We start from the raw sequence: 55,990 nt of genomic DNA, 5'->3' as shown, positions 1-55,990 counted from the left end.
GACGACACCGCCCGGTCGCGCGGGGTCATCCGCGCGCTGGGCGCGCGGGAATGCGGCCACGGCGCGGCGCTGTTGGGTGGCCCCGAGAAGCTGGTATGGACCCGGGTGGCCGGCGACGTCCTGGATGTGGCGTTGTTGGTGGCCGGGGTGGCCGCCCGCGGCCCCGGGCGGCGACGGCGGGGCGCGATCTCGACCGCCCTGCTCGCGGGGATCGGGGGGCTCGACCTCTACACGGCCCTGCGCACGACCAACGGCGGCGGCCGGCACCTCAATGGCGCCCGGCATCGCACCCTGCGCGCCGCCGTCACCGTGCGGCGCCCGCCCGAGGAGGTGTACCGGTTCTGGCGCGACCTGGAAAACCTGCCGAGCTTCATGCACCACCTCGAGTCGGTCACCTCCGGCGCCGACGGACAGTCGCGGTGGGTCGCCAACGCCCCGGCCGGACAGTCGGTGCAGTGGGACGCGCAGATCACCGAGGACGACCCCGACAAGCGGATCGCCTGGCAGTCGCTGCCCGGCTCGGCGATCGAAAACGGCGGCAGCGTCGAATTCACGCCCACCGCCACCGGCGACGGCACCGAGGTCCGGGTCAGCATCGGCTACCACATCCCGGGTGGCCTGTTCGGCAAGGCGGCGGCGAGCTTGTTCGGGGAGTCCCCGGAGCAACAGGTCAACGACGACCTCCGGCGTTTCAAACAGATCCTCGAAACCGGGCAGGTGCTGCGTTCGGACGGGTCCCCCGAGGGGACGGCGGCGGTCCGGCAGATGCATCAGCAGCCCGCTCAACCGAATGAAGGAGCCAGCGTATGAGGGCCACCGTGTGGGCGGGCCGCAACAGCGTCCAAGTCGAATCGGTTCCGGACCCCAAGATCCTCAACGATCGTGATGCCATCGTGCGCATCACCTCGACCGCGATCTGCGGTTCGGACCTTCACCTGTACGACGGTTACATCCCCACGGTGAAGCACGGCGACGTGCTGGGCCACGAATTCATGGGCGAGGTGGTCGAAGTCGGCAAGGCCGTCAACAACCTCGCCGTCGGCGATCGGGTGGTGGTTCCGTTCCCGATCGCGTGCGGGGCGTGTTCCGCCTGCCAGCGTGACCTGTACTCGCTGTGCGAGAACTCCAACCCCAACGCCGGCATCGCCGAAAAGTTCATGGGCCACTCACCGGCCGGGCTGTTCGGCTATTCGCACATGCTGGGTGGATTCGCCGGCGGCCAAGCCGAATACGCGCGGGTGCCGTTCGCCGACGTGGGACCGTTGAAGATCGAAGACGACCTCACCGACGAGCAGGTGCTGTTCCTGTCCGACATCCTGCCGACCGGCTACATGGGCGCGGAGATGTGCGGCATCACCCCCGGCGACGTCGTCGCCGTGTGGGGGGCCGGCCCGGTCGGGCTGTTCGCGATCATGAGCGCCTATCTGCTCGGAGCGGCGAAAGTCATTGCCATCGACCGCGTTCCGTATCGTCTCGAGCTGGCCCAACAGATCGGCGCCACCGCGGTCAACTTCGCCGAGACGTCGGTCCTCGAGGAACTGCGGGACATCACCGCCGGGCGGGGTCCCGACCATTGCATCGACGCCGCCGGCATGGAAGCGCGCAGCGGCTCCGCCCCGGTGGACGCCTACGACCGCGTCAAGCAGGCCGCGCGCCTGGAAACCGAACGCCCACACGCCATTCGGGAGGCGGCGATGAGTTGCCGCAACGGCGGCACCCTGTCGATCGTCGGGGTGTACGGCGGCATGATGGACAAGTTCCCGATCGGCGCGGTCATGAACCGGTCGCTGACCATCAAGACCGGTCAGTGTCACGTGCACCGCTACATGCGCCCGCTGCTGGACCGGATTCGCAAGGGCGAGATCGACCCGACCATCATCGTCAGCCACCACCTGAGCCTCGACCAGGCGCCCCACGGCTACGAGATCTTCAAGAACAAAGAGGATCGATGCACCAAAGTCATCCTCAATCCCACGTGATAAAAGGGGAATAGTCATGGCAAATGAATTGCAGGGCAAGAAAGTCGCCATTCTCGCGGCCGACGGCGTGGAGAAGGTGGAACTCGAACAACCCCGCGCGGCGCTGCAAGAGGCCGGCGCGCAAGTCGAGCTGCTTTCGCTGAAGACCGGAGAAATACAGGCCCGCAACCACGATCTCGAACCTGCCGGAACTTTCCCGGTCGACCGTGCGGTGAAAGATTCTTCGGCAGCCGAATTCGACGGCCTGGTGCTTCCCGGCGGCACGGTGAATCCGGACAAGTTGCGGATGGATGGCGACGCGGTCGACTTCGTGCGGGAGTTCGTCGGCTCCGGCAAGCCGGTTGCCGCGATCTGTCACGGCCCGTGGACGCTGGTGGAAGCCGGTGTGGCAGAGGGCCGCACGCTCACGTCGTACCCCTCGATCCGCACCGACCTTCGCAACGCCGGCGCCAACGTGGTGGATCAGGAGGTCGTCGTGGACGGCAACCTGATCACCAGCCGTTCACCGAAGGACCTGCCGGCATTCTGCGCTGCCATTGTCAAGCAATTCGCCCATGCGGCCGCGAGTTAACGAAGGAATGGCGATTGCCCCGCCGTTTGAACCCATCGGTTTGCGGGCATTACACAGGCCAAGCAGTGATCGCCCCGGCGATCCGTCGAAAGGCCAAAGTTGACCACAACATATCCAGGACCCGCCGTCTCGGCTGTTGCCAACGTTTATCAGCCGCAGGAGGATTCCCGATTGCTGGTGGAGGTAATGTGGGAAAGCGGGCTCATTTCAGGACGGCGTGTCCTCGATCTGTGTACGGGTAGTGGATTCGTCGCGATTGCCGCCGCCGAGATGGGCGGCGAGGACGTGACGGCTTTCGACATCTGCCCGAACGCGGTGGGTTGTTCGCGCGGCAACGCGGCCGCCGCCGGCGTGAATGTCGATGTCCGCAAGGGGACATGGAGCGACGCCCTGGACTGCGCGCCGTTCGACGTGGTCGTGTCTAATCCGCCGTATGTGCCGACACCGCCCGGCGGCGACACCGAGCACATCAGTCCGAGCGCGGGCCCGTCGTGGGCCTGGAACGCCGGCGTCGACGGACGGACGGTGCTGGACCCGCTGTGCGAAGCGGCGCCAAAGTTGCTGTGCGACGGGGGTTCCCTGCTCCTCGTGCACTCGGCGCTCGCCGGTGTCCAGCAATCTCTGGATTCGCTGAAGTGGGCCGGCATGGACGCGGAAGTGGTTGCGTCCAAATGGATACCGTTCGGCCCCGTGATGACGGCGCGCGCGAACTGGTTGGAGAGCGTCGGGCTGATACCGCCCGGCCGCCGCGAAGAAGAGCTGATCGTGATCAGGGCGGACAAGCGGTGAGCGCCACGCGGGTACAGGTGGTGGCGGGCGGGCCGGTGCTGGTATCCGGCCCGGTGCGCATCGAGATGCCCAATGGTGAGGTCGTCGAGTCCGACCGGTTCATGGTGGCGATCTGCACATGCCGGCGCAGTGAACAGTATCCCTTGTGCGACACCAGTCATCGGCGATGCCGGAACCTGGAACGCCGGACGCCTAGTCCAGCGCCCGCCGCAACGACGTCCGATCCTGCTGCCACGACGCCATAACCGCGTCTGCCAACCGGTTTTCGACCGCGGCGTGCGCGCGGATACCGAACACGATGTCATGGTCGAGTTGCGGTTCCCGGGCGACCAAGTCGCCGACCACATCGATGCGCACGACGTGCTCGTGCACGGCGTCGGCCTCGACATGCTCGGCGTAGAACTCGACGCAGGCCGACGGTGCCCCCATTCGCTGCAGGGCCTGCACCATCCGGCGGGATCCGGGTGGCGACGTGATCTCGGTTGACGCGAAGTGTCCGATCGCGGCGCCGCGCAGCTCGCGGTGCAGGCCGAACAGTGACATCAGGTTCACCGCGGCCAGAGCCTCGGAGCGGACGGCATCCGCGTAAGCCAGGTACGTCGGGTCCAGATCCGCGGCCGCCATCAGATCGGCGAAGAGCTGCTGATGGAGCCGGGGACCCCGCCCGGCGCCGTACTCGTCGAATTCGATTGCCACGAAAGCCGCTTTCGCGACGCCCGTCAGCCGCGGGATCGCCCACGCGTGCGGGTCGCCCTCTTTAAGGTGATAAACCGACCGGTGCACGAAGTATTCGCGCATCTGCTGCCAGGTTCCGGTGTCGCGCAAGTAATACGACGGCCCGGTGCCGTCGACCGGTTCGACCGAAATCGCGTCCATTTCGGCGGCCGCCGTCTGGTCCGGCGGGATGGGGCCGACGTCGCGGCGCACGCCGGCCAGGAACACGCGTTCCAGTTCGCCGCGCAGCGTCAGCAGCGCCGGGTTCCATTCCCACCCGGGGTCCACGCCCGCGAAGCCCCGGTAGTGCAGCTCGTAGCACATGCACAGCGCCAGCTGTAGATCCAGGCCGTAGGGGTCCGAATCGCGGACGGACGCGCCGATTCGGGTCAGGTGGTCGTGTGACGGCGGCCCGGTCAGGGCGCGACGAACGGCGGTCGACAGCGGCCCGTGTGCCGCCGGCAGGGCGGGTTCGGTGGTGATCGATGCGCGGGTCACGCCCACGACTACCCGGTATCCGGGGGGCACAAACGGTGCCAGGCCCCTAGTCGGCCTCGGCCGGTAGCCGAAACGTCAGGTCGGCGGTGGTGCCGGTGGGGGTGCACGTCATTTCCATCGTGCTGCTCAGCGCCTGCATCAGCAGCAAGCCCCGCCCGCCGTTGCGCGGGTTTTCGTCGGGTGTCTTCCACGAGCCGTGGTCGGTGATCCGGGCGCGGACCTCGCCTTCTGCGAGTTCGGTCTCCAGCAGCATCGTGCCCGCCGGGCGTCCGGCGTATGCGTGTTCGACGCAGTTCGTGCACGCCTCGTTGACGACCAACACGATGTCGGCGGCCGAATCCTCGGGCAAACCGGCGGTGTCCAGCCAGTCGGCCAGCCGATGCCGGATGCTGAGCAATCGCTCTGCGCTGGCCTCGCTTTCAATCCGAAGCGGGGACTGCTGATGTCGGTAGATCACCATCGCCACGTCGTCGTCATACCCCGCGGCGGGGGCCAGCTCACGCAGTACGGCATCCGCGACGGAATCCAGCGGCAAGGTCGTCGTCTTCACCAGTACGGCCGCGGCACGGGCGATCCCGTCGTCGATGGACTCGTGCTTGCGTTCGACCAGTCCATCGGTGAACAGCATCAGGGTGGAGCCGGACGGCAACACGCGGCTGGTCTGCGGCCGGGGCTCCGATCGGCGGACCGCGAGCGGGACCGACGCGGCGTCGGTCAAAAATGTCGTCGTGCCCGGCTCGGACCCGACCAGCACGGCGGGCATGTGACCGGCGTTGCTGTACTGCAGAACCCCGGACTCGGTGTCGAGGATTGCCAGGAAAACGGTGGTGCAGTACGCATTCGGGATGAGTGAGGCCGCCGAGTCGAGTTGCTCGAGCAACAGCGCGGGCTCGGCCCCGTTGATCAGCAGGGCGCGCGCCGAGCTGCGCAACTGGCCCATGACCGCGGCCGCCGGCAGGCCACGGCCCACGCAGTCGCCGACGACGATCCCGATGCGATGGTCGCCGATTGGCAGCACGTCATACCAGTCGCCGCCGATCTCCAATGGCGGCACCGCCGGCTCGTAGCGCACGGCGAAGCCCGGCGGCGGCTCCAGAGTCGGCAGCAGCGCGCGCTGCAACGTCAGCGATGTCTCACGGGCACTCTCGAATTGGCGGACGTGCTGCATGGCCAGGCTGAGGTGGCCGATCAACACCGTGACCAGCAGCCGGTCTTCCGCGCTGACCCAGCGCGGCGAGCGCAGCTCCAACCACAACGCGAGGTCGCCCGCCCCGGAGAGCACCGCGACCAATCCCTGTGCCTTGCCGGGATTGTCGGGCCGCTCGACCGTCTTGGCCGTCAGCGGCAGCTGATGGCGTGCCTCCTCGAAGGTCTGGCGTAACCAGGGATCCAGCCTGCGCCAAGGCGTTTCGGACTTCTCGCCCGCCACCTGGACGGTGGGTTCGCCCTCGCCGGTCGGCCAAGAGATCGCCACCACCCGTTGCACATCGATGGCGGTGCTGCATTCGTCGAGGGTGATCGACAGTAGCTCGTCCACACTCTTGGCAACCGCCACCGCCGTCGCCAGCCGCAGGACCGCGCTTTCCCTTGCGGCGAAGGCACGTTCGGCGGTGATGTCACGGATCGTGCCCACGAAGACGTCCTGGTCGCTGCCGCTGCCCTGGACCGCGTTGATGCTCACCGTCACCCACACCAGGTGCCCGTCGCGGTGCCGGATCGGTGTCTCGTAGGCGGTGGTGCCGATGCTTTGGACCAGCGCCTGCTGTTGGCGGGCGCCCTTCTGGTCGACCAGCCACGGGTGCGGCCACCGGTAGGGCAGACCCTCAGCGGGGTAGCCGAGAATCTCGATCAGGGCGTTGTTCATCTCGATCACCGAACCCTCGTGGTCGCTGACGAAGAACCCCTCCTGCAACGAATTGACCAGTGCCGTACGGAATTTGTCGCGATCAGCCAACCCCTCGGCGCGGGCGCGCTCGCGCGCGAAGCGCCTGGTGCCGTCGAGGAAGCCGCGGGTGGCGATGTCCAGTGGGACCAGCATCTGCAGCAGGAACTCCAGCGCGACCGGCGCGTCGATCCGCACGTCCTGCGATGTCGCGAGGATCAGCTCGACGTGACGCTCGATGATCGCCAACAGGCTGACTTCCTCCTGCAGGGCCCGGCGCCCGAGCTCGTAGGCGACCGCCAAACTGTCCTCGTCACGCGCCTTCAGGTAGGTGCGCAACGCGGCCGCGTACTTGGCGTGGAAGTCGTCGTCGGTCATGCAATGGCTCCCCGATGACGGGCGGTCAGCACCATGGCATCGTCGGTTTCCTTGGCGTCTTTGCCGAGGAGCTCTTCGGCAATGACGACGGCCGGGGCCGAGAAGTCGATGTGGTCGAGGTAATCCTCGGTGATTCCGTCGGTGCTTATCACCAGCAGGTCACCCGTTCGGATCGAAACAACTTGGGCCGGCCGGATTTCCGGTATGCGGTAGCCGACGATGCCCGCGGTGAGCCGCGCACTGGATCGGATCTGGACGCCGGTTGGGGACTTGGCCACCAGGTGAGCGGTCACGTTGCCGACGCCCGTCCAAGTCAGCGTGTTGGCCGCAAAGTCCACCCGCGCCAGGGTCATTGCGACTCCCCTGGTGCCCTCGAGCACGCGGTGGCACAGCTGGATCAACACCTCGAGCCGCTCGGAGCTGGAGCGTTTCACCGCTTCGATGGCGTTCAGCGCGGCGGTTGCGGCCTCCGGGCCGTGGCCGAGGCCGTCCACGACGCCGAACAGCGCGGCCGCACCGTCGATGTCGACGGCGAGACCCCGGTCGCCGGAGACGTACTCGCTCGGCAGGGGCCGGCCCGCCCTTGCCCATTCGATGGGACCGAACCGGCCGTTGTCACGCACGGGGCGGCACCCATTTCCACATCTCGACGACCGTTCCCCGGCCGAGCGTGGACTCCACGTGCAACCTGTCCATCAGCCGGCGCGAGCCGGGCAGGCCCATCCCCAACCCGCGGCCTGTCGAGTAGCCGTCCTCCATGGCCCGCTCGATGTCGGCGATGCCCGGCCCCTCATCCTCGGCGCGCACCACCAGGGCCTTGCGGCCCTCCCGGTCGGCGACGAAGACGCGCACGGCGCCGCGGCCGGCGTAACTGGTGATGTTGCGGGCGATCTCGGAGATCGCCGTGGCGATCATCGTGACGTCGGTGAGCGAGAACCCGAGATCGAGTGCGAGGTGGTGTCCGGCTTTGCGTGCTTCGACGATGTCGTCGGGAGTGTGGATGTCGACGACGATCTCAGCCCCCACCGTCGCGCCCGATCGTCGGTTTGCGCTGTCCCAGTTGGCGATTCAGCAGGGCCAGACCCTCTTCGAGGTCGAGCGCGGTGTTCATGTCGTCGAACGCCAAGCCGAGCTGGACCATCGCGAAGGCCACCTCCGGCTGCAGGCCCACGATCACCGTGTCGGCGCCGCGCAGCCGGGTCATGTGCGCGATCGTGCGCAGCGACCGGGCCGCGAACGAGTCCATCACGTCGATGGCGGTGACGTCGACGATGATGCCCTGCGCGCGGAACCGGCTGACCCGCTCCATGAGGTCATAGCGCAGCCGCTCGGCGTCGGAGTCGCTGAGCGCGGCCTGCACCGAGGCGATGAGGATCGCACCCTGTTTGAGGATCGGTACCGGCATGGGGCGCTCGCGTTCCTGATATCTAGCCGGTCTGCTCGCCGGTGCGAGAGACCTCGTAACCCAGCAGGCGTTCGGCTTCCTCGATGCCGCCCTGCAGGTCGCCGACGGCGTTCATCTTCGACAGGTCCAGGCCGATCGTCACCAGCGTCAGGGCGATTTCGGAGGACAGGCCGGTGATGATGACGCTGGCGCCCATCAGCCCCGACGCGTCGACGGTCTGCACCAGGTGGTTGGCCACCGTGGAGTCGATCGTCGGCACACCGGTGATGTCGATGACCACCACTTTCGCGCGGTTGGCGCGGATCGCCCGCAGCAGTTGTTCGGTGACCTGGCGGGCGCGCTGGCTGTCGAGCACCCCGATGATCGGCAGGATCAGCAGCTGTTCGCGCACCTGCAGCACCGGCGTCGACAGCTCGCGGATGGCCTCCTGCTGTTGGCGGATGATGCGCTCGCGTTCCTGCACGAAGCTGACCGCCACCGTGTTGGCGATGCGGTTGGCCGCCGGCTCGTAGGCGTCCAGAACCCGGTTGAGCATCTCGAATTCGGCCTGATACTTCTCGAACAACGAGCGCGCGAGCACGTCGCGCAGCAGCAGCACGATGCCGACGACCTCGTCGGTCTCCACGCCCCGCGGAATGATGCGTTCCGACAGGTCGCGCGCGTAGGCCTGTAGCGCCTCGACGCTACCGGTCTCGAGCACCTCCACGTAGTTGTCGTAGACGGCGGTCGCCTCGGAGAACAGCTCCTCCGGTGTCATCGCGGTGAGCAGTTCGGCCTCGGTGATCCTGCGCGCCCATTCCTCGCGCAGCACGGTTCGGTTCTGCCGCAGGTGCTGGACGAGCTGGGGCAGCAGGCCCTCGCTGGATACATTGTTCACCTGTGCGGTGGCGGCCGCGCTGCTGAACTCCGCCGGCGAATCTGACATGTTGCCTCCCGAGTGCCGGTCCGCGCCCCGTCCGTATGCAGGCTCGTTTTGCGAGACTAGCGTGGGTCGTCGCGGGGCAGGTGTTGAGGGCATATTCTTCTCGCAGTTCGCAACGCAGGCTAGGCTTGCACCACACTTAATGCCCAGGGACAGAGGTTCGCCATTGTCAGCTCCTGATTCGATCACCACGTTGGTTGAGGACCATGATGGGGTGTCCGTGGTCAGTGTCAGCGGCGAAATCGATCTGGTGACGGCGCCGGCCCTGGAACAGGCCATCGGCGCGGTAGTCGCGGGCAACCCGACGGCGCTGGTCATCGACCTTTCGGCGGTGGAATTCCTCGGCTCGGTGGGCCTGAAGATCCTGGCGGCGACCTACGAGAAGCTGGGCGACGCGACGGGGTTCGGGGTGGTCGCCCGCGGCCCGGCGACCCGTCGGCCGATTCACCTGACCGGCCTGGACAAGACGTTCCCGCTGTACCCCACTCTGGACGACGCCCTGACCGCGGTGCGGGACGGCAACATCAACCGCTAGCCGGATATCGGCGTCAGCGCTTGCGCGACAACGTTTTTGGCGAATTCGGATGCCGAATGGCCGCACCGCGGTGATCAATTCGAATTCACGGCGGATAACGATTCTTGTGCCGTGGTCGTGAAACGGCGCTGGCGCATACGACAGGTGCGATGATCACGGCTATGGACGTCGACAATCCGCAAGACGACCAGCGCTGGGATAGCCGTGAGCGGGGCGAAACAGAAATCCAACGGCTGGACCGCAATTGGAACAGCCTGCTGCAGGAACTGCGGGTGGTGCAGACGGGTGTGCAGCTGCTGACCGGGTTCCTGTTGACGCTGCCGTTCCAGCAGCGTTTCGACGTCCTGGCGCCCGCCCTGCGCGACGCCTACCTGATCACCGTGGGCTGCTCGGTCGGCGCGACCGTGCTGCTGATCGCCCCGGTCGGCATGCACCGGATGCTGTTCCGCCGACACCGCCTGCAGGTGCTGGTGTCGGCCGCCCACCGGTGCGCCTACGCCGGGCTGGCGTTGCTCGGACTCGCTTTGACCGGCGTGACGGTCATCGTGTTCGCCGCCGTGGCCGGGCGCAGCCCGGCCCTGATCGCGGGAGTGTGTGCGCTGGCGCTGTTTACGTTCTTCTGGTGGCTGCTACCGCTGTTGCTCCGCACTCGCGGCATGTAGCGCGAGTTCGCCGATGCGGGTCGAGCCCAGATTCTCGAGCAGATCCTCCGGATCGGTGAAAATCGGGGACGAGCCCGCCGCCTGCAGCTCCTCGCGGGCGATGCCGCCGCTCAGCAGCCCGATGCACGGCACGCCTGCGCCCGCCGCGGCGTGCGCGTCCCACACGGCGTCCCCGATGAACACGGCGTGGCCGGCGTCGACCCCGGCCCGGTCCAGCGCGACCTGCACGATGCCGGGTTCGGGCTTGGCCATGTCGACGTCGCGCGACGACGTCGTTTCGGAAATGACGTCGTCGCAGTCGAGGACCTTGCGCAAGATCTCCAGCTCGTCGTCGGGCGCCGAGGTGGCCAGCACCACCTGCAGGCCGAGGTCGGCGACACGGCGCAGCAGTGCGCGGGCCCCGGGCAGCGGCGCCAGCAGCGGGGTGCACTCGCGGTAGAAGCGGCTGTGCCCGTCGCTCAGTCGCTCCTGCACCTCGTCCGGGGCGTCTTTGGAGAGCGTTCGCACCAGCGTGGAGCCGTCCATGCCGATGCAGCGGTGGATCTGCCAGGCGGCCACGGGCAGTCCCTCGGCGTCGAAGGCGCGTTGCCACGCGTACACGTGCAGGTAGTTGGAGTCGACCAGGCTTCCGTCGACGTCGAACAGAACGGCGGGTTTCATCTGCCCGGCATACCCAGGCCGCGGCCTGCTGACACCGCTGGCGTCGTTTGGTTATCGACGCGACGGGTAACCGCCACCCATGGTCCGCGCAGCGGCGGCCACTGCAAAGTTCCGCGGCTTGCCGCACGGATCGCCCTGATACCCAAGCCTTCTCGCAAGGAATGACGTTGAATTAGCACAAGATCGACCCAGTCGATCACCAACGAACCGCGCGGCAGCACGCCGGCGAAACCTTCACCTACGGCGCCAATGCGCCCGGGCTCGCCGGCGCGGGTGTAGCGGTGCTCGCCCTGATCGTCGGCTTGTTCTCGTTGGCGACGCGGCACTTGTCGGCGGGATTGACGGCCGTGATCCTCGCCGTCGTGCTGGGCGCGGCGAGCGCGGTGTGGCTGCGGCGCACGCACCGCAGGGTCCGGGACGCCGAGCTGGCCTGGCACACCGAGAATGCCGACCGGTCGGCCCCGCCGCCGAGCAGCTGACCCCTGTGAGCTAACGAACACCCGTCCCTGTTCGATCGCCGGGCCGTTTAACTGCGCCGATGGCCGGGTAACTGGGGAGCATGGTCGCGCCCGTTTCGTTGCGAGCAGCAAATTACCGGGGAGAGTACGAGCGTGACTTCCCCGTGCTCGCCGTCGCGGCCGTGGCGGTGTGGGCGGTCAGCCTGGCGATCGGTCTGTTCGAGTTGTTGGTCGGGCACGAAGGGGTTGCCATACCGGCGCTGATCGTGTCCATCGTCGCGCCGTGGTTGGGCTTGGCGCTCGCGCACTTACCCGCCGCCGTCCGGCAGCTGAGGCGGCTGGGCCCGCGCCGGCGCAACTTTTTTGCGCCGTCCGGTGTAACGCGCGCCTGAACGGGGTACTGCCTGCGCCACGGGATGACTACAGCAAAGTGCGTCAACCCGGCTCATCAGCAGGAAGGAACTGCCATGCCGACCGCAAGCGACTATGACGCACGCCGGGTCTCCGACATGGACGCCCAGGACAAGTCCGCGATCCGCGAATTAGCGCCGACACTGCAGGAATCGTCGATCGCGGTGGTCGACGAGGATCCCAACGATGTGGCCTTCTTCGAGCTGCCGGGCGCCGACCTGTCCGGCGAAGAGCTGTCGGTGACGGTGATTCCCCAGCGGTCCGACGAGTTCACCTGCTCGAGCTGCTTTTTGGTCCAACACCGCAGCCGGTTGCGCAGCTCGAACGGCGGGCTTCCCGTCTGCGCCGACTGCGCATAACCGACGGGCCGGTCGCGCGCGAAAACCCTTGTGCGCGCGGGGACTTGAGCGTTGAGGCCCGAAAACTGTTCACGCCTGGGCCCATTCGCGTTCGCACACGCCGCAGTGCCGGGTGACCATCGCCCAGTCCGGTTCGTCCTTGGCGGGCTCGCGGATCAGGTGCGCGGACGTGTCGCCGCAGCCGGGGCAGGTGCAGATGGCGCGGTAGGGCTCGTGCAGTTGTTGTCCCATCAGCTTCAAATTCTCCGCGCGGGTGAACGGCACGATCACCAGCGACTCGGGGCGAGGGGGCGGGTGCGGGTTGTCGAACCACAACAGACCACAGGTCACGGTCCCCACCGCCGTGAAGATGGCCAGGATCATCGTCGGGATGTCCCAGGGCCAGTTCGGCGGGATGGGCGTCACCGCGAGAACCACCAGCACCACCGAGATCAGCGCGCCGACGATGGTTCCCGGTTTGGCGAACCGGTAGCCGCCCACGTTCAGCGCGGTCCATGCCTCGATCTCCTGGCGCCGCTGCGCGATCTCAGCCAGGGTGGGGTGATCGGGGGTGCCGGCCGGGGCACGGGAGTCAGCAACGCGCCTGGCCGGTTGGCCGACCCTGCGCCGCCGCCTCTGCCCGGGCGACCGGCTTACCAGCGCCATGCGCGGTGAGCTTAATGGCAAAGCCGCCGGGTCGCAGTGTCAAATCTTGTCGCCGGCCGTCCTGCCAGCTAACACAAACTGAGTCGGGGTGGCGGGATTTGAACCCACGGCCTCTTCGTCCCGAACGAAGCGCGCTACCAAGCTGCGCCACACCCCGCTTGAAGCTCCGACAGCCTATCGCACCGGCCCAGCGGCTGGCCAAATCGCGGTGTGGCGGGTCACTTCCACACGCAGGAGCGCTCGAACTCCACCAGCGCCTCGGCGGGTCCGCCCGGATCGAGCCCCTGCGCGCTGACCCAGTCGTCGTCGAAGTAGGTGTCGTGGTAGCGGTCGCCGCTGTCGGCGAGCAGCGTGACCACCGAGCCGCTGCGCCCCTCGGCGACCATCTCGGCCAGCAGGCCGAAGGCGCCCCACAGGTTGGTGCCCGTCGAGGGCCCAACCCGGCGGCCCAGCACGGCGCTGACGTGGCGGGCGGCCGCGATGGACGCGGCGTCGGGCACGGCCACCATGCGGTCGACCACGCCGGGCAGAAACGACGGCTCCACCCGCGGCCGGCCGATGCCCTCGATGCGCGACGAGGTGGGCATCACGACGTCATCGCGGTCGTCGGCGTAGGCGGGGAAGAACGCGGAGTTCTCCGGGTCGACGACGCACAACCGGGTCGGGTGGCGCCGGTAGCGGATGTAGCGGCCGATCGTCGCGCTGGTGCCGCCGGTGCCCGCGCCGACGACGATCCACTCCGGAACCGGGTGGGCCTCCTCGCCCATCTGCTCGAAGATCGACTCGGCGATGTTGTTGTTGCCCCGCCAGTCGGTGGCGCGTTCGGCGTTGGTGAACTGGTCCAGGTAATGCCCGCCGGTGTCGTGGGCGACGCGCTCCGCCTCGGCGTACACCTCGGCCGAGTTCTGCACGAAATGGCAACGGCCGCCCTGGGATTCGATTAGCGCGATCTTGGACGAGCTGGTGGACGCCGGCATCACGGCGACGAACGGCAGGCCGAGCAGCGCGGCGAAGTAGGCCTCCGACACCGCCGTGGAACCCGAGGAGGCCTCGACCACCGTGGTGCCCTCGTGGATCCAGCCGTTGCACAGCGCGTACAGGAACAGCGAGCGCGCGAGCCGGTGCTTGAGGCTGCCGGTGATGTGGGTGGTCTCGTCCTTGAGGTACAGCGCGACCTGAGCACCCGGGCCGTGTCCGGCCCAGGCCTCCGGCAGGGGATAGCGCAGCAGGTGCGTGTCCGCGCTGCGGCGGGCGTCGGCCTGGATGAGCCGGACCGCGTTGTCCGTCCAGCTGCGGGAATGGCTGCGGACCGCGATCCGGGCCCGCTGCGTCAACGCACCGAAGCTGTTGGCTGCGAACGGCTCAGGTCGCTGGCCGAGTCGCGACCGCCCATCGGGGTGGCGATCAGCGTCAGCAGGGTGGCCTCGGGCCGGCAGCAGAACCGTACCGGCGCGAACGGCGAGGTGCCGATCCCAGCGGACACGTGCAGCGCCGTGTTCGCGCCCCAGCGGGACGGTCCCTTGGCGCGCGACCGGTCCAGCCCGCAGTTGGTCACCAGGGCCCCGTAGAGCGGCAGGCAGACCTGCCCGCCGTGGGTGTGTCCGGCCATCACCAGCTGGTAGCCGTCCGCGGCGAAGCGGTCCAGCACCCGCGGCTCCGGCGAGTGGGTCAGCCCCAGGCGCAGGTTCGCGGCCGGGCTGGCCGGGCCCGCGATGGTCTCGTAGCGGTCCCGGTCGATGTGCGGGTCGTCGACGCCGGCGGCGGCGACGTGCAGGCCGGCCACCTCGAACTCACGCCGCGTGTGGGTGAGGTCGAGCCAGCCGCGCTCGGTGAACGCCGCCCGCAGGTCCTGCCACGGCAGCGGTTCACCGCGGACCCGGTGTGACGGGTTGGTCACATAGTTCAGCGGGTTCTTCAGGCGCGGCCCGAAGTAGTCATTGCTGCCGAATACGAAGACACCCGGTCGCGACAGCAGGTCACCGAGGGCCTGCACCACCGCGGGCACGGCCTTGGGGTGCGCCAGGTTGTCACCGGTGTTGACCACCAGGTCGGGCTCCCAGTTGGCCAGCTCGCGCAGCCAGGCCTGCTTGCGGCGCTGGTTGGGCGTCATGTGCAGATCGCTGAGATGCAGCACCCGCAGCGGCGTGGAGCCCGGCGTCAGGACGGGCATGGTGATCTCGCGCAGGACGAAGGCGTTGCGCTCGACGACGGCGGCATAACCGATGCCGGCGGCGGCCGAACCGAGCGCTAGTGCACCGGTGCGTATCAGCGTGGGCAAAACGTCAGCCATGTTGGCAGCCTACTGCCGGTTGCGCGTTGGCAACGCATAGCTGGCGCCACGGCGTCATGGTCGGCGCGGCGATTACGGGGGCGGGGCGCCCGGCGGCGGGGGCGGCGGCGCCAGCAACGGAATGGTGATCGGCGGCAGGCCCGGAATCTCGACCACCTGCGACCCGACCGGCACCGGCGCGCCCTCCGGCGGCGGCGGCGGGGCCGGCGGGATGCCGTTGCTGACCTGAATGGTGATGATGGAGCCCGGGATCGTCGCGCCGCTCGGGGTGGTTCCGACCACCTCGCCCTGCTTGGCGCTGCTGTTGACGAAGTTGTTCTGGTCGGCGACCTGGAAGCCGGCCTCCTTGAGGCGGGCACGCGCCGCGTCGATATCCAGGCCCGCGACGCTGGGCACCCGCGACCCGGGCGACCCGTCCACGTAGCGGGGATCGGTGGGCGGCAGCGCCACCGGCCCGAAGTTGTTGGCGATCGGCTTCATCGCGGTGAACCAGGTGCGGGCCGGCTCGTTACCGCCGTACAGGTCGCCCTCGCCGCAATGGCGCAGGGGCGCCGAGCACAGGTCCGTCGGCGAGGTCGAGTCGTCGTAGATGTAGTTGGCCGCGGCGTAGTGATTGGTGAAGCCCACGAAGCCGGAGGAACGGTGCGCCTCGGTGGTGCCAGTCTTGCCGGACATCGGCAGCGTCCAGCCCGCGGCGCCGGCCGAGCCGGCGGCGGTGCCGCCGCCCACCGCGTCCTTGCTCATCGCGTTGGCCAGGGTGTTCGCCAGCCCCTCGGGCACCACCTGGTCACAGGTCTCGGTGGTCACGGCGACCTCGTTGCCGTGCCGGTCGATCAGCTTGTCGATCGGGTTCGGCGGGCACCAGGTGCCGCCGGAGGCCAGCGTGGCCGCGACGTTGGACAGTTCGAGCGCGTTGACCTCGATGGGGCCCAGGGTGAACGAGCCGATGTTCTGCCGTTTGACGAAGTCGGCCAGGCTCTCGTTGCTGTCCGGGTTGTAGTCGCGGGCGGTGCCCGGGTCGGCGTAGGACCGCAGCCCCAGCTTGATCGCCATGTCCACCGTGCGGGTCACCCCGACCTGCTGGATCAGCTTGGCGAACGCGGTGTTGGGCGAGGTGGCCAGCGCCTCGGTCACGTTCATCGACCCGCGGTAGTTGCCGGCGTTGACCACGCACCAGGTGTCCTTGGGGCAGCCCTTGGCGCCGCCGCTGCCCATGCCCTTGGCCTGGAACCGGCTCGGCACCTCGAGCGTGGCGTTGGTGCCCATCCCCATGTCCAGGGCGGCGGCCGTGGTGAAGATCTTGAATACCGAGCCCGCGCCGTCGCCGACCAACGAGAACGGTTGCGGGCGCATGGTTTCGCCCGCGTCGAGGTTCAGCCCGTAGGTGCGGTTGCTCGCCATCGCCATCACCTTGTGCGACGTCTTGCCGGGCTGGATCACGCTCATCACGCTGGAGATGCCCGGCAGCGTGGGGCTGGCGAACTGGTCGATGGCCGCCTTGACGGGGACCTGCACGTCCGGGTCCAGCGTGGTGCGGATGAGGTAGCCGCCGCGGGCCACCTGTTCTTTACTGATTCCGGCGCGGGACAAATACTCCTGGACGTAGTCGCAGAAGAACGCGCGGTCGCCGGCCGCGATGCAGCCACGCGGCAACTCGTTGGGCTGCGGCAGCACGCCCAGCGGCGTGGCCTTGGCGGCGCGCAGCGCGTCGGCCTCCTGCGGGATGTTCTCGATCATGGTGTCCAGCACCAGGTTTCGCCGCGCCAGCGCACCCTCGGGGTTGGTGTAGGGGTTGAGCGCGCTGGTCGACTGCACCATGCCGGCCAGCAGGGCGGCCTGCTGCCAGTTGAGGTCCGAGGCGTTGATGCCGAAGTACGTCTGCGCCGCGTCCTGCACACCGAACGAGCCGTTGCCGAACGACACCAGGTTCAGGTAGCGGGTCAGGATCTCGGGCTTGGTGAACGTCTTGTCCAGCGTGAGCGCCATCCGGATCTCGCGCAGCTTGCGCGCCGGGGTGGTCTCCACGGCGGCGCGCTTTTCGGCGTCGGTCTTCGCCGTCACCAGCAACTGATAGTTCTTGATGTACTGCTGCTCGATCGTCGACCCGCCGCGGGTGTCGACGTCGCCGCGCGCGTAGCCGGCCAACCCGGTCAGCGTGCCCTTCCAGTCCACCCCGGCGTGCTCGGCGAACCGCTTGTCCTCGATGGACACGATCGCCAGCTTCATCGTGTTGGCGATCTTGTCGCTGGGCACCTCGAAGCGGCGCTGGGAGTACAGCCAGGCGATGGTGTTGCCCTTCGCGTCGACCATCGTCGACACCGCGGGCACCTCGCCTTCGAGGAGTTGGGCCGATCCGTTGGCGACGACTTCGGAGGCCCGGTTGGACATCAGGCCCAATCCGCCCGCGAACGGAAACATCAGGGCGGTGGCGACGACGCCGGCCAGCAAGCAGTACCCCGCAAGCTTGAGAATCGTGAGGGCGGCCCGGGGGCGGTCTGACATGGCTATTACAGTAGCGGCCCCCAGTCACGTCGCCACGCCGCGCGTTCACCCACTTTTTGCCCCCGGCATTGACCAGCGCTTTACCGCCGCGGGCGGGATAAAATTTGCGCAGGCGTCAGTAGAAAGCGTGCGAGCTGACGTGTCCAAGATCACTTCTTCGCGTACCGTTCTGGGACGAGACGGGACGCCCGTCCCAAAAAAAGCGTTATCGGACTGTTGCGCAATTGGCAGCTGACCACCTAACTTAGACACACGGTGAGATTCAGGTAACACCGATGTACACAGTGTGGCGTAGATCGCAGGTGAGGATCTGCACCCGAGGAGGGCGGTCGCGAGGGCGGCCGGTAGGGAAGGGAACAGTTCGTGTCAGGAACACGGCCTGCGGCGCGTAGAACAAACATTGCGGCCGCACAAGGGGTACTCCGCAGCGTTGATGCCGAAGAACGGATCGCCTGGGTCTCCAAAGCACTGTGTCGAACCACCGACCCGGACGAGCTATTCGTTCGCGGGGCCGCGCAGCGCAAAGCCGCCGTCATTTGCCGGCACTGCCCGGTGATGCAGGAATGCGGAGCGGACGCACTGGACAACAAGGTCGAGTTCGGCGTCTGGGGCGGCATGACCGAGCGTCAGCGCCGCGCCCTGCTCAAGCAGCACCCCGAGGTGGTGTCCTGGGCGGACTTCTTCGACAAGAGGCGGGCCCGCAGCGTCGGCTGACGCCGCGATCGGGCCCCCTAGCGTAGGGGCCCCTGGGTGGCTGCGCGGGCGTCGCCGACGGTCGAGGTGATCTGGTCGGCAAGCGCGCGCAACGCCTCGAGATCCGAGACGTCGAACGGCAGCGAGGGCACCCCGATGACCGGGACGTGCGGATTGGCTCCGGTGAACCGCGACAGCAACCTGATTTCCCGTTTGGCGGTCTGCGCGCGGTCGGCGTGAATCCTCAGCACGGCGGCGGCCAGCGACGCCGCCTCGGAGTCCGTTTCGGCCTCCAGCGTTTCGGTCCCGTCGATCGCCCGCTCGGCCGGCAACGAGCACAACGTCGGGTGGGTGCGGTTCAAGATCAGCCCGGCCAGCGGCATGCCCTCCTGCGACAGCCGGTCGACGAAGAACGAGGCCTCGCGCAGTGCGTCGGGCTCGGCCGCCGACACCACGACGAACTGCGTGCCGCGCCTCTTCAGCAGCGCGTAGGTGCGATCCGCCTTCTCCCGGAAACCGCCGAACGTGGCGTCCAGTGATTGCACGAACGCGGCCGCGTCGCTCAACATCTGCGAGCCGAGCACGGTGGACATCGCCTTCATCGCCAAACCCATTGCGCCGGTGACCAATCGGCCGATGCCCCGGCCGGGCGCGAGCAGCAGCCGCCACAACCGGCTGTCCATGAAGCTGCCGAGGCGCTTGGGCGCGTCCAGGAAGTCAAGCGCGTTGCGCGACGGCGGGGTGTCCACCACCACCAGGTCCCACCGGTCCTCGGCCAGCAGCTGACCGAGTTTCTCCATCGCCATGTACTCCTGCGTGCCGGCGAGCGAGCTGGCGACCGTCTGATAGAACTGGTTGTCCAGAATCGCTTGCGCGCGACCGGGTCCGGAGTACTGGACCACCATCTCGTCGAACGTGCGGCGCATGTCGAGCATCATCGCGTGCAGTTCACCGGGAACCTCCGGCGCCAGGGGCACCGATTGCGGGGTGTTGCCAAGGTCGTTGACCCCCAGCGCCTGTGCGAGCCGCTTGGCCGGGTCGATCGTCAGCACGCACACGTTGCGGCCGTATTCGGCCGCGCGCAGCGCCATCGCGGCGGCGGTGGTGGTCTTGCCCACGCCGCCCGCCCCGCAGCACACCACGACCCGGTTGGTCGTGTCGGCCAGGATCGCCGCCAGATCAAGCCTATTCGGCGTTGTACTCATCGAACTCCCTGCTGCGCAAGCGATTCCGACAGCTCATAAAGGCTGCCCAGGTCCACGCCGTCGGAGATCGCGGGCAACTCGAGCCGCGGCACCTTCAACGCGTCGAGCTGTTGGGCGATCTCGGCGCGCGCGGCGATGACCGTCGCGTGCTCGATGGTTTCGGTCAGCAGCCCGGCGAACTCGGCGTCGTTCAGCTTGATCCCCGCCATCTCCAGGCCCGCCCGCACCGAGTCCGCGTCGACGTCACCCTCGGCGGCCTTCGCCAGGTCGGCCGGCTGCAGATGCGACGCGATGTTGCGGTTCACGATCACGCTGCCGATCGGCAGCTCCATCTCGGCGAGTTCCTCGATGGCCTCCAGCGTTTCCTGCACCGGCAACGCCTCCAGCAGGGTGACCAGGTGGATGGCGGTCTGCTCGGAGTGCAGCAGCTTCACCACGCCCTCGCTCTGCGAGTGCACCGGCCCGCCCTTGGCCAGATCCGACACCGCCTTGGTGACGTCCAGGAAGCGGGCGATCCGCCCCGTCGGGGGAGCGTCGACGACGACCGCGTCGTACACCGGGTTCTTGGCCCCTTTGTTCAGGCGCACCACCGACTCCTTGATCTTGCCGGTGAGCAGCACGTCGCGCAGGCCGGGCGCGATCGTCGTCGCGAACTCGATGGCCCCGATGCGGCGCATCGCCCGCCCGGCGATGCCCAGGTTGTAGAACATGTCCAGGTATTCCAGGAACGCGGCCTCGATGTCGATCGCCAGGGCGTTGACCTGTCCGCCGCGTTCGGCGGTCGCGATCTTGACCTCCTGGTAGGGCAGCGGCGGGACGTCGAAGAGTTGCGCAATGCCTTGGCGCCCTTCGACTTCCACGAGGAGGACCTTGCGGCCCCCGGCTGCCAGGGTCAGCGCCAGCGCGGCCGCTATCGTCGACTTGCCCGTACCGCCTTTGCCGGTGACGAAATGCAGCCGGGCCTTCGACAGCCGGGCCGGCCAGCCGACCGCGCTACCGCCGCTCGATGTGTTTGCCACCTTCGCATGCTAGCCCGACCGATCCCCGGGCAGGCCGGAGCCGTTCAGCTGCGACCGATAAGCTCGCGCCATGAGCCAACCCACCGCATGGGAATACGTCACGGTCCCGCTGCTGACGCACGCCACCAAACAAATCCTCGACCAGTGGGGCGCCGACGGTTGGGAATTGGTCTCGGTACTGCCCGGACCGACCGGCGAGCAACACGTCGCGTATCTGAAGCGCCCGAAGTAGATGAGCGCCTCGGCCCGGCTCGCGGAACTCGGCGTCGCGCTGCCCGAGGTCGTGGCCCCGCTGGCCGCCTACGTGCCCGCGGTGCGCACGGGCGATTTGGTCTATACGGCGGGTCAGCTGCCGATGCAGGCGGGACAGCTCGCGGGGACCGGCAAGGTCGGTGCCCAGGTCAGCCCGGAAGAGGGTAAGGCGCTGGCGCGCGTCTGCGCGCTCAACGCCCTGGCCGCCGTGGATGCGCTGGTCGGCATCGACGCGGTGACCCGCGTGGTCAAGGTCGTCGGCTTCGTCGCGTCGGCCCCGGGTTTCAACGGCCAGCCCGGCGTCATCAACGGGGCTTCCGAGCTGCTGGCCGACGTGTTCGGCGAGCGGGGCGCGCACGCCCGGTCGGCGGTCGGGGTGTCCGAGCTGCCGTTGGACGCGCCGGTGGAGGTCGAACTGATCGTGGAGGTCGGCTCACGACCGTGACCGAGGCGCAAGAGTCGTTGAGCCATCCCGCATACGGCAGGCTGCGGGCGGTCACCGACACTGCCTCGGTGCTGTTGGCCGACAACCCCGGATTGCTGACGCTCGAGGGGACCAACACCTGGGTGCTGCGCGGCCAGGGCAGCGACGAATTGGTCGTGGTGGATCCCGGGCCGGACGACGACGAACACATCGCGCGGGTCGCGGGGTTGGGCCGCATCACGCTGGTGCTGATCAGTCACCGGCACGGCGATCACACCGACGGCATCGACAAGCTCGTCGAGCGGACCGGCGCGACTGTGCGGTCGGCGGGCAGCGGATTCTTGCGTGGCCTCGGCGGTCACCTGACCGACGGTGAGGTGATCGACGCGGCCGGCCTCAAGATCAAGGTGATGGCGACGCCGGGCCACACCGCCGACTCGCTGTCGTTTCTCATCGACGACGCGGTGCTCACCGCCGACAGCGTCCTGGGCCGCGGCACCGCGGTCATAGATTCCGAAGACGGCAGCCTGGCCGACTACCTGGAATCGTTGCGCCGGCTGCGCGGACTGGGCCCGCGCACGGTGCTGCCCGGCCACGGGCCGGACCTGGCCAACCTGGAGGCCGTCGCGTCGGGCTACCTGATGCACCGGCACGAGCGCCTGGAGCAGGTGCGCGCGGCGTTGCGCGACATCGGCGACGACGCCACCGCCCGCCAGGTCGTCGAACACGTGTATGTGGACGTCGACGAGAAACTCTGGGACGCGGCCGAATGGTCGGTTCAGGCGCAGCTGGACTATTTGCGGCGAGGCTGAAAATTCGCAGGATGAAGTGCGAGTAGCCGCCCGCGGAATTACCGGCTCGGCGCAATTAGCGCGCTCGCCTCGCCAGCCTTTCGGAGTCCGAAATCAGCACACTCTTGCCCTCCAGGCGGATCCAGCCGCGGTGGGCGAAGTCGGCCAGCGCCTTGTTCACCGTCTCGCGGGAGGCGCCCACCAGCTGGGCGATCTCCTCCTGGGTCAGGTCGTGGGTCACCCGCATCGCGCCACCCTCCTGGGTGCCGAACCGCTGGGCGAGCTGCAGCAGCTGTTTGGCGACCCGGCCGGGCACGTCGGTGAAGATGAGGTCGGCCAGGTTGTTGTTGGTGCGGCGCAGGCGTCGGGCCAGCACCCGCAGCAGCTGCTCGGCGATCTCGGGACGGTCGGCGATCCACGCCCGCAGCGCGTCGCGGTCCATCGACACCGCGCGCACCTCGGTGATGGTGGTCGCGCTGGAGGTCCGCGGGCCGGGGTCGAAGATGGACAATTCGCCGAACATGTCCGACGGGCCCATGATCGTCAGCAGGTTCTCCCGACCGTCGGGCGAGCGACGGCCGATCTTCACCTTCCCCGAGACGATGATGTACAGCCGATCGCCCGGCTCCCCCTCGGCGAACACCGTGTGCCCACGGGGGAAGTCGACGGGTTGCAGTTGCTTGGTCAGCGCGGCGACGGCGCTGGGCTCAACCCCTTGGAAGATTCCTGCCCTTGCCAGGATCTCGTCCACGTTGCCTCTTCAGGTTTTAATGACGGTGATACGTGCAGGTTAATCCCGTGCTCGCGTGATGAGTCTAGCGGTCGGACATTTTGTCCAACGTGCAACGCTACACACGATTGACGTATCGAGGGGCCTTAAACTGCGGATTGATGCGCGTCTGCGCGTGTATTCGCGTCGGCAATGTCAGCTCGCCGCGGTCGACGAAGCTGGCGGCGAACGACGGCGCCGCGTGACGCGGCCCGGCGGTCAGCCCGCCCAGCGCCGCCGCCGCGAGTTCCCGGTCCTCGCGCCGGTGCAGGTATTCCACCGCCTCCGGCATGCCCTCGCGGGCCAGGGTGCGCACGTCCATGAACTCCACGTGCTCGAAGAGCTCGGCGACCGCGATCATCGTGACGTCTGCGCGGGCGAGCCCCCGTTCGAGGCGCCCCAAGCCGAGCGCCGCCAGCATCAGCAGCCCGGGAACGCAGGCCACCAGCAACCATGACACAAGGAGAGTAAACAGGGCCTTCAATCAACACGAGGTCTCGGCGAGATCACGAAATCAGTACTCTGTCGTAGGTGACAGCGGCAAAGTCGTCCGGGCGCTCGAAGTCCACCCCCGCCCCGGCGGGCGGCGACGCCGCGCGGCGCTTCTCCGAGGAGACCCGAGTAGGCCTGGTGCGACGGGCCCGCCGCATGAATAGGGCTCTGGCGCAGGCATTTCCGGACGCGCACTGCGAGCTGGACTTCACCACGCCGCTGGAGCTGACGGTCGCCACCATCCTTTCCGCGCAGAGCACCGACAAACGGGTGAACCTCACGACGCCGGCGTTGTTCAAGCGCTATCCCTCGGCGCTGGACTACGCGCAAGCCGACCGCGACGAACTGGAAACCCTGATCCGCCCCACGGGGTTCTTCCGGAACAAGGCGACCTCACTGATCGGCCTCGGGCAGGCGTTGGTCGAGCGGTTCGACGGCGAGGTGCCCGCCACGATGGAAGAACTGGTCACGCTGCCCGGCGTGGGCCGCAAGACCGCCAACGTCATCCTGGGCAACGCCTTTGGCGTCCCCGGCATCACGGTCGACACCCATTTCGCGCGGCTGCTGCACCGGTGGCGCTGGACCACCGACAAAGATCCGGTCAAGATCGAGCGCGCGGCCGGCGAGTTGATCGAACGCAACGAGTGGACCATGCTCAGCCACCGCGTGATCTTCCACGGCCGCCGGGTATGCCACGCGCGCAAACCGGCCTGCGGTGTCTGCGTGGTGGCCAAGGATTGCCCGTCGTTCGGCCTCGGCCCCACCGAGCCGCTGCTGGCCGCGCCGTTGGTGCGGGGCCCGGAGACCGAGCACCTGCTGGCCCTGGCCGGCCTGTAGAGCACGGCCTTGACGCGTTCCACGCGCTGGACGATCGCGATCCTCGCGGTGGTGGCGGCGCTGACCGCGGCCCTGGTGGCCCAGCTTCGCGACCAGTCCGCGCCGACGACGACCCCCGGCACCGCGCAGGGCACGCCCGACCGCGAGCACCGCGACGCCGACACGGCGGCCGCGCTGGCCGGTCCGCGGCAGCGGGCCAATCTGGTGCCGTGTCCGGGCGCCGGCGACGGTCCCGGGCCCCCGGCGCTGCGCGGGGTCACCGCCGAATGCGCCGCGGACGGTTCGGTTGTCGACGTCGCCCGCGCGCTGGCCGGGCGCCGGGTCGTGCTCAACCTGTGGGCGTATTGGTGCGCGCCGTGCGCGGCCGAGCTGCGCGCGATGGCCGAGTATCAACGGCGAGCCGGGTCGGACGTGATGGTGGTGACCGTGCATCAGGACGAGAACGAGACGGCGGCGTTGCTGCGGCTGGCCGAGTTGGGCGTTCGGTTGCCGACCCTGCAGGACGGTCGCCGTCGGGTCGCGGCGGCGCTCGGCGTGGCAAACGTGATGCCCGCGACCGTGGTTCTGCGGTCGGACGGTAGCGTTGCCCAGATGCTGCCGCGGGCCTTCGCCAGTGCCGACGAGATCGCCGCCGCGGTCGGAAATGACAAGGGATAAGCCTGAAATTGGACCGACTGGAGCGCCGGGTGAGTGTCGGGGGCGAGCCCCCGCATGCGGCGGGCAAGCCCCCGTCCCGCGCGCGCGGGACGATGCCGCTGACGCCCGACGCCTCCCCGCGGTGGCTGCGTCCCCTGGTCGATAACGTCGAGCGGATGCCGGACGCGTACCGGCGCCGGCTGCCGGCCGACGTGCTCGCGATGATCACCGGCAAGGCCGCGTCGTCGTTGTCGGCGATGAGCGGCCGGGGTCGCGAAGCCGCCGTCCTGGTGCTGTTTTCGGGTCCCGCGTCCGCGCCGGCCGACGGCGGCGTCCCCGACGACGCCGACCTGCTGCTCACGGTGCGGGCGTCGACGCTGCGCCACCACGCCGGGCAGGCGGCGTTTCCCGGCGGCGCCTCCGATCCGGGCGATGACGGCCCGGTGTCCACCGCCCTGCGCGAAGCGGAGGAAGAAACCGGGATCGACGTCTCCCGGTTGCGGCCCTTGGTCACGATGGAACGGACGTTCATCGCGCCGTCGCGGTTTCACGTCGTGCCGGTGCTGGCCTACTCGCCCGATCCCGGGCCGGTGGCCGTCGTCAACGAGGCCGAAACCGCGATCGTCGCGCGAGTTCCGGTGCGCGCCTTCATCAACCCGGCCAATCGGCTGATGGTGTACCGGGGCGACCTCGGGCGCCGGTGGGCCGGACCGGCGTTTCTGCTGAACGAGATGCTGGTTTGGGGATTCACTGGCCAGGTGATCTGTGCGATGCTCGACGTCGCCGGCTGGGCCCAGCCCTGGGACACCACCGACGTCCGCGAATTGGACGCGGCGATGGCGCTGGTCGGCGACCAGGGTGAGGCCCCCGGATGAACCTGAACTCGATGAGCCCGTCGCAATGGCTTGACGTGGCCGTGCTGGCGGTCGCGTTCATCGCGGCCGTGTCGGGTTGGCGTTCCGGCGCGGTCGGCTCGCTGTTCTCGTTCGTCGGGGTGTTGTTGGGCGCGATCGCGGGTGTGCTGCTGGCGCCCCACCTGGTCGCCCACATCGCCGCGCCCCGGGCCAAGCTGTTCGCCGCCCTGTTCCTGATCCTTGCCCTGGTCGTCATCGGCGAGGTCGCCGGAGTGGTGTTGGGCCGGGCGGTTCGGGGCGCGATCCGCAGCCGCACCATCCGGACGGTCGACTCGTTCATCGGGGTGGGGGTCCAGCTGGTGGTGGTGTTGACCGCGGCCTGGTTGCTGGCGACGCCGCTGACCCAGTCGAAGGACCAGCCGGAGCTGGCCGCCGCGGTCCGCGGCTCGCGGGTGCTGGCCAAGGTCAACGAGGTCGCCCCGCCCTGGCTGAAGACGGTGCCCAAGCGGCTGTCGGCGCTGCTGAACACCTCCGGCCTGCCCGCGGTGCTGGAGCCGTTCAGCCGCACTCCGGTCATTCCCGTCGCCTCTCCCGACCCCGCGCTGGCCACCAACCCGGTGGTGCAGGCCACCGCGCCCAGCGTCGTCAAGGTGCGCAGCCTGGCGCCGAGTTGCCAGAAAGTGTTGGAGGGCAGCGGATTTGTGGTCGCCCCGGACCGGGTGATGACCAACGCGCACGTGGTGGCCGGGTCCAACAGCGTGCAGATCTACGCCAGCGGCAGCCCGCTCGACGCCACGGTCGTCTCCTATGACCCGTCGGTCGACATCGCCATCCTCGCCGTCCCCAACCTGCCGCCGCAGCCGCTGGCGTTCGCCCAGTCCGATGCGAAGACGGGAACCAGCGTGGTGGTGCTGGGCTATCCGGGCGGCGGAAACTTCACCGCCACCCCGGCCCGCATCCGCGAGGTCATCAAGCTCAGCGGCCCGGACATCTACCGGGACCCCGCACCCGTCACCCGTGACGTCTACACCATCAGAGCCAATGTGGAGCAAGGCAATTCGGGCGGACCGCTGATCGACCTGAACGGTCAGGTGCTCGGCGTGGTGTTCGGGGCGGCCGTCGACGACCCGGACACCGGCTTCGTGCTGACGGCCGACGAGGTGGCCGGCCAGCTCGCCAAGCTCGGTGATACCCAGCAGGTCACCACCGGCGCCTGCGTCAGTTGACCACCGAGTCGAGGAATCGCAGCAAATGCCTGTTGATTTCCTCGGGCGCCTCTTCGTGGCTGAAATGCCCTGCGCCCGAAACGGATACATAACGCCCCTGCGGGGCGTAACGCTGTGTCCGGTCGACCGGGTCGGCCAGCACGTAGGGATCGGCGTCGCCGCGCAGGTGCAGCAGCGGCACGCTGAGTTGCTGGCACATCGATTTCATGAAGCGCCGGCCTTCGTCGCGCAGCTGGCTGCGCACGGCCCAGCGCTGATATTCCAGCGCGCAGTGCGCCGCCGACGGGATCTGGATCGCCGTCCGCAGATAACCGATTGCCTCGGAAAAGTCTTCGGATGCAAGCCATTTGGCGCAGCTGCGGCTGCGGACCAGGCGTTCGATCTCGGCGCCGTTGTCGCGGGTCAGTAGGCGCTCGGGCCAGATCGGCATCTGGTAGCGCAACAGTGTGGACAGCAGGGCGTAGCCCTGGTCGCGCCGGGTCAGGGTGGACCGGCGCAGCGCCGCCGGGTGCGGCGAGCTGATCAGCGCGATGGCCGACACCAACCGCGCGTGCAGCAACGCGGTGGCCCAGCAGGCCAGCCCGCCGTCGGCGTGCCCGACCAGCGTCGCCGACGAGTGCCCCAGCGCGCGAATCAGGCCGGCGGTGTCGCCGGCCAGTGTCCAGCCGTCGTAGCCGCGGGGTGGCTTATCGCTGCCGCCGTAGCCGCGCAGGTCGACCGCGACCACCCGCGCCCCGGTCAAGCCCCGCAACTGATGGCGCCACGACCACCAGAACGAACCGAAACCGTGCAGCAGCATCACCAGCGGACGGGCCGTGGGCGGTGCGGTCGCGTCACCGCCCGCGGGCAGGGCCTCGACGACATGGAACCGGATCCCGTTGGCGTGCACGTCCAAATGGCGCCATGGCCCGTCGATGCGGGTTACCGACGGATCCGGCGGGGCCATCTACCAACCCGATGGATCGGTTTCGGGCTTCTCGTGCCTGCCGCGCTCGGTGAGCTGCTTGGCCGCGTCCGGCGTCTTGTCGTGGCCCGGCGTGAGCGCGGTGCGGGTCTCCTTGACCGATTCGATGGTCTCCCGCGGCCCCCGGATCCGGCGCACCTTCAGGAAGCCCAGCAGGGCCAGCAGCGCACCGACCACCACCTGAACACCGAAGACGATCAGGAACGCCACCCAGCGCCACAGCCAGGTGTCGAGCAGCTCGGCGACGAAGAAGAAGAAAAAGAACGTGGAGTAGAACAGCACCACCAGCGCGGCGATGAAGTACACGCTGCCGGTCAGGCCCTTTTTGACGTCCCGGGTGATCTCGGCCCGGGCCAGCTCGACCTCGGCGCGTACCAGCGTGGAGACCTGCGTGGTCGCGTCCTTGATCAGGTCACCGATCGACGGCTCGGCGGGCCGGGCGTGCGGGTCGGTCAGGGGAATCGTGGTCAGCGTGCTGGGCACACCGTTCTTGCCATCGGCTTTGCTCACAGACGGTCCCCTCTTTCGTCATCGCCCGGCGGGCTGTCCTCGCGGTTCATGTTGCCATGCGCCGACATGGCAGACGAGGCCAGCCGACGGCCACGCTCGGCACGGCGGGCGAGACGCCCGGCCGACTAGACTGGCCAAGCCGGTCCGGGTCCGGCCTGTCGATGGGAGTGGTGCTGTGCAGACGGCGCACCGGTACTTCGTGGCGGCGACGGTGGCGGTGCTCTTGGTCCTGGTGGGCTGCCCCGCGCGCGCCGCGGCCGCCGACGTCAGGATCCCGATGGGCGGCGGCGCCGGCATCGTCATCAACGGGGACACGATGTGCACCCTGACCACCATCGGGGGCGATGCCGCCGGTGATCTGATCGGCTTCACCTCGGCGCATTGCGGCGGGCCGGGCGCGCAGGTGGCCGCCGAGGGCGCCGAAAACGCCGGCATCCTGGGCACCATGGTCGCCGGCAACGACAACCTCGACTACGCGGTGATCAAGTTCGATCCCGCCAAGGTGACGCCGACCGCCAACTACAACGGCTTCGCGATCAACGGGCTCGGCCCGGACCCGGCCTTCGGCGAGATCGCGTGCAAACAGGGCCGCACCACCGGCAACTCGTGCGGCGTCACCTGGGGCCCCGGCCAAGAACCGGGCACCATCGTCATGCAGGTCTGCGGCCAGCCGGGCGACTCGGGAGCGCCGGTGACCGTGAACAACATGCTGGTCGGGATGATCCACGGGGCGTTCAGCGACAACCTGCCGACCTGCATCATCAAGTACATCCCGCTGCACACGCCGGCCGTAGTCCAGTCGTTCAACACGATCCTGGGCGACGTCAACGCCAAGCACCGGCCCGGCGCGGGGTTCACGCCCCTACCGGGCTGAGTCGGCTACTTCGAGGCCTGGATCGCGTCGAACACCCCGGGGTCGAGCAGCGTCGACGTGTCTCCGAGCTCGCGGTTTTCGGCGACGTCCCGCAGCAGCCGGCGCATGATCTTGCCGCTGCGGGTCTTGGGCAGCTCGGGCACCACGTGGATCTCCCGCGGCTTGGCGATGGGCGAGATCTCCTTGGCCACCTCGGCCCGCAGCTCGTCGACGATCCCGTCGTGCACTTCGTACTCGGCGCACAGGACGACGAACGCGCAGACGGCCTGGCCCGTGGTCTCGTCGGTCTTGGCGACCACCGCGGCCTCGGCCACGCCGTGGTGGCCGACGAGCGCCGACTCCAGTTCGGCGCTGGAGAGCCGGTGCCCGGACACGTTCATCACGTCGTCGATGCGGCCCACCACCCAGATGGCGCCGTCGCGGTCGTAATAGGCGCTATCCCCGGCGAAGTACCAGCCCTGCTCGGCGAACCGGGACCAGTAGGTCTCGACGTAGCGTTCCGGATCGCCCCAGATGCCGCGCAGCATCGACGGCCACGGCTGGTCCAAGACCAGGTAGCCGGTGATGTGTTCGCCGTGGTGGACGGTGGGCGTCAGGTGTTCGCCGTGGTCGTCGACGATGCTCGCGGAGATGCCCGGCAGCGCCCTCATCGCCGAACCCGGTTTGGCCGCAGCGACTCCGGGCAGGGGGGAGATCATCGCGGCGCCCGTCTCGGTCTGCCACCAGGTGTCCACGATCGGGAGGCGCTCGGCGCCGATCACCTTGTGATACCAGCGCCACGCCTCGGGGTTGATCGGCTCGCCCACCGTGCCCAGCAGTCGCAGGCTGGACAGGTCGTGCGCGTCGGGGATCTCGCGCCCCCACTTCATGAACGTGCGGATCAGCGTGGGCGCCGTGTAATAGATTGTGACGCCGTACTTTTCGATGATCTCGAAATGCCGGTGCTGGGTCGGCGAGTCGGGCGTGCCCTCATAGAGGACCTCGGTGACCCCGTTGGACAGCGGGCCGTAGACGCCGTAGGTGTGCCCGGTGACCCAGCCGATATCGGCGGTGCACCAGAAGACGTCGCGATCGGGCTTGATGTCGAAGATGTAGTAGTGCGTGTACGACGACTGCGTCAGATAGCCGCCGCTGGTGTGCACGATGCCCTTGGGCTTGCCGGTGGTCCCGGAGGTGTACAGCAGGAACAGCGGCTGCTCGGCGTCGAACGGCTCCGGCGTGTGTTCGGGCGACGCGGCGTCGACGACGTCGTGCCACCACAGGTCACGGTCGCCGTTCCAGGACACGTCGATTCCGGTGCGCCGCACCACCAGAAGGTGCTCGACCGGGCTGTCCGCGTCCGAGACCGCCTCGTCGGCCGCGTCCTTGAGCGGGGCCGGCTTGCCGCGGCGAAACTGACCGTCGCTGGTGATCAGCAGCTTGGCCTGGGCATCGGCGATCCTGGCCCGCAGCGCCTTCGCGGTGAAGCCGGCGAACACGACGCTGTGCATGATGCCCAGCCGGGCGCAGGCCAGCATCGCGATCACCGCTTCGGGGATCAACGGCATGTAGATGGCGGCCCGGTCACCGGCGACCAGTCCGAGGCCGGTGAGCGCGTTGGCCGCCTTGCAGACCTCGGCCTGTAGGTCGGCATAGGTCAGGCTGCGGCTGTCGCCGGGCTCACCCTCCCAGTGGATGGCGACGCGATCCCCGTGGCCCGCCTCCACGTGCCGGTCGACGCAGTTGTAGGCGACGTTGAGCTTGCCGTCGGCGAACCACTTGGCGAACGGGGCGTCCGACCAGTCGAGCACCTCGGTGAACGGGGTCGACCACGACAGCCGATTGGCCTGCTTGCCCCAGAACGCCAGCCGGTCCTCGTCGGCCTCGCGGTACAAGTCCTCGCCCGCGTTGGCCTGCTCGGCGAACTCCGCCGGCGGGGGATACGACGACGGGCCTACGGCGTCGGTGGCGGTCACTGGCTTCCTCCTGGTGTCGAGGCTCGTCGATCGTCAGAGAGCCTAGCCCCACAAGGTGAAAAGCGGAGCTTGAAATCGAGGTCGAAGCCGGCCCCGGTGGCGGATAATCACCGATGTGCCGGATCACGGGCGACTACTTCGCAGCTTTGTCGCGGCCGCAACGGGTTACGCGGCCAGCGCCGCGCTGGGGCCGGCCGCGTGGGCCATGCCGACCGACAACGCGGACGCCCCGACCCCGTGCTGGTCGGACCAGATCGCCGTCACGGCCTCGCCGACTCAGGCGGCGGTGGGCCACCGCGCGGCCACGCTGGTGTTCAGCCTGGCCGGCGGCGCGGAACCCTGCACCCTGACCGGATACCCCGGCGTCGACTCCGGGTCCGGAGGACCGCTCGTTCACGCCCAGCCCACGCTGCGCGGCTACATGGGCGGCCTGCCGGGCGGCAACGAGGTGCCACCTACCGTCGTCCTGTCCCTATCCACCCAGGCGCAGGCCGTGGTGGAGGGGCTTGCCGTCGACGCGAACGGCAGCCCGTGCCCCACCTACACCGACCTGTTGGTCAATCCGCCGGACACCACCGTGGTCCTGACCGTGCCGGCCACCATCGACGCCTGCGCGCTGCAGGTGCACCCCGTCACTCCCGTCTGAGGACCGTCAGTCGGTGTTCAGGCCCTAGGGTCGGGTGTTATGCGTCGGGCCCCGCACGCCTTGCCGGCCTTCGTCGCCGCCGGCTTCCTGGCGGTCGCGTCGCTCACTGCGTGCGGTGGCGGGGCGCTCAGTCCCGAACTGGTGGTGGTCAACGGTGGCGAGCCGCCGAACCCGCTGATTCCCACGGGCACCAACGACAGCCTCGGTGGCCGAATCCTGGACCGACTTTTCGCCGGTTTGGTGTCGTATGACGCCGCCGGCAAACCGTCTCCGGAGGTGGCGCAGTCGATCGAGACAACCGACAACATCAACTACCGCATCGCGCTCAAGCCCGGCTGGAAGTTCACCGACGGCTCGCCGGTGACGGCCCATTCGTTCGTCGACGCGTGGAACTACGGCGCGCTGAGCGCCAATGCCCAACTGCAACAAAGCTTTTTCAGCCCGATCGTCGGGTACGACGACGTCGCCGGGCCCGGTGGGGGCGGGAAGACCACCATGTCCGGGCTGCGCGTCGTCAGCGATCTCGAGTTCGATGTGCGGCTCAAGGCGCCGACCGTCGACTTCACGTTGCGGCTGGGACACAACGCGTTCTACCCGTTACCCGACATGGCGTTTCGGGACATGGCGGCATTCGGCCGCCACCCGGTGGGCAACGGCCCCTACGAGTTGGCGGACGGCCCCGACGGGCCCGCCTGGGAACACAACGTCAAGATCGACCTGAAACCCAACCCCGACTATCACGGCAATCGCGTGCCCCACAACAAGGGCCTGAGGTTCGAGTTCTACGCCAACCTGGACACCGCCTACGCCGACCTGCTGTCGGGCAATCTCGATGTGCTGGACACGATTCCGTCCAGTGCGCTGACCATCTTCAAGCGTGACCTCGGCGGCAACGCCGCCAGCGGGCCCGTCGCGGTCAGCCAGTCGCTGGACACGCCGTTGCGGCTGCCGCACTTCGGCGGCGAGGAAGGCCGGCTGCGCCGATTGGCGTTGTCGGCCGCCGTCAACCGGCCGCAAATCTGTCAGCAGATCTTCAACGCCACCCGCAGCCCGGCCCGCGACTTCACCGCCAGCTCGCTGCCCGGGTTCGACCCGAACATCCCGGGCAACGACGCGCTGGATTTCAACCCCGAACGGGCCCGCCAACTTTGGGCGCAGGCCAATGCGATTTCGCCATGGAGCGGGCGGTACTCGATCGCTTACAACGCCGACAGCGGCCATCAAGAGTGGGTGGACGCCGTGGCCAACAGCATCAAGAACGTCCTGGGCATCGACGCCGTCGGCGCGCCGCACCCGACGTTTGCGGGCTTCCGCACCCAGATCACCAACCGCAGCATCGACACCGCGTTCCGCGCGGGCTGGATCGGCGACTACCCGTCGATGATCGAGTTCCTGGCCCCGCTGTACGCGACCGGAGCGGGATCCAACGACGTCGGATACTCCAGCCCGGAATTCGACGCCGGGCTGGCCGCCGCCGAGGCGGCACCGGACCTGCATCAGGCGGACGTGCTCGTCAACCTCGCCCAACGAATCCTGTTGCGCGACATGCCCGCCGTGCCGCTGTGGTACTACATCGCGGTGGTCGGATGGTCGCCGCAGGTCAGCGGCGTCAAGCTGACCTGGAACGGCATGCCCGACTACGAGAACATCGTCAAGGCCTGAGATGGGTTGGTACATCGCGCGCCGGATCGCCGTCATGGTGCCGGTGTTCCTCGGCGCCACGCTGTTGATCTACGGCATGGTCTTCCTGTTGCCGGGTGACCCGGTGGCCGTGATGGCCGGGGATCGGCCGTTGACGCCCGAGGTCGCGGCGCAACTGCGGGCGCGCTACCACCTCGACGACCCGTTCCTGGTGCAGTACCTGCGTTACCTCGGCGGCGTCCTGCACGGTGACCTGGGCCGGTCCTACTCCGGGCTGCCGGTGAGTAACGTTCTGGCCCATGCCTTTCCGGTCACGCTGCGGCTCGCGCTGATCGCCCTGGTGGTCGAGGCGGTGCTGGGCATCGCCTTCGGGGTGATCGCCGGCCTGCGCACGGGTGGCCTGTTCGATTCCACCGTGCTGGTCGCCGGGCTGGTCATCATCGCGGTACCCATCTTCGTCTTGGGATTCCTGGCGCAGTTCGTTTTCGGGGTGAAGCTGGGCATCGCGCCGGTCACGGTGGGGGAGCGGTCGACGTTCGGGCGGCTGCTGCTGCCCGGCGTGGTGCTGGGCTCGGTGTCGTTCGCCTACGTCGTGCGGCTGACCCGATCCGCCGTGGCCGCCAACGCGCACGCCGACTATGTCCGCACCGCCACCGCCAATGGGTTGTCCCGGCCCCGGGTGGTGACGGTGCACATCCTGCGCAATTCGCTCATCCCGGTCGTGACGTTTCTGGGGGCCGACCTCGGGGCGTTGATGGGCGGGGCCATTGTGACAGAAGGCATTTTCAACGTCCACGGCGTCGGCGGCGTGCTCTATCAGGCCGTCACCCGGCAGGAGGCGCCGACCGTGGTGTCGATCGTGACCGTGCTGGTGCTGATCTACCTGGTCACCAACCTGGCGGTGGACCTGCTGTATGCCGCACTGGATCCGAGGATCCGGTATGGCTGAGCCGGCACGGGCCAGTGGCTTCTGGCGCGACGCCTGGCGCGGGTTGCGCGGGCGACCGAAGTTCATCGTCGCCGGCCTGCTGATCGCGTTCGTCGTCGCGGTCGCGCTGTTTCCGGCGGTGTTCACCGGGGCCGACCCCGCCTACGCCGACCCCGCCCAGAGCCTGCTCCCGCCGTCGCGCGCGCACTGGTTCGGCACCGACCTGCAGGGCCACGACGTCTACGCCCGCACCGTCTACGGGGCACGGGCCTCGGTCACCGTCGGCCTGGGAGCCGCCCTGGCCGTGTTCGTCGTCGGCGGGGCCCTCGGCGCGCTGGCCGGCTTCTACGGCGGGTGGATCGACGCGGTGGTCTCCCGCGTCAGCGATGTGTTCTTCGGCCTGCCACTGCTGCTGGCCGCCATCGTGCTCATGCAGGTGCTGCACCACCGGACGGTGTGGACGGTCATCGCCATCCTCGCCCTGTTCGGCTGGCCGCAGGTGGCCCGCATCGCGCGCGGATCGGTGCTTGCCGTGCGGGCCAGCGACTATGTGGTCGCCGCAAAAGCACTGGGGTTGAGCCGCTTTCAGATCCTGCTCCGCCACGTGCTGCCCAACGCCTTGGGCCCCGTCGTCGCGGTGGCCACCATCGCCCTCGGCGTTTTCATCGTCACCGAGGCCACCCTGTCCTACCTGGGTGTCGGGCTGCCCGCGACGGTGGTGTCCTGGGGCGGTGACATCAATCTCGCCCAGACGCGGTTGCGGGCGGGATCGCCCATCCTCTTCTATCCCGCCGGCGCGCTGGCGATCACGGTGCTGGCGTTCATGATGATGGGCGACGCGCTGCGCGACGCCCTGGACCCGGCGTCCCGAGCGTGGCGCCCATGACCGGCACGCCGCTGCTCTCCGTCGAGGGCCTGAAGGTCGACTTCGGTGATCAGGCCGCCGTCCGCGGCGTGGATTTCGCCGTCCAACCCGGCCACACCGTCGCGGTGGTGGGGGAATCGGGATCGGGCAAATCCACCACGGCGGCCGCGATCCTCGGCCTGCTTCCCACCGGCGGCCGGATCACGGCCGGGCGCATCGTCTTCGACGGCTCCGACATCGCCGGGGCCGACCGCCGGACGCTGCGCGCGATCAGGGGCCGCGAGATCGGCTATATCCCCCAGGACCCGATGACCAACCTCAACCCCGTCTGGAAGGTGGGCTTCCAGGTTGCGGAGGCGTTGCGGGCCAACACTTCCGACCGCCGGTCCCGGCGAAGGGCGGTCGAACTGCTCGCCCAGGCCGGGATGCGGGACCCCGACAAACAGGCCGGCCGCTACCCGCACCAGCTCTCCGGCGGCATGTGTCAGCGGGCGCTGATCGCGATCGGGTTGGCGGGCCGGCCGCGGCTGCTGATCGCCGACGAACCGACCTCGGCGCTGGACGTCACCGTGCAACGCCAGGTGCTCGACCACCTGCAGGGGCTCACCGCGGAACTCGGCACCGCGCTGCTGCTGATCACCCATGACCTGGCGCTGGCCGCCGAACGCGCCGAGTCGGTGGTAGTCATGCGCGGCGGCGTGGTGGTGGAATCCGGTGCGGCGCGGTCGATCTTGCGGAGCCCGCAGCACGAATACACCCGGCGGCTGGTGGCCGCCGCACCCTCGGTGACCGTCAAAGGCCCGCCCCGGCCACGGCCGGTGAACGATGGGACGCCGGACGACATCCTCGTCGCCTCCGGGCTGACCAAGGCATACCGGGAATCCCGCGGAGCACCGTGGCGGCGCGCGGAATTCCTTGCCGTCGACGGTGTTTCGTTCCGCCTGCGGCGAGCGAGCACCCTGGCGATCGCCGGGGAGTCCGGCTCGGGGAAGTCCACGCTGGCGCAGCTGGTGCTCGGCCTGCTGCCGCCGACGTCGGGCACGGTCGTCTTCGACGGCGAGCGCGTCGACGCCGCGCTGAACCGCGATCGGCAATTGGCGCTCCGACGCCGGGTGCAGCCGGTCTTCCAAAACCCCTACAGCAGCCTCGATCCCATGTACAAGGTGTTTCGGGCCGTCGAGGAACCGCTGCGCATCCACCGCGTCGGCGACCGCCGGCAGCGCGAGCGCGCGGTGCGCGAGCTCGTCGACCAGGTGGCGTTGCCGTCGTCGGTCCTGGGGCGGCTACCCCGCGAACTGTCGGGCGGCCAACGGCAGCGGGTGGCGATCGCTCGGGCGCTGGCGTTGCGGCCCGACATGCTGGTCTGCGACGAGGCGGTTTCCGCGCTCGACGTCCTGGTGCAGGCGCAGATACTGGATCTGCTGGCCGAACTGCAGACCGAGTTGGGGCTCACCTATCTGTTCATCAGCCACGACCTGGCCGTGATCCGTCAGATCGCCGACGACGTCCTGGTGATGCGCGCCGGGCGCGTGGTGGAGCACGCCGCCACCGAGGAGCTGTTCGCCCGGCCCCGGCACGAATACACCCGCCAGTTGCTGGAGGCCATCCCGCACGCGCCGACATCGGATCGGTGAAGCCGGGATAGGTTGGCAACCTGTGACCGCTGATCCCCTGGCTCCGCTGATGGAGCTGCCCGGCGTCGCCGAGGCCAGCGATCGGGCCCGCGAGGCGCTGGGGCGCGCCCACCGCCACCGCGCCAACCTGCGGGGCTGGCCGGTGACCGCCGCCGAGGCGGCGCTGCGGGCCGCGCGTGCATCCTCGGTGCTGGACGGCGGTCCCGTGCGGCTGGAAGACCTCGCGGACGCGGGTGCGGTCAGCGACCCGGTGTTCGGCGGGGCGCTGCGGGTGGCCCAGGCGCTGGAGGGCGGCGAGGGGCCGCTGGTCGGAATCTGGCGGCGCGCGCCGCTGCAGGCGCTGGCCCGACTGCACATGCTGGCGGCGGCCGACCAGGTCGACGAGGAACGGCTGGGCCGGCCCCGCGCCGACGCCGGCGTCGGGCCGCGGCTGGAGTTGCTGGCGGAGTTGGTCAGCGGCGGCACCCGGGCGCCGGCGCCGGTGGTGGCCGCCGTCGCGCATGGGGAGCTGCTGACGCTGCGGCCCTTCGGCAGCGCGGACGGGGTGGTGGCCCGAGCGGTGTCGCGGTTGGTCACCATCGCCAGCGGCTTGGACCCGCACGGGTTGGGCGTGCCCGAGGTGAATTGGATGCGGCAGCCCGCCGATTATCGCGATGCGGCCGAAGGTTTCGCCGGCGGTACCGCGGACGGGGTGGGGGCCTGGCTGGTGCTGTGTTGCCGCGCGATCCGCGCCGGTGCGCAGGAGGCGTGGGCGATCGCCGATTCGCTGTCCAGTCGATAGCTGATTCGGTAGCCCGCGGCCGACGAAAACGGCACCGAACAATGCAAAGCGGGCGACGTCCGAAAGGAATTCGGTCCGCCGCCCGCTAGCACGGAGCTCGGTTACCATGCGTGCATTTCTGGGCTGCGTGGGTTGGCCTCGGCGATCTTGCGATGCTTGTGGCTGCAACCCCACCCAAAGGGTCGTCGTCACCGTTCACATTTCGCAATTACGCAGGCCCGCAACACTTCTGCCATTTTCGCGGCTATGACTCCGCGTGGGTGCCGAGCACCGTGCTGGGCGCCCGGGTCGGGAGAACGAACCTTCTCTTCCGGATCGACCTTGGCCTCACCGGGCTTCCGTGGTTCCTTTGTACTACTAGACCCCTAGCGCAGCAAGGCCCAATTTTGCAAAAGCCGGGGAGCGAAGTGGCATCGGAGTTTGCTGCGAATCGCGGTGCCGGCTAGAACGCGAACCGGCGCAACAGCGAGTAGGTGACCGCGCCCGCGGCCAGCGCGCTGACGCCCACCGCGGCGGTCGTCGCGATCGCGGCGCCCGACGGGGCGGGGATGCGATCGCGCAGCGACACCGGTTTGGAGAACGACAACACGGGCCAACCACGCTCGACGGCTTCCCGGCGCAATCCGCGGTCCGGATTCACCACGCTGGGGTGGCCGACGGACTCGAGCATCGGCAGGTCGGTGATCGAGTCGGAATAGGCGTAGCAGTGCTGAAGCGGGTAGCCCTCGCGCGCGGCCAGCTCGCGGATCGCTTGCACCTTGCCCTCGCCGTAGCAGTAGAACGCGATCTCGCCGGTGTACCGGCCGTCCTCCACCACCATGCGGGTCGCCATCGCGTGGGTGGCGCCCAGGGCGCGGGCGATCGGCGCGACGATCTCCTCGCCGGAGGCGGAGACCACGACCACGTCGCGGCCGCACAGCTTGTGCGCGGCGATCAGGTCCGCGGCCTCGGCGAACACCAGCGGGGTCACGATGTCGTGCAGCGTTTCGTTGACGATCGACTTGACCTGTTCCACGTCCCAGCCGGCGACCATGTTCGTCATGTGGATGCGCATCCGGTCCATCTGGTCATGATCAGCACCGGAGAGCAGATAGATGAACTGGGCGTAGCTCGATTTGAGCACGGCGCGGCGGTTCAGCAGTCCCTGGTTGAAGAAGGGTTTGCTGAAAGCCAGCGTGCTGGACTTGGCGATGATCGTCTTGTCCAGGTCGAAGAAGGCCGCGGTGCGGGCCCGGGGAGCGGTGGCCGCCGCCGTGTGCTGCTCCGCGGCCGGGTCGAAGACGGTCACCGACCCAGCATATGTCGGCCGTGCGCCCGGGCCCCGGTTCCGGGGCCGAAACGCGCTCAGCAGTGTGGGACCGGCGGTAACGCACTGTTTTTGCGGCTCAACGTGTTCTTTCCTGGAGAAGAGCCCTTGCGTTACCGCCGCTAGTCATGTGTATAGTAAGCATTACTCGGCCTGAGCCGAGGGTGTATCAGCCCGACCCCCCGGGGCTGATGCACGACGACCCTCGCCTCCTCCCCCCCTGGCGGGGGTCGTCCCTTTTCTGGGGTCAGATCCTCTTTGACGTGCCGCGTGGCGCGGCGTTCACGTGGTTGCGGACATTGCGACTTCTGTGTGCCGGCCGCTCCCCGGCCGACGCGCTTTGTGCACACTCGCGTCTCTATCCCCAAATCGGTATTTGGGACTGGTGTCCAATATCGCGGGTCCGACAGGGTGGGTCCGTGACGAGCACCTCTCAGGCCGAGCCCGCGGGCGTGCTGGCGGTGTTGGCGGATGCGGAACTGCGCCGGGAATTCGACCGCGTGGCGGCGGCCGTCGGTGTCCGCGTGGTCCACGCGGGCGGTGCCGTGAGTCGCAGGACGTGGTCGGCGGCCGCGGCCGTCGTGCTGGACGAAACGGCGGCCGACCGGTGCGGGCGGGCGGCGCTGCCGCGCCGCGCTCACGTCGCCGTGCTGACCGCGGGTGACCCGGCGACCGCGGCGTGGGCGGCGGCCGTCGCGGTCGGCGCCGAGTGCGTGCTGCGGCTGCCCGAGCAGGAGGCCGGGTTGGTCCGCGCGCTCGCCGAGGCCGTCGAATCGTCGCGCGACGACGGGTCGCGCGGCGAAGTGGTCGCGGTCGTCGGGGGGTGCGGCGGGGCCGGCGCGTCAACGCTGGCGGCCGCCCTGGCGCAGGCCGCCGCCGACGCGGTGCTGGTCGACCTCGACCCGTGGGGCGGGGGCATCGATCTGCTGCTGGGCGCCGAGACCGCGCCCGGCCTGCGCTGGCCGGACCTCGCCCTGCAGGGCGGCCGGCTGAACTGGTCGGCGGCGCGGGAGGCGTTGCCGCGACACCGCGGGGTCAGCGTGCTGTCCGGCACTCGGCGCGGATACGAGTTGGCGGCCGGGCCGGTGCACGCCATCGTCGATGCCGGCCGCCGCGGCGCGGTCACCGTGATCTGTGACCTTCCGCGCCGTCTCACCGACGCCGCGCAGGCCGCGCTGGACGCCGCCGACCTCGTCGTCGTGGTCAGCCGCTGCGACGTGCCCGCGTGCGCGGCGACGGGTGCGCTCGCCCCCGTGCTGGCCGCCATCAATCCCAACGTGGGGTTGGTGGTGCGGGGCCCGTCGCCGGGCGGGTTGCGGGCCGGTGAGATCGCCGACATCACCGGGCTGCCGTTGCTGGCGGCGATGAGGGCCGAACCCCGGGTCGCCGAGCAGCTCGAGTGCGGCGGCCTGCGACTCGGGCGACGATCCGCGCTCGCGGCGGCGGCCCGCCAGGTGCTCACCGTGCTGCCGCGCGCATCGTCGGGTCCGGCGCGAAACGGTAGGGCCGCGTGAGCGGTTCGCTGATCGACCGGGTGCGTGAGCGGCTGGCCGCCGAAGCCGGACCGCTGGGGTCTCCGTTGGGCCCGAACGCCGTGGCGGCCGCGATCCGGGCCGAGTCCGGCGGGATGCTGGGCGACACCGAGGTGTTGGCCAACCTGCGGGTGCTGCAGACCGAGCTGACCGGCGCCGGCATCCTCGACCCGTTGCTGTGTGCGGACGGCACCACCGACGTGTTGGTCACCGCGCCCGACGCGGTGTGGGTCGACGACGGGAATGGGTTGCGGCGCACTGAGGTTCGGTTCGCCGACGAGGCGGCGGTGCGGCGCCTGGCGCAGCGGCTGGCGCTGGCCGCCGGCCGGCGCCTGGACGACGCGCAGCCGTGGGTGGACGGGCAGCTGACCGGCGTCGGCGCCGGGTTCGCGGTGCGGTTACACGCGGTGCTGCCGCCCGTGGCGGCCGGGGGCACCTGCTTGTCGCTGCGGGTGTTGCGGCCGGCCAGTCAGGACCTGGCGGCCCTGACCGCGGCCGGCGCCTTGGCGCCCGAGGCCGCCGCCCTGGTCGAAGACATCATCGCGGCCCGGTTGGCGTTCCTGGTGTGCGGCGGAACCGGGGCCGGCAAGACGACCTTGCTCGCGGCGATGCTCGGCGCCGTGGCGCCCACCGAACGAATCGTGTGCGTCGAGGATGCCGCCGAGCTGGCGCCCCGGCATCCGCACCTGGTGAAGCTCGTCGCGCGGTGCGCCAATGTCGAAGGGGTGGGCGAGGTTCCGGTGCGCCAACTCGTTCGGCAGGCCCTGCGGATGCGGCCCGACCGCATCGTGGTCGGCGAGGTGCGGGGCGCGGAGGTGGTCGATCTGCTCGCCGCGTTGAACACCGGCCACGACGGGGGAGCGGGCACGGTGCACGCGAACAACCCGGCCGAGGTGCCCGCCCGGCTGGAGGCCCTCGGCGCGCTCGGCGGCCTCGATCGCGCGGCGCTGCACAGCCAACTCGCCGCGGCCGTGCAGGTGCTGTTGCACGTCACGCGGGATCGCACCGGGCGGCGCCGGCTCGGCGAAATCGCGGTGCTGCGCGCGGTCGAGGGGCGGGTGCGGGCGGTCACGGTCTGGCACGCCGACGGCGGCGTGACCGACGACGCGGGATCGCTGAAACGGTTGTTGCAGAGCCGGATGCCGGCATGAACGGGGCGACGGCCGGCGCGCTGCTGTTGGCGCTCGCGCTCATCGTGCTGCCGCCGTCACCCGGGCGCCGCCTCGCGCCGGTGACGCCGAACCGTCGGTGGCGCCCGCGCGCGGCGGCCTGTCTTGCGGTAGGGGTCGCGGGTGCGGCCGCCGCGGTGCTGCCGCTGACGACGGTGCTGGCCGTCGCGGTCGTGGGCGCGACCGCGAGCGCGCGCGCTCGCCGCCGCCACCGCATCCGATGCGCACTGCGCGAGGGCCAAACGCTGGAGGGCGCGCTCGACGTGCTCGTCGGTGAATTGCGCGTCGGGTCCCATCCCGTGCGTGCGTTCGGGGTGGCCGCCGGTGAAACCACCGGCGCGGTCGCGGCGTCCTTGCGGGCGGTCGCGGCCCGCGCCAGGCTCGGGGCCGACGTCGCGGCCGGCCTGCGCGCCGCCGCGAAATCGTCGGCGCTGCCGCCGCATTGGGATCGCCTCGCGCTGTGCTGGCAGCTGGCCAGCGACCACGGCCTGGCGATCGCGACGCTGATGCGCGCGGCCCAGCGCGATATCGCCGAACGGCAACGCTTTTCGGCGCGGGTCACGTCGAACATGGCCGGCGCGCGCGCCACCGCTGCCGTTCTGGCGGGCCTGCCGGTGCTCGGCGTGCTGCTGGGCCAATCGATCGGTGCGCGGCCGCTGGCCTTCCTGCTCGACGGGCGTGCGGGCGGCTGGCTCCTGGTCGTCGGTTCCACGCTGGCGTGCGCGGGCCTGTGCTGGGCGGACCGCATCACCGATCGGGTCGGGGCGTGACCGCGGCGGCGCTGTTTCTCGCGGTGGCCGCGTGGATCGGACCCGGGCCGTCGCTGGTCCGGGCGCGGGCGCGGATCGCGGCCCGCGAGCGTCGGCGGCGCCCGGGGCGCAGGCCGGCGCGCGGCCCCGATCCGCTGGCGGTCGCGTCCTGTTTCGACGTGCTGGCCGTGTGCCTGGGCGCGGGCATGGCGGTGGCCACCGCGGCGGCCGCCGCCGCGACGGCCGGCCCGCCGGTGTTGGCCCGCGTGCTGCGGCGAGCGGCCGACCTGCTGGCGTTGGGCGCGGATCCGGTTGTCGCGTGGGCGGTTTCGCCGGAGGTAGGTGCCGATGCCCAGGTCGAGGCGTTGCTGCGGTTGGCTCGGCGTTCGGCGGCCTCGGGCGCGGCGCTGGCCGAGGGCGTCGCCGAGCTGGCCGACCAATCCCGTCACGACGCCGCGCACGCGGCCACCGCCGCCGCCGAGCGCGCCGGGGTGCTGATCGCCGGCCCGCTCGGGGTGTGCTTTTTGCCGGCGTTCGTGTGCCTGGGGATCGTTCCGGTGGTGGCCGGGCTCGCCGGCGATGTCTTCCAGTCTGGATTATGGTGAGGAGAAAGGAAACCATTGCTGTACAACATGATTCGGGTCATCGTCGCCCGGGTGACGGTGTTGGCGTCCGACGAGTCGGGCATGTCCACGGTCGAGTACGCCATCGGCACCGTGGCGGCGGCCGCCTTCGGGGCGATCCTGTACACCGTCGTGACCGGCGACTCCATCGTGTCGGCGCTGACCAACATCATCGGCCGCGCGCTCAACACCAAGGCCTAGCCGGCAGTGCCGGTGCCGCCACCGTCGAGGCCGCGCTGGGCATCGCCACGCTCGTCGTCGTGCTGGTGCTGTGTCTGGCCGGCATCACGGCGGTGTCGATGCAGGTGCGCTGCGTGGACGCCGCCCGGGAGGCCGCCCGCCTGGCCGCCCGCGGGGACGAGGGCTCGGCGGTGGGCGTCGCCCGCCGCGTCGCCCCCGGCGGGGCGCGCGTCGAGGTGCACCGCGACGGTGAGTTCGTGGTGGCCACCGTGGTGGCGCACTCGAAGTTGTTGCCGGCGATCGAGATTGCGGCCAAGGCTGTTTCGGTGGCCGAGCCCTCGGGATGATCGGGGCGCGGCCACCCTGGTCGCGGCCTGGTTGGTGGCGGTGCTGCTGTCCGTTACGGGGGCCGGGGCGTACCTCGGTGCGGTGGTGGTGGCGCGGCATCGCGCGCAGGCGGCCGCCGATCTGGCCGCGCTGGCCGCGGCCGCCCGGCTGCCGGCCGGGCCCGAAGCGGCCTGCGCCCGCGCGACGGCGGTCGCACACCGGATGCGGGCCCGCGACGCCGGTTGCGTGGTGGAGGACCTCGACGTCGTCGTCACCGTCCGGGTGCCGGTCTTCGGTGGTGCGGCCGGTGCCGCCGCGCGGGCGGGGCCGGTTCGTGGCTAGGCCGCCGGGTCGCCGTCCGGCCGCCCGGCGGCGGCGAGCTCCTCATCGGACGGCAACCGCAGCGAGACCAGCCCGGCGTAGGTGTCCGGTTCGAGCTCCACCCGGTTGACGGTGACGTGCACCGGCACCCACCTATCGTCGACGGCGGGCATTCGCAACACCCGGCTGGTGGCGCCCCGGGCGAATTCCTCGGTCATCGACGCCACCAGGTGCTGGTCGTCGGGGTGGACCTTCGGCTTGCCGGTCTCGCTGCCCCGCCAGTCGTAGAAGGTGCAGGGTTCGTCCAGCCATTTCAGCAGCGCCCAGTTCTTCAGGTCGATCAGCGCGCGGTGGACGCCGGCCTGGGCCAGTCCGCTCAGGATCCGTTGCGCCAGATCATCGGTCGACACCGGGGGGCCCTTGAGCTCGGCGCGCCAGTTGATCGCCCGCGCGATCAGGTGGTCGCGGCCGTCGGGACCCTCCTCCAGGCCGGTGCGCGCCACGAAACCGATCCGCATGGGAGTGCCCTGCCAGTCAGTGAGATCCCAAGTGCTGCAAATGGTTTGATCGGGCTTGGCCTTAACGGCCATGGCAAGAACCTTGGTTTCGTTGGGGTTGAGCTCGCGCGACGGCAGGTCTTCGGCGAAGGCCCTGCCGAAAGTGACCTCCACCTCGGGATTCTTTCCGCTGTTGGTCAACGACTCCCGGGTGTCGGTGGCGACGCCCTGGGTCAGGTCCCACTTCAGGGGTCCCGGGGTCGGCCGCTCGGGCGGTTCGACGTCGGCGGGTCCGGTCCACACGTGCACGCCGTGGATGAAGCCGTCCGACATCACCACCGGTTCGGTGCGAATCACGCGGTCGCGCTTGGGCGTGATGCTCGTCAGGCTCTGCCCGGTCTGTACGGTTTCGGCGATCGCCGTCCGCACCGCGGCCAGATAGGGGCTACGGCGCATGAACGTGGTGATGGGGACGAGGTTCTTCAGTTGACGTCCCTGCGCCACCACGGTGGGCTCGCCCCCCAGCGTCTCCACGAGCAACCAGTCGTGGGCCATGCGCCCGATTTTACGGCGGGGCGGCGGGTTCTCGGGACCTCGGGTCCGCCGGCCGTCTCGGTCCGGCTCTGGAAATGCGCTATCGCGCTCTGCGGCAAAGCCTTCGGGCTCATCGGCGCGCGGGCATGGTTGCCATGCCGCCGCGGCCCTGGTAGTTTGCTGCTGCGCCCGCGCGGCGGGGCCGACGACCCGCTCACCGATGAGTTGGTTGGCCCGCGCCACAGCCCGCCATCGTTTCTTGAGCAGCAGGTAATGCGATCGGCACTGTGCGGCACCGGGCGTATTCGTGGGGTCGGCCGTCGAGGGGTCGGTCGTCATCCGCGTGGTTGCTCACGCGCGGGCCAGCTCCGCGAGGACCAACCGCAGCACGCGCACCGCGCCCGCCTTGTCGAGTGGGTCGTTGCCGTTGCCGCACTTGGGTGATTGCACGCACGACGGACACCCGCGTGGGCATTCACATGACTCGATGGCGGCTGCGGTCGCGCCCAACCAGGTACTCACCTTGCGATAGCCGCGTTCGGCGAAACCGGCTCCCCCCGGATAGCCGTCGTACACGAAGACGCTGGGCAGCCCCGCCGCGTCCGGTCCCACGGCGGTGGACAAGCCGCCGATGTCGCCGCGATCGCAGCTGGCCACCAGCGGCAGCAGGCCGATCGCGGCGTGCTCGGCGGCGTGCAGCGAACCCGGGATCCGCGGTGCGTCAATCCCCGTGCGCGCCAACGCATCCTCGGTGATGGTGTACATCACCGCGGTGGTCGCCAGCGTGTGTTCGGGCATGTCCAACTCGATGAAGTCGATCACCTCCCCGGACAGCCGGCGGCGCAGATAGCCCACCACCTGGTGGGTGACGGTCACCGGCACCAGGCCCAGGGTGACCGGTCCGAACTGCTTGCGCTCCCCGGTGCCGGTGACGGCGATGTCGGTGATCTCCCGCGCAAACGTCGCGTAACCGGGGTCCTCGGCGTGCACGAACGCGATCGCGTCCTCGAGGTCCAGCGAGTCGACGACGTAGCTTTCGCCCTGATGCAGGTAGACGGCGCCCGGGTGCACCGACGCCGGGGCCTGACCGACACCGGTGCTGCCCAACAACCGCCCGGTGTCGGCCTCGACGATGACGATCTGGCCGCCCGCCGAGCCCCGGATGTCCACCGCCCCATGCGGTTCGAGGCCGGCCGCGGGAAAGTACTTGCCGTTGCGGCGCCGCAGCAGCCCGTCGTCGACCAGGCCCTCGGCCACCTCGATGGCGCCGAAGTCACGCACCTCGGCGTCGTCTAGCGGCATTTCGGTTGCGGCGCATAGTAATTGGGGCGCCACGATGTAAGGGTTGGCCGGGTCGATCACCACCCGCTCCACGGGCTTGCCCAGCAGCGCGGCCGGGTTGTGCACCAGAAACGTGTCCAGCGGGTCGTCGCGGGCGATCAGCACCACCAACGCCCCCTGCCCGCGGCGGCCCGAGCGGCCGGCCTGCTGCCAGAACGAGGCGACCGTCCCGGGGAACCCGGCGAGCACCACGGCGTCCAGCCCCGCGATGTCGACGCCCAGCTCCAGGGCATTCGTGGTGGCCAGGCCGCGCAGCCGCCCCTCGGCGAGGGCGCGCTCGAGCGCCGTCCGGTCCTCGGCGAGATAGCCGGCCCGGTACGACGCCACCTTGCCGGAAAGATCCGGGGCGATCTCGTCCAGCCGGGCCTGGGTGCCCAGCGCGGTCAACTCCGCGGCGCGGCGCGACCGGACGAACGTCAGCGTTTGCGCTCCCTCGGCGACCAGGTCCGCCATCACCCGCGCCGCCTCCGCGCCGGCGGAGCGGCGCACCGGCGCGCCGTTCTCGCCGAGCAGATCCGCCCGCAGCGCCGGCTCCCACAGCGCCACCGTCCGGGCGCCCTGTGGCGATCCGTCCTCCGTGACCTCCTCGACCGGAAGCCCGATCAGCTCGGCGGCCGTCGCGCCCGGTGCATCGGTCGTCGCGCTGGCGAAGATCACCGTGGGCGCCGAAGAGTAGCGCGCGCACAGCCGCAGCAACCGGCGCAGCACCATCGCCACGTTGGATCCGAAAACCCCGCGGTAGTAATGGCATTCGTCGACGATCACGAACCGAAGGCCCCGCAGCAGCACGGCCCAGCGGGCATGGTTGCGCAGGATCGACAGGTGGATCATGTCGGGATTGGAAAACAACCAGCGGGACCGCTCTCGCGCGAAACGGCGGACTTCCGGGGGGCTGTCGCCGTCATAGGCGGTGGGAGCCACGTCCTGGCACCGCGGGATGGCGGCCGTCAACGCGTGCGCGGCGCGCAATTGGTCGTGGCCCAGCGCCTTCGTCGGGGACAGGTAGAGCACGCGGCCGCGCGGGTCGGTGGCCAGCGCGTTGAGGACGGGCAGCTGATAGGCCAACGACTTGCCCGACGCGGTCCCGGTGCTCACCACCACGTGCCGGCCGGCGTGTGCCAGTTCCGCGGCCGCCGACTGGTGTGACCAGGGGGAACCGACGCCGCGGTCGGTGAAGGCGCGCACCACGTCGGGCTCGGCCCACGCTGGCCAATTGTGCGGCCGGCCGCTTCGCGGCGGCAGCTCGGCGACGTGGCGCAGCGGGTGCTCGTCGGGGGCGGTACCGGCGAGCGCGGCGGCGAGCAGCTCGCTGCCGAAACTCGCCAAGTTCACACCCTCCTTACACGCCTGGGGGACGCAAGTCTGTCGCCGAAGCGATGAACATGGTTGACTATTTGCGGTCGCAGCTTCTGTGTTCGTGTCAAAACTTCGCAGGATCTATCGTTGCGGCCGCGGTTCCTGCGAGGTTAATCGGTCGGGTGAAGTTCCGGCGACTGAGCGAGGTATGGCGGTCGTACCAGGCCCGGGGCATCGAAAAGCGATGCCCCGCACCCAGAAGAAAAGGAAAGATCGAGAGATGCCACAGGGAACTGTGAAGTGGTTCAACGCGGAGAAGGGCTTCGGGTTCATTGCCCCCGAAGACGGCTCCGCTGACGTGTTTGTCCACTACACGGAGATCCAGGGTTCGGGCTTCCGCACCCTCGAAGAAAACCAGAAGGTCGAGTTCGAAATCGGCCACAGCCCTAAGGGCCCCCAGGCCACCGGAGTCCGCTCCGTCTAACGGACGAGCCGACTCTCAACGGACCCCCCGTGCAGTCCCGCCCAGCGGGCCCGCCGGGGGGTTTTCGTATTGCGGCTAAGCTCGCGAAACTCCTCGCCGCGCCGGTTGGTTCAAGACGCGGATGGTAGACCTGGCCTACTGTCGTTGGCGTGAGCCAGCTTTCCTTCTTCACAGCGGAGTCGGTGCCGCCCGCGGTCGCCGATCTGTCCGGGGTGCTGGCGGCTTCCGGTCAAATCGTGATGGTCGGCGGTCCCGAGGCGCAGGGCGCGCGGCTGTCCGTGGTAGTGGATCAGCCGTGGCGCGCCGAGGCGCTGGCCGAGATGATCCGCGAGGCGGGGCTGGAACCCGAGATCGGTCGCACCGACGAGGACACCCCGCTGGTGCGGACCGCGGTCACGGCGTCCTTGGTCGGTTTGGCCGCCGAATGGACGCGCGGCGCGGTGAAGACCGTGCCGCCGCGCTGGCTGCCCGGACCCCGCGAATTGCGGGCGTGGACACTGGCGGCCGGTCACCCCGAGGGCGACCATTACCTGTTGGGCCTGGATCCCCACGCGCCCGACACCCATTCCCCGCTGGCGTCGGCTTTGATGCGGGTCGGAATCGCCCCGACATTGATCGGCACCCGCGGCGGGCGCCCGGCGCTTCGGATCAGCGGCCGCCGTCGGCTATCGCGCCTGGTAGAGAACGTGGGCGACGCGCCGGACGGCGTTGACGCGACATCGGTCTGGCCGCGGGTATAACCGCGGGAAAACATTTGCGGCTGCGGCGGCCGGTTTGCGCAGTCGCGGTCAAGGGTGCGAAATTGTCAGATGCCCGAAGGCGAAGGAACGCTGGCGTATCTGAATTTCCCCGGAATTTCTGACGCCGGCCTGTCATTCTTCTGCGGGGCGGCCCCGCAGTGGGGCCCAGATCAAGGATGGAGCGTAAGCGTAGTTGGCCGACCCGAATCTCACGGACCGCGAAAGCGGCCGGACTGGGAGCCGTAGGCGACTCGTCATCGTCGAGTCGCCTACCAAGGCGCGCAAACTGGCCGGCTACCTGGGCTCCAACTACATCGTCGAATCCTCCCGCGGCCACATCCGCGACCTGCCCCGCGCCGCCGCCGACGTGCCGGCCAAGTACAAGTCGGAGCCGTGGGCCCGGCTGGGCGTCAACGTCGACCACGACTTCGAACCGCTCTACATCATCAGCCCGGAGAAAAAGAGCACGGTCAGCGAACTCAAGGGCCTGCTGAAGGGCGTCGACGAGCTCTATCTCGCCACGGATGGTGACCGCGAGGGCGAAGCCATCGCCTGGCACCTGCTGGAAACCCTGAAGCCGAACATCCCGGTCAAGCGGATGGTGTTCCACGAGATCACCGAACCGGCCATCCTCGAGGCCGCCGAAAACCCTCGTGACCTGGACATCGACCTGGTCGACGCGCAGGAGACCCGCCGCATCCTGGACCGGCTGTACGGCTACGAGGTCAGCCCGGTGCTCTGGAAGAAGGTCGCGCCCAAGCTGTCCGCGGGCCGCGTCCAGTCGGTGGCCACGCGCATCATCGTGCAGCGGGAACGCGACCGCATGGCGTTCCGCAGCGCCTCCTACTGGGACATCCTGGCCCGGCTGGACGCCAGCGTGTCCGACCCACAGGCCTCCCCGCCCACGTTCACCGCTCGGCTGGCCGGCGTCGACGGCCTGCGCGTGGCGACGGGCCGCGATTTCGACTCGCTGGGCCAGCTGCGCAAGGCCGACGAGGTCATCGTCCTGGACGAGGCCCAGGCCACGGAGCTGGCCACCGGGCTGCGCGGGGCCCAGCTGGCCGTCGCCTCGGTGGAGGAGAAGCCCTACACCCGCCGGCCCTACGCGCCGTTCATGACGTCGACGCTGCAGCAGGAGGCCGGCCGCAAGCTGCGGTTCTCCTCGGAGCGCACCATGAGCATCGCGCAGCGGCTCTACGAGAACGGCTACATCACCTATATGCGTACCGACTCGACGACGCTGTCGCAGTCGGCCATCAACGCCGCCCGCACGCAGGCGCGTCAGCTCTACGGCGAGGAATACGTCTCGCCGTCGCCGCGCCAGTACACCCGCAAGGTGAAGAACGCGCAGGAGGCGCACGAGGCCATCCGGCCCGCCGGTGAGACGTTCGCCACTCCCGACGCGGTGCGCCGCGAGCTCGACGGCGACGAGTTCCGGCTCTACGAGCTGATCTGGCAGCGCACGGTGGCCTCGCAGATGGCCGACGCGCGCGGCACCACGCTTAGCCTGCGGATCGGCGGCCAGTCGGGCGGGCGCGACGTCCTGTTCTCGGCCAGCGGCCGCACCATCACCTTCGCCGGCTTCCTGAAGGCCTACGTGGAAACCGTCGACGAATTGGCGGGCGGCGAGGCCGACGACGCCGAGAGCCGGCTGCCGCAGCTGACGCAGGGCCAGCGGCTGGACGCGATCGAGCTCACGCCCGACGGCCACGCCACCAACCCGCCGGCGCGCTACACCGAGGCGTCGCTGGTCAAGGCGCTCGAGGAGCTGGGCATCGGCCGCCCGTCGACCTACTCGTCGATCATCAAGACCATCCAGGACCGCGGCTACGTGCACAAGAAGGGCAGCGCCCTCGTGCCGTCCTGGGTCGCGTTCGCCGTAACCGGTTTGCTGGAGCAGCATTTCGGCCGGTTGGTCGATTACGACTTCACCGCCGCGATGGAGGACGAGCTCGACGCGATCGCGTCGGGGCAGGAGCGGCGCACCGACTGGCTCAACCGCTTCTACTTCGGCGGCGAACACGGCGTGGCCGATTCGGTGGCCCGCTCCGGCGGCCTGAAGAAGCTCGTCGGCGTCAACCTCGAAGGCATCGACGCGCGAGAAGTCAACTCCATCAAGCTGTTTGACGACGAGCAGGGTCGTCCCGTGTATGTCCGGGTGGGCAAGAACGGGCCTTACCTGGAACGCATGGTCGCTGGCGATGACGGCGAGCCAAAGCCTCAGCGCGCCAACCTCAACGACTCGCTGACGCCCGACGAGCTGACGTTGGAGGTGGCCGAGCAGCTGTTCGCCACGCCGCAAGAGGGCCGCACGTTGGGGGTCGACCCGGAAACGGGGCACGAGATCGTCGCCAAGGACGGCCGGTACGGGCCGTACGTGACCGAGATCCTGCCCGAACCCCCCGGCGAGGAGGACGGCGGCGCCCCGGCGAAGAAGGGCAAGAAGCCGACCGGCCCCAAGCCGCGCACCGGCTCGCTGCTGCGCAGCATGGACCTGCAAACGGTCACCCTCTCCGACGCGCTGAAGCTGCTGTCGCTGCCCCGGGTGGTCGGCGTGGACCCGCAGACCGGCGAGGAGATCACCGCGCAGAACGGTCGTTACGGCCCATACCTGAAGCGCGGCACCGATTCTCGCTCGCTGTCCACCGAGGACCAGATCTTCGAGATCACGCTGGACGAGGCGCTGAAGATCTACGCGGAGCCCAAACGCCGCGGCAGGCAGGCCGCGGCCGCGCCGCCGTTGCGCGAGCTGGGCACCGACCCGGCGACCGGCAAGCCGATGGTGATCAAGGACGGCCGGTTCGGGCCGTACGTCACCGACGGCGAGACCAACGCGAGCCTGCGCAAGGGCGACGACGTCCTGTCGATCACCGACGAACGCGCCGCCGAACTGCTGGCCGACCGTCGGGCGCGCGGCCCGGTGAAGCGTCCGGCGAAGAAGTCCGCCCGCAAGAAGGCCCCGGCCAAGAAAGCCGCCAAGCGCAACTAGCCCGGCCTAGAAGCCCGGGCCGATCGCCTCGCTGGGCACCTCCTCGGGCGCCCGCACGGGCTGGGATTGCTGGGGCTCCGGGGATCCGGCCAGATGCACGGGCCGGGCCAGCTGGGTGGGCGCGGTGCGCCCGCGCAATTCGACGACCTCGCCGACATCCCAGCACAGGGCCTCGGCGTCCAGCGCGCCGCTGACCGCGATCGCCGACGCCAGCACGTGGCCGGGCTCGAGTTTGGCCAGCTCGGTCAGCCGGGCGGCCTCGTTGACCGGGTCGCCGATGACCGTGTACTCGAAGCGGGCCTGCGCGCCGATGTGCCCGGCGATCGCCCTGCCCGCCGACACCCCGATCCCGAACTCCGCCGAGCCGATCACCGGGAGCAGCTCGTCGTGCAGCTCGCGGGCCGCGGCGAGCGCGCCGCCCGAAGCGTCGGGGTGTTCGATCGGCGCGCCGAAGATGGCCAGCGCCGCGTCGCCCTGGAACTTGTTCACGAAACCGCCGTGCCGGCCCACGGTTTCGACCACCACCCGGAAGAACTCGTTCAGCAGGTGGACCACCTCGGCGGGCGGTCGCGTCGCCGCGAGCTTGGTGGAGCCGACCAGGTCGACGAACAGGACGGCGACGTGGCGCTCCTGACCACCCAGCTCGGTGCCGCGCTCCAGCGCCCGGCGGGCCACGTCCTCACCCACGTAGCGGCCGAACAGGTCGCGCAGCCGCTGCCGCTCGGACAGGTCACGCACCATGTCGTTGAAGCCCGCCTGCAGCAGGCCCAGCTCGCTGGCGTCGTAGATCTGCATGTGCGCGTTGTAGTTTCCGCGCTGCACCTCCGACAGCGCCCAGCGCAGCTGCCGCAGCGGGTCGGCGATCGACATGGCCACCAGCAGGGTGCTGACGAAGCCGATGCCCAGCGCCGCCAGCGCCAGCAACAGGATGGGGGTGAACAGCTTTTCCGGGGTGGCGTGCAGCAGGGACGCCTTGTCCGCCATCACGGCCAGCACGATCGCGAGCACCGGCACGGCGGTGGACAGCATCCACGTCAGGATCTGGCGCAGGATGACGCCGGGCGCCTGAACGTTCTCGGGCACGCCGCTGCGCAGGGCCGCCACGGCCACCGGCCGCAGCACCCGCTCGGACTGCAGGTAGCCGATGATGGCGGTCGCCGCCGCGCCGAGCCCGGTCGCGACGGCCACGACCGGCGCGGCGAACCGGGCGACCGACCAGCTGGCGATGATGAACACCACGCCGCCGATGCACCAGGCCACCATGCTGATCAGCGTGCGATAGAACGGCATCCGCAGCGCGCGGCTGCGGGCCAGCTCGGTGGCGGCCGGGTCCGCCTCGGCGAGCAGGTTGTCGCGGCGCTGCCAGCGGAAGACCGGCATCAGCAGTTTCAGGTTGACCATCCAGCCGGCCAGGAACAGCACCACCAGGGCCGTCCCGAACAGGGCCAGGTTGAGCACGGGCAGGTCCTGCAGCTGGATGCGGTCCTCGGGGGGCAGGGCGTACCGCAGGAAGCCGAGCACGAAGAGGGCGCCGATGATGTCGGCCTGCAGCATGCTCAGCGAGAACAGTGGCCACGGGGTGCGCACCACCCACCGGACGAATCCGCTGATCCGCCCGGGCAGTGCTGCCGGTGTTGCCACGATCCCACCGTATCGGTCGGCAGTGACTCTTCGGAAACTTCCAACCATCCCACTGCGGCGCCCGACCGGCCGAAAAGGGGGGAAATGTAACGGGATTGTCGCGATCCGGTGGCCGATCGGTATATGTCGGCGGGGGTGGCTAATGTTGCCGGTGATGTCCGGGGTGTTTACGCGGCTGGTAGGCCAGGACGTGGTGACGGCCGAGCTGCTCGCGGCCGCCAGGGCGGCCCGCGGTGACGTGGTTCACAGCGATGCGGGCGCCGGGACTATGACACATGCGTGGCTGATCACGGGTCCCCCGGGGTCGGGGCGCTCGGTCGCGGCGCTCTGCTTCGCGGCCGCGCTGCAGTGCACCTCACCCGGGGAACCCGGGTGCGGGCAATGCCGGGCGTGCACCACGACGATGGCCGGCACCCACGCCGACGTGCGCCGGGTGGTGCCCGAGGGGCTGTCCATCGGCGTCGACGAGATGCGCGGCATCGTGCAGATCGCGTCGCGGCGCCCGGCCACCGGGCATCGCCAGATCGTGGTGATCGAGGACGCCGACCGGCTGACCGAGGGCGCGGCCAACGCGCTGCTCAAGGTCGTCGAGGAACCGCCGCCGTCGACGGTGTTCCTGCTGTGCGCGCCGTCGGTGGACCCCGAGGACATCGCCATCACGCTGCGTTCCCGCTGCCGGCACGTCGCGCTGGTCACCCCGCCGACCGAGGCGATCGCGCGCGTGCTGATCGACAGCGACGGCCTGACCCCCGAGACCGCGAACTGGGCGGCGTCGGTCAGCGGCGGCCACGTGGGCCGGGCGCGGCGGCTGGCGACCGACGCCGAGGCGCGGGCGCGCCGCGAGCGGGCGCTGGCCCTGGTCCGCGACGCCGCGACGCCGTCGCGGGCCTATGCCGCCGCCGAGGAGCTGGTGGCCGCGGCCGAAACCGAGGCGGTGGTGCTCACCGCGGACCGCGCCGAGGCCGAGACCGAGGAGCTGCGGACGGCCCTGGGCGCCGGCGGCACCGGCAAGGGCACCGCCGGGGCGCTGCGGGGTGCCACCGGCGCGATGAAAGACCTCGAACGGCGCCAGAAGTCGCGCCAGACCCGGGCCTCCCGCGACGCCCTGGACCGGGCGCTGATCGACCTGGCGACCTATTTCCGCGATGCGCTCCTGGTCTCGGCGGGGGCGGGGGCGGTGCGGCCCAACCACCCCGACATGGCCGAGCGGGCGTCGGCGCTGGCGGCGCACGCGCCGCCGCAGCGGCTGCTGCGGTGCATCGAGGCGGTGCTGGAGTGCCGCGAGGCGCTGGCGATCAACGTCAAGCCCAAGTTCGCCGTCGACGCCATGGTGGCCACCTTCGGCCAGGAGCTGCGGGATTGATCGCCCGGACTTTGGCGGGCCACCCCGGCCTGCCGTAGACTCGTGCCGCCGTGCCGCCTTAGCTCAGTCGGTAGAGCGATTCACTCGTAATGAATAGGTCAGGAGTTCGATTCTCCTAGGCGGCTCCACAGTTTCACACTTTCCGCACCGAACGTCGCGCCAGCGTGACCGTCGCCGCCCGGCGTCACGCTGGCATGACGCACGAAGCCGGCTAGGCCGGCGCCAGGAAGCCCACCGGACCCGAGGCGATGCACAACGCCAGCGCGGTGGTGTTGGCCCGCACGGTGATCGCGTCCCCCGCGCCGGGCAGCCGGGCGAAGACGCGGTTGAGCCCCGGGTGCACGGGGACCCTGACGTCGGGTCCCTGCGTCAGCGACAACGTCATCGTTCCGTCGCTGTTGGCCAGGTAGTTGATTTCGACGGTCCAGTCGGCGGGCAACAGCGGCCCGTCGAGCACCAACCGCGCCGGCTTGTCCGGTTGCGCGAAGTACCCGCATTGCGGCATGGGTCCCGGCGCGATGGTCCGCACCCAGGTCACCCGCGCCTTGACCAGCCGACCCGCGCTGTCCAGCATGCGCAATTGCGTTGTGGCCGGGGCGAATTCGGGCCTGTCCCGCAGCAGGGCGAACATGTGGCTGGCGAGGTTCTCGGGTGCCGCCACCCGCTGCAGCACCATCGGGTCGACCTCCTGATCCAGCAGCGGCGCCGTGGCGGCGGCGTTCGCCGCGGCCAAACCCGCCCGCGCGTTCTGCAGGTAGGGCTGGGCCGGATTGTCCCGCCAGCTGGTCAAGAACGTGGCCGTCGAATAGAGGCTGCTGGCCACGAACGACACCGCCAAACCCAGCGTCACCACGGCACGTCTGGGGGAGGCGTCCAGCCAGCGCGGCCCGGCGGGCCGGTTCGGCGCGCAGAACGCCACGGCGGCCAGCAGCGCCAGCACGAAGACGAGATCCGGGAAATAGCGCAGGGTTTGGGCCAGTTCCAGCGCGGTCTGCTTCGACGAGCGCATCAAATAGATCGGCACCTGGCAGGCGACGGCATAGCCGGCCGCGGTCAGCCACACCGGCGCGATGCGCCGCTTGCGCACCAAGGAGACCGCCAGCGCGCCGGCCAGCACCAGCCAGCCCAGCGCCATCACCGCCGGCGGCGGGGTGGCCCACGGCGAGGCCGGCGCCCACCGGTCCCAGTGCCATGGACCCCCGGCCAGCCCGGGGACGATGCCGTGCGTGACCGACCGCGCCA

General features: G+C 69.7%; 58 protein-coding genes, 2 tRNA genes and 1 pseudogene (1 of these 61 cut by a window edge). 37 read left to right on the top strand and 24 right to left on the bottom strand.

Annotation, left to right across the window (positions count from 1 at the left end; all coding sequences use genetic code 11):
- The 5 genes from A5702_RS15890 to A5702_RS25785 form a co-directional block, all read left to right on the top strand.
- A protein-coding gene (locus A5702_RS15890; RefSeq protein WP_068221856.1) for an SRPBCC family protein crosses the window boundary here: on the top strand, positions 1-810 show its 3' portion. It extends 120 nt beyond the left edge of the window; only the last 810 of its 930 coding nucleotides appear in the window; its start codon lies beyond the left edge, outside the window; the stop codon is at positions 808-810.
- Positions 807-1,979 carry a zinc-dependent alcohol dehydrogenase gene (locus tag A5702_RS15885; RefSeq protein WP_055399924.1) on the top strand — a complete coding sequence of 391 codons (1,173 nt, stop codon included), beginning with the start codon at positions 807-809 and terminating at the stop codon, positions 1,977-1,979. The genes A5702_RS15890 and A5702_RS15885 overlap by 4 nt, the downstream gene beginning before the upstream one ends.
- Before the next feature lie 16 nt (positions 1,980-1,995).
- A complete protein-coding gene (locus A5702_RS15880; RefSeq protein ID WP_067901452.1) occupies positions 1,996-2,550 on the top strand; it encodes a type 1 glutamine amidotransferase domain-containing protein in 555 nt (184 codons plus the stop codon).
- 99 nt (positions 2,551-2,649) lie between these two features.
- Complete coding sequence (locus A5702_RS15875; protein WP_068221828.1) at positions 2,650-3,339, top strand: HemK2/MTQ2 family protein methyltransferase; 690 nt, start codon at positions 2,650-2,652, stop codon at positions 3,337-3,339.
- Positions 3,336-3,584 (top strand): CDGSH iron-sulfur domain-containing protein, encoded by a 249-nt coding sequence (locus A5702_RS25785; protein WP_231965063.1) that lies wholly within the window; start codon positions 3,336-3,338, stop codon positions 3,582-3,584. The genes A5702_RS15875 and A5702_RS25785 overlap by 4 nt, the downstream gene beginning before the upstream one ends.
- Here A5702_RS25785 and A5702_RS15870 read toward each other — a convergent pair.
- Genes A5702_RS15870 through A5702_RS15845 form a run of 6 tightly spaced genes read right to left on the bottom strand, consistent with a single transcriptional unit; the run spans position 3,532 to position 9,141 of the window.
- Complete coding sequence (locus A5702_RS15870; protein WP_068221854.1) at positions 3,532-4,551, bottom strand: iron-containing redox enzyme family protein; 1,020 nt, start codon at positions 4,549-4,551, stop codon at positions 3,532-3,534. The two genes, A5702_RS25785 and A5702_RS15870, sit on opposite strands and share 53 nt — an antisense overlap.
- A gap of 46 nt (positions 4,552-4,597) precedes the next feature.
- Complete coding sequence (locus tag A5702_RS15865; RefSeq protein WP_068221826.1) at positions 4,598-6,811, bottom strand: SpoIIE family protein phosphatase; 2,214 nt, start codon at positions 6,809-6,811, stop codon at positions 4,598-4,600.
- Positions 6,808-7,434 carry a SpoIIE family protein phosphatase gene (locus tag A5702_RS15860; protein ID WP_055399930.1) on the bottom strand — a complete coding sequence of 209 codons (627 nt, stop codon included), beginning with the start codon at positions 7,432-7,434 and terminating at the stop codon, positions 6,808-6,810. The genes A5702_RS15865 and A5702_RS15860 overlap by 4 nt, the downstream gene beginning before the upstream one ends.
- On the bottom strand, positions 7,427-7,837 hold the full coding sequence (locus A5702_RS15855; RefSeq protein ID WP_055399933.1) for an anti-sigma regulatory factor: 411 nt from the start codon (positions 7,835-7,837) through the stop codon (positions 7,427-7,429). The genes A5702_RS15860 and A5702_RS15855 overlap by 8 nt, the downstream gene beginning before the upstream one ends.
- On the bottom strand, positions 7,827-8,216 hold the full coding sequence (locus A5702_RS15850) for an STAS domain-containing protein (RefSeq protein WP_055399935.1): 390 nt from the start codon (positions 8,214-8,216) through the stop codon (positions 7,827-7,829). The genes A5702_RS15855 and A5702_RS15850 overlap by 11 nt, the downstream gene beginning before the upstream one ends.
- Positions 8,217-8,238: 22 nt before the next feature.
- Entirely contained in the window at positions 8,239-9,141 is a 903-nt protein-coding gene (locus A5702_RS15845) for an STAS domain-containing protein (protein WP_055399936.1), read from the bottom strand.
- Positions 9,142-9,304: 163 nt separating this feature from the next.
- On the opposite strand from A5702_RS15845, the gene A5702_RS15840 reads away from it, so the two are divergent.
- Both A5702_RS15840 and A5702_RS15835 read left to right on the top strand, forming a co-directional pair.
- Entirely contained in the window at positions 9,305-9,673 is a 369-nt protein-coding gene (locus A5702_RS15840; protein ID WP_156349423.1) for an STAS domain-containing protein, read from the top strand.
- 161 nt (positions 9,674-9,834) lie between these two features.
- Complete coding sequence (locus tag A5702_RS15835) at positions 9,835-10,335, top strand: DUF6328 family protein (RefSeq protein WP_055399940.1); 501 nt, start codon at positions 9,835-9,837, stop codon at positions 10,333-10,335.
- Here the strand turns inward: A5702_RS15835 and A5702_RS15830 are convergent.
- Positions 10,303-10,995: an HAD family hydrolase gene (locus A5702_RS15830; protein ID WP_068221824.1), complete on the bottom strand. Its 693-nt coding sequence runs from the start codon at positions 10,993-10,995 to the stop codon at positions 10,303-10,305. The two genes, A5702_RS15835 and A5702_RS15830, sit on opposite strands and share 33 nt — an antisense overlap.
- A 281-nt stretch (positions 10,996-11,276) precedes the next feature.
- Between A5702_RS15830 and A5702_RS15825 the strand changes: the two genes are divergently transcribed.
- The 3 genes from A5702_RS15825 (at position 11,277) to A5702_RS15815 (ending at position 12,223) form a co-directional block, all read left to right on the top strand.
- A complete protein-coding gene (locus A5702_RS15825) occupies positions 11,277-11,474 on the top strand; it encodes a hypothetical protein (protein WP_369817922.1) in 198 nt (65 codons plus the stop codon).
- Between the two features lie 80 nt (positions 11,475-11,554).
- A complete protein-coding gene (locus A5702_RS15820; RefSeq protein WP_156669648.1) occupies positions 11,555-11,845 on the top strand; it encodes a hypothetical protein in 291 nt (96 codons plus the stop codon).
- Positions 11,846-11,920: 75 nt separating this feature from the next.
- Positions 11,921-12,223 carry a DUF4193 domain-containing protein gene (locus A5702_RS15815; RefSeq protein ID WP_055399948.1) on the top strand — a complete coding sequence of 101 codons (303 nt, stop codon included), beginning with the start codon at positions 11,921-11,923 and terminating at the stop codon, positions 12,221-12,223.
- 69 nt (positions 12,224-12,292) lie between these two features.
- Here A5702_RS15815 and A5702_RS15810 read toward each other — a convergent pair whose 3' ends face one another.
- The 5 genes from A5702_RS15810 to ponA2 form a co-directional block, all read right to left on the bottom strand.
- The gene (locus A5702_RS15810) at positions 12,293-12,868 is read right to left on the bottom strand and encodes a hypothetical protein (RefSeq protein ID WP_068221820.1); all 576 of its coding nucleotides are present in this window, start codon (positions 12,866-12,868) and stop codon (positions 12,293-12,295) included.
- 83 nt (positions 12,869-12,951) lie between these two features.
- Positions 12,952-13,025 (bottom strand) — tRNA-Pro (locus tag A5702_RS15805).
- Positions 13,026-13,086: 61 nt separating this feature from the next.
- Positions 13,087-14,202, bottom strand: coding sequence for a PLP-dependent cysteine synthase family protein (locus A5702_RS15800; protein WP_068221818.1), 1,116 nt, complete (start codon positions 14,200-14,202; stop codon positions 13,087-13,089).
- Positions 14,199-15,158, bottom strand: coding sequence for a metallophosphoesterase (locus A5702_RS15795; protein ID WP_068221816.1), 960 nt, complete (start codon positions 15,156-15,158; stop codon positions 14,199-14,201). The genes A5702_RS15800 and A5702_RS15795 overlap by 4 nt, the downstream gene beginning before the upstream one ends.
- Before the next feature lie 72 nt (positions 15,159-15,230).
- A complete protein-coding gene (ponA2, locus tag A5702_RS15790) occupies positions 15,231-17,660 on the bottom strand; it encodes a transglycosylase/D,D-transpeptidase PonA2 (protein WP_068221814.1) in 2,430 nt (809 codons plus the stop codon).
- Positions 17,661-18,023: 363 nt separating this feature from the next.
- Between ponA2 and A5702_RS15785 the strand changes: the two genes are divergently transcribed.
- Entirely contained in the window at positions 18,024-18,374 is a 351-nt protein-coding gene (locus A5702_RS15785) for a WhiB family transcriptional regulator (RefSeq protein ID WP_055404068.1), read from the top strand.
- A 17-nt stretch (positions 18,375-18,391) separates the two neighbouring features.
- Here the strand turns inward: A5702_RS15785 and A5702_RS15780 are convergent, their stop codons facing one another.
- Together A5702_RS15780 and A5702_RS15775 are read right to left on the bottom strand one after the other, a co-directional pair.
- Positions 18,392-19,558, bottom strand: coding sequence for an ArsA family ATPase (locus A5702_RS15780; RefSeq protein ID WP_068221811.1), 1,167 nt, complete (start codon positions 19,556-19,558; stop codon positions 18,392-18,394).
- The gene (locus A5702_RS15775) at positions 19,555-20,577 is read right to left on the bottom strand and encodes an ArsA family ATPase (RefSeq protein WP_068221809.1); all 1,023 of its coding nucleotides are present in this window, start codon (positions 20,575-20,577) and stop codon (positions 19,555-19,557) included. Before A5702_RS15775 ends, A5702_RS15780 begins: the two co-directional genes overlap by 4 nt.
- A gap of 70 nt (positions 20,578-20,647) precedes the next feature.
- Between A5702_RS15775 and A5702_RS26410 the strand changes: the two genes are divergently transcribed.
- Genes A5702_RS26410 through A5702_RS15765 form a run of 3 tightly spaced genes read left to right on the top strand, consistent with a single transcriptional unit; the run spans position 20,648 to position 22,065 of the window.
- Positions 20,648-20,809 carry a DUF4177 domain-containing protein gene (locus A5702_RS26410; RefSeq protein WP_007166633.1) on the top strand — a complete coding sequence of 54 codons (162 nt, stop codon included), beginning with the start codon at positions 20,648-20,650 and terminating at the stop codon, positions 20,807-20,809.
- Positions 20,810-21,274, top strand: a complete 465-nt coding sequence (locus A5702_RS15770; RefSeq protein WP_055404065.1) for a RidA family protein — start codon at positions 20,810-20,812, stop codon at positions 21,272-21,274.
- A complete protein-coding gene (locus tag A5702_RS15765; protein WP_055404064.1) occupies positions 21,271-22,065 on the top strand; it encodes an MBL fold metallo-hydrolase in 795 nt (264 codons plus the stop codon). The genes A5702_RS15770 and A5702_RS15765 overlap by 4 nt, the downstream gene beginning before the upstream one ends.
- Positions 22,066-22,120: 55 nt before the next feature.
- On the opposite strand, the gene crp is transcribed toward A5702_RS15765, so the two are convergent.
- Both crp and A5702_RS15755 read right to left on the bottom strand, forming a co-directional pair.
- The gene (gene crp, locus A5702_RS15760; RefSeq protein WP_007166630.1) at positions 22,121-22,795 is read right to left on the bottom strand and encodes a cAMP-activated global transcriptional regulator CRP; all 675 of its coding nucleotides are present in this window, start codon (positions 22,793-22,795) and stop codon (positions 22,121-22,123) included.
- Between the two features lie 97 nt (positions 22,796-22,892).
- Positions 22,893-23,273 (bottom strand): hypothetical protein, encoded by a 381-nt coding sequence (locus tag A5702_RS15755; RefSeq protein ID WP_067818684.1) that lies wholly within the window; start codon positions 23,271-23,273, stop codon positions 22,893-22,895.
- A 188-nt stretch (positions 23,274-23,461) separates the two neighbouring features.
- On the opposite strand from A5702_RS15755, the gene nth reads away from it, so the two are divergent.
- From nth to marP, 4 genes are read left to right on the top strand one after another with little or no spacing between them, the layout of a single operon-like run.
- On the top strand, positions 23,462-24,142 hold the full coding sequence (nth, locus tag A5702_RS15750; RefSeq protein ID WP_068221807.1) for an endonuclease III: 681 nt from the start codon (positions 23,462-23,464) through the stop codon (positions 24,140-24,142).
- Between the two features lie 9 nt (positions 24,143-24,151).
- On the top strand, positions 24,152-24,799 hold the full coding sequence (locus A5702_RS15745) for a TlpA disulfide reductase family protein (RefSeq protein WP_068221805.1): 648 nt from the start codon (positions 24,152-24,154) through the stop codon (positions 24,797-24,799).
- Between the two features lie 29 nt (positions 24,800-24,828).
- Entirely contained in the window at positions 24,829-25,653 is an 825-nt protein-coding gene (locus A5702_RS15740; RefSeq protein ID WP_156349619.1) for a CoA pyrophosphatase, read from the top strand.
- A gap of 11 nt (positions 25,654-25,664) precedes the next feature.
- The gene (gene marP, locus A5702_RS15735; RefSeq protein WP_156349618.1) at positions 25,665-26,858 is read left to right on the top strand and encodes an acid resistance serine protease MarP; all 1,194 of its coding nucleotides are present in this window, start codon (positions 25,665-25,667) and stop codon (positions 26,856-26,858) included.
- On the opposite strand, the gene A5702_RS15730 is transcribed toward marP, so the two are convergent.
- Both A5702_RS15730 and A5702_RS15725 read right to left on the bottom strand, forming a co-directional pair.
- On the bottom strand, positions 26,851-27,804 hold the full coding sequence (locus A5702_RS15730; RefSeq protein WP_068221803.1) for an alpha/beta fold hydrolase: 954 nt from the start codon (positions 27,802-27,804) through the stop codon (positions 26,851-26,853). The genes marP and A5702_RS15730 overlap by 8 nt on opposite strands.
- Positions 27,805-28,332 (bottom strand): phage holin family protein, encoded by a 528-nt coding sequence (locus A5702_RS15725; protein ID WP_055404057.1) that lies wholly within the window; start codon positions 28,330-28,332, stop codon positions 27,805-27,807.
- 175 nt (positions 28,333-28,507) lie between these two features.
- Here A5702_RS15725 and A5702_RS15720 point away from each other — a divergent pair, with 175 nt between their 5' ends.
- Positions 28,508-29,206 (top strand): hypothetical protein, encoded by a 699-nt coding sequence (locus tag A5702_RS15720; RefSeq protein ID WP_055404056.1) that lies wholly within the window; start codon positions 28,508-28,510, stop codon positions 29,204-29,206.
- Between the two features lie 5 nt (positions 29,207-29,211).
- On the opposite strand, the gene acs is transcribed toward A5702_RS15720, so the two are convergent.
- The gene (acs, locus tag A5702_RS15715) at positions 29,212-31,161 is read right to left on the bottom strand and encodes an acetate--CoA ligase (RefSeq protein WP_067818693.1); all 1,950 of its coding nucleotides are present in this window, start codon (positions 31,159-31,161) and stop codon (positions 29,212-29,214) included.
- A 115-nt stretch (positions 31,162-31,276) separates the two neighbouring features.
- Here acs and A5702_RS15710 point away from each other — a divergent pair, with 115 nt between their 5' ends.
- The 6 genes from A5702_RS15710 to A5702_RS15685 are packed head-to-tail and all read left to right on the top strand — an operon-like array spanning position 31,277 to position 37,656.
- The gene (locus A5702_RS15710; protein WP_369808543.1) at positions 31,277-31,807 is read left to right on the top strand and encodes a DUF4232 domain-containing protein; all 531 of its coding nucleotides are present in this window, start codon (positions 31,277-31,279) and stop codon (positions 31,805-31,807) included.
- Between the two features lie 39 nt (positions 31,808-31,846).
- A complete protein-coding gene (locus A5702_RS15705; RefSeq protein ID WP_068221801.1) occupies positions 31,847-33,469 on the top strand; it encodes an ABC transporter substrate-binding protein in 1,623 nt (540 codons plus the stop codon).
- Position 33,470: 1 nt separating this feature from the next.
- Complete coding sequence (locus A5702_RS15700) at positions 33,471-34,397, top strand: ABC transporter permease (protein WP_068221799.1); 927 nt, start codon at positions 33,471-33,473, stop codon at positions 34,395-34,397.
- Complete coding sequence (locus tag A5702_RS15695; protein WP_068221797.1) at positions 34,390-35,262, top strand: ABC transporter permease; 873 nt, start codon at positions 34,390-34,392, stop codon at positions 35,260-35,262. Before A5702_RS15700 ends, A5702_RS15695 begins: the two co-directional genes overlap by 8 nt.
- Positions 35,259-36,875 (top strand): ABC transporter ATP-binding protein, encoded by a 1,617-nt coding sequence (locus A5702_RS15690; RefSeq protein WP_068221852.1) that lies wholly within the window; start codon positions 35,259-35,261, stop codon positions 36,873-36,875. The genes A5702_RS15695 and A5702_RS15690 overlap by 4 nt, the downstream gene beginning before the upstream one ends.
- A 22-nt stretch (positions 36,876-36,897) precedes the next feature.
- Positions 36,898-37,656 carry an oxidoreductase gene (locus tag A5702_RS15685; protein WP_068221795.1) on the top strand — a complete coding sequence of 253 codons (759 nt, stop codon included), beginning with the start codon at positions 36,898-36,900 and terminating at the stop codon, positions 37,654-37,656.
- A 442-nt stretch (positions 37,657-38,098) separates the two neighbouring features.
- Here the strand turns inward: A5702_RS15685 and A5702_RS15680 are convergent, their stop codons facing one another.
- A complete protein-coding gene (locus tag A5702_RS15680; RefSeq protein WP_055404050.1) occupies positions 38,099-38,944 on the bottom strand; it encodes an HAD-IB family hydrolase in 846 nt (281 codons plus the stop codon).
- A gap of 479 nt (positions 38,945-39,423) precedes the next feature.
- On the opposite strand from A5702_RS15680, the gene ssd reads away from it, so the two are divergent.
- From ssd to A5702_RS15645, 7 genes are read left to right on the top strand one after another with little or no spacing between them, the layout of a single operon-like run.
- Positions 39,424-40,476: a septum site-determining protein Ssd gene (gene ssd, locus A5702_RS15675; RefSeq protein ID WP_082956084.1), complete on the top strand. Its 1,053-nt coding sequence runs from the start codon at positions 39,424-39,426 to the stop codon at positions 40,474-40,476.
- A complete protein-coding gene (locus A5702_RS15670) occupies positions 40,473-41,645 on the top strand; it encodes a TadA family conjugal transfer-associated ATPase (RefSeq protein WP_068221793.1) in 1,173 nt (390 codons plus the stop codon). The genes ssd and A5702_RS15670 overlap by 4 nt, the downstream gene beginning before the upstream one ends.
- Complete coding sequence (locus A5702_RS15665; protein WP_068221791.1) at positions 41,642-42,433, top strand: type II secretion system F family protein; 792 nt, start codon at positions 41,642-41,644, stop codon at positions 42,431-42,433. The genes A5702_RS15670 and A5702_RS15665 overlap by 4 nt, the downstream gene beginning before the upstream one ends.
- Positions 42,430-43,017, top strand: a complete 588-nt coding sequence (locus A5702_RS15660; protein ID WP_197506574.1) for a type II secretion system F family protein — start codon at positions 42,430-42,432, stop codon at positions 43,015-43,017. The genes A5702_RS15665 and A5702_RS15660 overlap by 4 nt, the downstream gene beginning before the upstream one ends.
- Before the next feature lie 27 nt (positions 43,018-43,044).
- Positions 43,045-43,236: a DUF4244 domain-containing protein gene (locus A5702_RS15655; RefSeq protein ID WP_055403811.1), complete on the top strand. Its 192-nt coding sequence runs from the start codon at positions 43,045-43,047 to the stop codon at positions 43,234-43,236.
- A gap of 35 nt (positions 43,237-43,271) precedes the next feature.
- Positions 43,272-43,562, top strand: a complete 291-nt coding sequence (locus tag A5702_RS15650) for a TadE family type IV pilus minor pilin (protein WP_082459892.1) — start codon at positions 43,272-43,274, stop codon at positions 43,560-43,562.
- A gap of 40 nt (positions 43,563-43,602) precedes the next feature.
- Positions 43,603-43,884: an Rv3654c family TadE-like protein gene (locus A5702_RS15645; protein ID WP_369817920.1), complete on the top strand. Its 282-nt coding sequence runs from the start codon at positions 43,603-43,605 to the stop codon at positions 43,882-43,884.
- Here the strand turns inward: A5702_RS15645 and A5702_RS15640 are convergent.
- The gene (locus A5702_RS15640; RefSeq protein WP_068221789.1) at positions 43,881-44,915 is read right to left on the bottom strand and encodes a PAS domain-containing protein; all 1,035 of its coding nucleotides are present in this window, start codon (positions 44,913-44,915) and stop codon (positions 43,881-43,883) included. The genes A5702_RS15645 and A5702_RS15640 overlap by 4 nt on opposite strands.
- 330 nt (positions 44,916-45,245) lie before the next feature.
- Complete coding sequence (locus A5702_RS15635) at positions 45,246-47,561, bottom strand: DEAD/DEAH box helicase (RefSeq protein WP_068221844.1); 2,316 nt, start codon at positions 47,559-47,561, stop codon at positions 45,246-45,248.
- 250 nt (positions 47,562-47,811) lie between these two features.
- Between A5702_RS15635 and cspA the strand changes: the two genes are divergently transcribed.
- From cspA to topA, 3 genes are all read left to right on the top strand, one after another.
- Positions 47,812-48,015 carry a cold shock protein CspA gene (gene cspA, locus A5702_RS15630; RefSeq protein ID WP_007166602.1) on the top strand — a complete coding sequence of 68 codons (204 nt, stop codon included), beginning with the start codon at positions 47,812-47,814 and terminating at the stop codon, positions 48,013-48,015.
- A 149-nt stretch (positions 48,016-48,164) separates the two neighbouring features.
- Positions 48,165-48,755 (top strand): hypothetical protein, encoded by a 591-nt coding sequence (locus A5702_RS15625; RefSeq protein WP_055403792.1) that lies wholly within the window; start codon positions 48,165-48,167, stop codon positions 48,753-48,755.
- A 193-nt stretch (positions 48,756-48,948) separates the two neighbouring features.
- On the top strand, positions 48,949-51,744 hold the full coding sequence (gene topA / locus A5702_RS15620; protein WP_068221787.1) for a type I DNA topoisomerase: 2,796 nt from the start codon (positions 48,949-48,951) through the stop codon (positions 51,742-51,744).
- 6 nt (positions 51,745-51,750) lie between these two features.
- Here topA and A5702_RS15615 read toward each other — a convergent pair whose 3' ends face one another.
- On the bottom strand, positions 51,751-53,433 hold the full coding sequence (locus tag A5702_RS15615) for an adenylate/guanylate cyclase domain-containing protein (protein WP_231965062.1): 1,683 nt from the start codon (positions 53,431-53,433) through the stop codon (positions 51,751-51,753).
- 106 nt (positions 53,434-53,539) lie between these two features.
- On the opposite strand from A5702_RS15615, the gene A5702_RS15610 reads away from it, so the two are divergent.
- A complete protein-coding gene (locus A5702_RS15610; RefSeq protein WP_068221842.1) occupies positions 53,540-54,748 on the top strand; it encodes a DNA polymerase III subunit delta' in 1,209 nt (402 codons plus the stop codon).
- A 52-nt stretch (positions 54,749-54,800) separates the two neighbouring features.
- Positions 54,801-54,876 (top strand) — tRNA-Thr (locus A5702_RS15605).
- An 83-nt stretch (positions 54,877-54,959) separates the two neighbouring features.
- On the opposite strand, the pseudogene A5702_RS15600 reads toward A5702_RS15605, so the two are convergent.
- Positions 54,960-55,990, bottom strand: a pseudogene (locus A5702_RS15600) (hypothetical protein); the annotation flags it as partial.

It is taken from the genome of Mycobacterium sp. E3339, from assembly GCF_001666915.1.
Classification (GTDB): Bacteria; Actinomycetota; Actinomycetes; order Mycobacteriales; family Mycobacteriaceae; genus Mycobacterium.
Note: the sequence above shows the minus strand (reverse complement) of the source record. Positions and strands in the feature narration are given on the sequence as shown.

What these genes read in the sequence shown, in the direction of transcription:
- A5702_RS15885 (WP_055399924.1), top strand. Translation starts at nt 807, where the DNA reads ATGAGGGCCACCGTGTGGGCGGGCCGCAACAGCGTCCAAGTCGAATCG.
- A5702_RS15615 (WP_231965062.1), bottom strand. Translation starts at nt 53,433, where the DNA reads ATGGTTGGAAGTTTCCGAAGAGTCACTGCCGACCGATACGGTGGGATC.
- A5702_RS15820 (WP_156669648.1), top strand. Translation starts at nt 11,555, where the DNA reads ATGGTCGCGCCCGTTTCGTTGCGAGCAGCAAATTACCGGGGAGAGTAC.
- A5702_RS15865 (WP_068221826.1), bottom strand. Translation starts at nt 6,811, where the DNA reads ATGACCGACGACGACTTCCACGCCAAGTACGCGGCCGCGTTGCGCACC.
- A5702_RS15810 (WP_068221820.1), bottom strand. Translation starts at nt 12,868, where the DNA reads ATGGCGCTGGTAAGCCGGTCGCCCGGGCAGAGGCGGCGGCGCAGGGTC.
- A5702_RS15610 (WP_068221842.1), top strand. Translation starts at nt 53,540, where the DNA reads ATGTCCGGGGTGTTTACGCGGCTGGTAGGCCAGGACGTGGTGACGGCC.
- A5702_RS15770 (WP_055404065.1), top strand. Translation starts at nt 20,810, where the DNA reads ATGAGCGCCTCGGCCCGGCTCGCGGAACTCGGCGTCGCGCTGCCCGAG.
- A5702_RS26410 (WP_007166633.1), top strand. Translation starts at nt 20,648, where the DNA reads ATGAGCCAACCCACCGCATGGGAATACGTCACGGTCCCGCTGCTGACG.
- marP (WP_156349618.1), top strand. Translation starts at nt 25,665, where the DNA reads ATGAGCCCGTCGCAATGGCTTGACGTGGCCGTGCTGGCGGTCGCGTTC.
- A5702_RS15655 (WP_055403811.1), top strand. Translation starts at nt 43,045, where the DNA reads ATGATTCGGGTCATCGTCGCCCGGGTGACGGTGTTGGCGTCCGACGAG.
- A5702_RS15830 (WP_068221824.1), bottom strand. Translation starts at nt 10,995, where the DNA reads ATGAAACCCGCCGTTCTGTTCGACGTCGACGGAAGCCTGGTCGACTCC.
- A5702_RS15705 (WP_068221801.1), top strand. Translation starts at nt 31,847, where the DNA reads ATGCGTCGGGCCCCGCACGCCTTGCCGGCCTTCGTCGCCGCCGGCTTC.
- A5702_RS15690 (WP_068221852.1), top strand. Translation starts at nt 35,259, where the DNA reads ATGACCGGCACGCCGCTGCTCTCCGTCGAGGGCCTGAAGGTCGACTTC.
- A5702_RS15700 (WP_068221799.1), top strand. Translation starts at nt 33,471, where the DNA reads ATGGGTTGGTACATCGCGCGCCGGATCGCCGTCATGGTGCCGGTGTTC.
- nth (WP_068221807.1), top strand. Translation starts at nt 23,462, where the DNA reads ATGAATAGGGCTCTGGCGCAGGCATTTCCGGACGCGCACTGCGAGCTG.
- A5702_RS15845 (WP_055399936.1), bottom strand. Translation starts at nt 9,141, where the DNA reads ATGTCAGATTCGCCGGCGGAGTTCAGCAGCGCGGCCGCCACCGCACAG.
- A5702_RS15780 (WP_068221811.1), bottom strand. Translation starts at nt 19,558, where the DNA reads ATGAGTACAACGCCGAATAGGCTTGATCTGGCGGCGATCCTGGCCGAC.
- ponA2 (WP_068221814.1), bottom strand. Translation starts at nt 17,660, where the DNA reads ATGTCAGACCGCCCCCGGGCCGCCCTCACGATTCTCAAGCTTGCGGGG.
- A5702_RS15815 (WP_055399948.1), top strand. Translation starts at nt 11,921, where the DNA reads ATGCCGACCGCAAGCGACTATGACGCACGCCGGGTCTCCGACATGGAC.
- A5702_RS15835 (WP_055399940.1), top strand. Translation starts at nt 9,835, where the DNA reads ATGGACGTCGACAATCCGCAAGACGACCAGCGCTGGGATAGCCGTGAG.
- A5702_RS15640 (WP_068221789.1), bottom strand. Translation starts at nt 44,915, where the DNA reads ATGGCCCACGACTGGTTGCTCGTGGAGACGCTGGGGGGCGAGCCCACC.
- A5702_RS15730 (WP_068221803.1), bottom strand. Translation starts at nt 27,804, where the DNA reads ATGGCCCCGCCGGATCCGTCGGTAACCCGCATCGACGGGCCATGGCGC.
- A5702_RS15880 (WP_067901452.1), top strand. Translation starts at nt 1,996, where the DNA reads ATGGCAAATGAATTGCAGGGCAAGAAAGTCGCCATTCTCGCGGCCGAC.
- A5702_RS15695 (WP_068221797.1), top strand. Translation starts at nt 34,390, where the DNA reads ATGGCTGAGCCGGCACGGGCCAGTGGCTTCTGGCGCGACGCCTGGCGC.
- A5702_RS15850 (WP_055399935.1), bottom strand. Translation starts at nt 8,216, where the DNA reads ATGCCGGTACCGATCCTCAAACAGGGTGCGATCCTCATCGCCTCGGTG.
- cspA (WP_007166602.1), top strand. Translation starts at nt 47,812, where the DNA reads ATGCCACAGGGAACTGTGAAGTGGTTCAACGCGGAGAAGGGCTTCGGG.
- A5702_RS15665 (WP_068221791.1), top strand. Translation starts at nt 41,642, where the DNA reads ATGAACGGGGCGACGGCCGGCGCGCTGCTGTTGGCGCTCGCGCTCATC.
- A5702_RS15795 (WP_068221816.1), bottom strand. Translation starts at nt 15,158, where the DNA reads ATGGCTGACGTTTTGCCCACGCTGATACGCACCGGTGCACTAGCGCTC.